At 35.6% G+C, this 53639-nt stretch carries 44 protein-coding genes and 4 pseudogenes (1 of these 48 running past the window's edge); 22 read left to right on the plus strand and 26 right to left on the minus strand.

Going from position 1 to position 53639, the window contains the following annotated elements; genetic code table 11:
* The 11 genes from fruA to glnA all read right to left on the minus strand — a co-directional run.
* Positions 1 to 1160: the 5' portion of a PTS fructose transporter subunit IIBC gene (gene fruA / locus J3U13_RS01615; protein WP_267339650.1), read on the minus strand. It extends 538 nt beyond the left edge of the window; 1160 of the gene's 1698 nt are visible here — the first part of the coding sequence; its start codon is at positions 1158 to 1160; its stop codon lies beyond the left edge, outside the window.
* An 8-nt stretch (positions 1161 to 1168) separates the two neighbouring features.
* Positions 1169 to 2104, minus strand: a complete 936-nt coding sequence (gene fruK, locus J3U13_RS01620; protein WP_267339651.1) for a 1-phosphofructokinase — start codon at positions 2102 to 2104, stop codon at positions 1169 to 1171.
* Between the two features lie 2 nt (positions 2105 to 2106).
* Entirely contained in the window at positions 2107 to 3303 is a 1197-nt protein-coding gene (gene fruB, locus J3U13_RS01625) for a fused PTS fructose transporter subunit IIA/HPr protein (RefSeq protein WP_267339653.1), read from the minus strand.
* Positions 3304 to 3476: 173 nt separating this feature from the next.
* Complete coding sequence (cra, locus tag J3U13_RS01630) at positions 3477 to 4541, minus strand: catabolite repressor/activator (protein ID WP_267339655.1); 1065 nt, start codon at positions 4539 to 4541, stop codon at positions 3477 to 3479.
* Positions 4542 to 4662: 121 nt separating this feature from the next.
* Positions 4663 to 5418, minus strand: a complete 756-nt coding sequence (locus J3U13_RS01635; RefSeq protein WP_267339656.1) for an ABC transporter ATP-binding protein — start codon at positions 5416 to 5418, stop codon at positions 4663 to 4665.
* Positions 5415 to 6386, minus strand: coding sequence for an iron chelate uptake ABC transporter family permease subunit (locus tag J3U13_RS01640; RefSeq protein ID WP_267339658.1), 972 nt, complete (start codon positions 6384 to 6386; stop codon positions 5415 to 5417). Before J3U13_RS01640 ends, J3U13_RS01635 begins: the two co-directional genes overlap by 4 nt.
* Positions 6376 to 7335: an ABC transporter permease gene (locus J3U13_RS01645; protein ID WP_267339660.1), complete on the minus strand. Its 960-nt coding sequence runs from the start codon at positions 7333 to 7335 to the stop codon at positions 6376 to 6378. The genes J3U13_RS01640 and J3U13_RS01645 overlap by 11 nt, the downstream gene beginning before the upstream one ends.
* 7 nt (positions 7336 to 7342) lie before the next feature.
* Positions 7343 to 8299, minus strand: coding sequence for a siderophore ABC transporter substrate-binding protein (locus J3U13_RS01650; protein ID WP_267339661.1), 957 nt, complete (start codon positions 8297 to 8299; stop codon positions 7343 to 7345).
* Between the two features lie 167 nt (positions 8300 to 8466).
* Positions 8467 to 9906: a nitrogen regulation protein NR(I) gene (gene glnG, locus J3U13_RS01655; RefSeq protein ID WP_267339662.1), complete on the minus strand. Its 1440-nt coding sequence runs from the start codon at positions 9904 to 9906 to the stop codon at positions 8467 to 8469.
* A gap of 14 nt (positions 9907 to 9920) precedes the next feature.
* Entirely contained in the window at positions 9921 to 10967 is a 1047-nt protein-coding gene (glnL, locus tag J3U13_RS01660) for a nitrogen regulation protein NR(II) (protein WP_267339663.1), read from the minus strand.
* A 67-nt stretch (positions 10968 to 11034) separates the two neighbouring features.
* Positions 11035 to 12444 (minus strand): glutamate--ammonia ligase, encoded by a 1410-nt coding sequence (glnA, locus tag J3U13_RS01665; RefSeq protein ID WP_267339664.1) that lies wholly within the window; start codon positions 12442 to 12444, stop codon positions 11035 to 11037.
* Positions 12445 to 12999: 555 nt separating this feature from the next.
* Here glnA and J3U13_RS01670 point away from each other — a divergent pair.
* The 3 genes from J3U13_RS01670 to gpsA are packed head-to-tail and all read left to right on the plus strand — an operon-like array spanning position 13000 to position 14992.
* Positions 13000 to 13440, plus strand: a complete 441-nt coding sequence (locus J3U13_RS01670) for a rhodanese-like domain-containing protein (protein WP_267339666.1) — start codon at positions 13000 to 13002, stop codon at positions 13438 to 13440.
* A gap of 25 nt (positions 13441 to 13465) precedes the next feature.
* Positions 13466 to 13939 (plus strand): protein-export chaperone SecB, encoded by a 474-nt coding sequence (gene secB, locus J3U13_RS01675; RefSeq protein WP_267339668.1) that lies wholly within the window; start codon positions 13466 to 13468, stop codon positions 13937 to 13939.
* Between the two features lie 39 nt (positions 13940 to 13978).
* Positions 13979 to 14992: an NAD(P)H-dependent glycerol-3-phosphate dehydrogenase gene (gene gpsA, locus J3U13_RS01680; protein WP_267339670.1), complete on the plus strand. Its 1014-nt coding sequence runs from the start codon at positions 13979 to 13981 to the stop codon at positions 14990 to 14992.
* A gap of 56 nt (positions 14993 to 15048) precedes the next feature.
* Here the strand turns inward: gpsA and J3U13_RS01685 are convergent, their stop codons facing one another.
* Positions 15049 to 16023 carry a hypothetical protein gene (locus tag J3U13_RS01685; protein WP_267339671.1) on the minus strand — a complete coding sequence of 325 codons (975 nt, stop codon included), beginning with the start codon at positions 16021 to 16023 and terminating at the stop codon, positions 15049 to 15051.
* A gap of 197 nt (positions 16024 to 16220) precedes the next feature.
* Between J3U13_RS01685 and aas the strand changes: the two genes are divergently transcribed.
* The 14 genes and pseudogenes from aas to J3U13_RS01750 all read left to right on the plus strand — a co-directional run bounded on the left by aas (position 16221) and on the right by J3U13_RS01750 (position 29116).
* Positions 16221 to 18362 carry a bifunctional acyl-ACP--phospholipid O-acyltransferase/long-chain-fatty-acid--ACP ligase gene (aas, locus tag J3U13_RS01690; RefSeq protein ID WP_267339673.1) on the plus strand — a complete coding sequence of 714 codons (2142 nt, stop codon included), beginning with the start codon at positions 16221 to 16223 and terminating at the stop codon, positions 18360 to 18362.
* 14 nt (positions 18363 to 18376) lie between these two features.
* Positions 18377 to 19564, plus strand: a complete 1188-nt coding sequence (lplT, locus tag J3U13_RS01695; protein ID WP_267339674.1) for a lysophospholipid transporter LplT — start codon at positions 18377 to 18379, stop codon at positions 19562 to 19564.
* On the plus strand, positions 19551 to 20462 hold the full coding sequence (gene murQ, locus J3U13_RS01700; RefSeq protein WP_267339675.1) for an N-acetylmuramic acid 6-phosphate etherase: 912 nt from the start codon (positions 19551 to 19553) through the stop codon (positions 20460 to 20462). The genes lplT and murQ overlap by 14 nt, the downstream gene beginning before the upstream one ends.
* 200 nt (positions 20463 to 20662) lie before the next feature.
* Positions 20663 to 22414 carry a carboxylesterase family protein gene (locus J3U13_RS01705; RefSeq protein ID WP_267339676.1) on the plus strand — a complete coding sequence of 584 codons (1752 nt, stop codon included), beginning with the start codon at positions 20663 to 20665 and terminating at the stop codon, positions 22412 to 22414.
* A 499-nt stretch (positions 22415 to 22913) separates the two neighbouring features.
* Positions 22914 to 23294, plus strand: a pseudogene (locus J3U13_RS11430) (PTS sugar transporter subunit IIA); the annotation flags it as partial.
* A gap of 51 nt (positions 23295 to 23345) precedes the next feature.
* Positions 23346 to 23888 (plus strand): annotated as a pseudogene (locus J3U13_RS11435) (PTS system mannose/fructose/N-acetylgalactosamine-transporter subunit IIB); the annotation flags it as partial.
* Positions 23889 to 23911: 23 nt separating this feature from the next.
* Entirely contained in the window at positions 23912 to 24712 is an 801-nt protein-coding gene (locus J3U13_RS01715) for a PTS mannose/fructose/sorbose transporter subunit IIC (RefSeq protein ID WP_267339680.1), read from the plus strand.
* Between the two features lie 16 nt (positions 24713 to 24728).
* Positions 24729 to 25640 (plus strand): PTS system mannose/fructose/sorbose family transporter subunit IID, encoded by a 912-nt coding sequence (locus J3U13_RS01720; RefSeq protein WP_267339682.1) that lies wholly within the window; start codon positions 24729 to 24731, stop codon positions 25638 to 25640.
* 167 nt (positions 25641 to 25807) lie between these two features.
* Positions 25808 to 26182 (plus strand): DUF956 family protein, encoded by a 375-nt coding sequence (locus J3U13_RS01725; protein WP_267339683.1) that lies wholly within the window; start codon positions 25808 to 25810, stop codon positions 26180 to 26182.
* 221 nt (positions 26183 to 26403) lie between these two features.
* Entirely contained in the window at positions 26404 to 26652 is a 249-nt protein-coding gene (rpsP, locus tag J3U13_RS01730; RefSeq protein WP_034900786.1) for a 30S ribosomal protein S16, read from the plus strand.
* 23 nt (positions 26653 to 26675) lie between these two features.
* A complete protein-coding gene (rimM, locus tag J3U13_RS01735) occupies positions 26676 to 27206 on the plus strand; it encodes a ribosome maturation factor RimM (RefSeq protein ID WP_267339692.1) in 531 nt (176 codons plus the stop codon).
* Positions 27207 to 27222: 16 nt separating this feature from the next.
* A complete protein-coding gene (trmD, locus tag J3U13_RS01740) occupies positions 27223 to 27975 on the plus strand; it encodes a tRNA (guanosine(37)-N1)-methyltransferase TrmD (protein WP_267339693.1) in 753 nt (250 codons plus the stop codon).
* A gap of 31 nt (positions 27976 to 28006) precedes the next feature.
* Positions 28007 to 28357, plus strand: coding sequence for a 50S ribosomal protein L19 (gene rplS / locus J3U13_RS01745; RefSeq protein WP_025314641.1), 351 nt, complete (start codon positions 28007 to 28009; stop codon positions 28355 to 28357).
* Between the two features lie 156 nt (positions 28358 to 28513).
* Positions 28514 to 29116, plus strand: a complete 603-nt coding sequence (locus tag J3U13_RS01750; protein WP_267339694.1) for a MarC family protein — start codon at positions 28514 to 28516, stop codon at positions 29114 to 29116.
* A 125-nt stretch (positions 29117 to 29241) separates the two neighbouring features.
* Here the strand turns inward: J3U13_RS01750 and J3U13_RS01755 are convergent, their stop codons facing one another.
* Genes J3U13_RS01755 through lysA form a run of 4 tightly spaced genes read right to left on the minus strand, consistent with a single transcriptional unit; the run spans position 29242 to position 34673 of the window.
* Positions 29242 to 30627 (minus strand): amino acid permease, encoded by a 1386-nt coding sequence (locus J3U13_RS01755; RefSeq protein WP_267339696.1) that lies wholly within the window; start codon positions 30625 to 30627, stop codon positions 29242 to 29244.
* A 56-nt stretch (positions 30628 to 30683) separates the two neighbouring features.
* Positions 30684 to 31790 carry an alanine/ornithine racemase family PLP-dependent enzyme gene (locus J3U13_RS01760; protein ID WP_267339697.1) on the minus strand — a complete coding sequence of 369 codons (1107 nt, stop codon included), beginning with the start codon at positions 31788 to 31790 and terminating at the stop codon, positions 30684 to 30686.
* Between the two features lie 19 nt (positions 31791 to 31809).
* Positions 31810 to 33222, minus strand: a complete 1413-nt coding sequence (locus tag J3U13_RS01765) for an APC family permease (protein ID WP_267339699.1) — start codon at positions 33220 to 33222, stop codon at positions 31810 to 31812.
* A 53-nt stretch (positions 33223 to 33275) separates the two neighbouring features.
* Entirely contained in the window at positions 33276 to 34673 is a 1398-nt protein-coding gene (gene lysA / locus J3U13_RS01770; protein ID WP_267339701.1) for a diaminopimelate decarboxylase, read from the minus strand.
* 262 nt (positions 34674 to 34935) lie between these two features.
* Between lysA and J3U13_RS01775 the strand changes: the two genes are divergently transcribed.
* Positions 34936 to 36375, plus strand: coding sequence for a sigma-54 interaction domain-containing protein (locus J3U13_RS01775; RefSeq protein ID WP_416380278.1), 1440 nt, complete (start codon positions 34936 to 34938; stop codon positions 36373 to 36375).
* Positions 36376 to 36381: 6 nt separating this feature from the next.
* Here J3U13_RS01775 and J3U13_RS01780 read toward each other — a convergent pair whose 3' ends face one another.
* Positions 36382 to 37563: an NAD(P)/FAD-dependent oxidoreductase gene (locus tag J3U13_RS01780; RefSeq protein ID WP_267339703.1), complete on the minus strand. Its 1182-nt coding sequence runs from the start codon at positions 37561 to 37563 to the stop codon at positions 36382 to 36384.
* Between the two features lie 670 nt (positions 37564 to 38233).
* Here J3U13_RS01780 and gltB point away from each other — a divergent pair.
* Both gltB and J3U13_RS01790 read left to right on the plus strand, forming a co-directional pair.
* Entirely contained in the window at positions 38234 to 42691 is a 4458-nt protein-coding gene (gltB, locus tag J3U13_RS01785; protein ID WP_267339705.1) for a glutamate synthase large subunit, read from the plus strand.
* A 13-nt stretch (positions 42692 to 42704) separates the two neighbouring features.
* On the plus strand, positions 42705 to 44117 hold the full coding sequence (locus J3U13_RS01790) for an FAD-dependent oxidoreductase (RefSeq protein ID WP_267339706.1): 1413 nt from the start codon (positions 42705 to 42707) through the stop codon (positions 44115 to 44117).
* 80 nt (positions 44118 to 44197) lie between these two features.
* On the opposite strand, the gene J3U13_RS01795 is transcribed toward J3U13_RS01790, so the two are convergent.
* The 3 genes from J3U13_RS01795 to mazG form a co-directional block, all read right to left on the minus strand.
* Positions 44198 to 44890 carry a glutathione S-transferase gene (locus J3U13_RS01795; protein ID WP_267339708.1) on the minus strand — a complete coding sequence of 231 codons (693 nt, stop codon included), beginning with the start codon at positions 44888 to 44890 and terminating at the stop codon, positions 44198 to 44200.
* A gap of 96 nt (positions 44891 to 44986) precedes the next feature.
* A complete protein-coding gene (locus J3U13_RS01800) occupies positions 44987 to 45427 on the minus strand; it encodes a hypothetical protein (protein WP_267339710.1) in 441 nt (146 codons plus the stop codon).
* Positions 45428 to 45433: 6 nt separating this feature from the next.
* Complete coding sequence (gene mazG, locus J3U13_RS01805) at positions 45434 to 46222, minus strand: nucleoside triphosphate pyrophosphohydrolase (protein WP_267339712.1); 789 nt, start codon at positions 46220 to 46222, stop codon at positions 45434 to 45436.
* Between the two features lie 231 nt (positions 46223 to 46453).
* On the opposite strand from mazG, the gene J3U13_RS01810 reads away from it, so the two are divergent.
* Complete coding sequence (locus J3U13_RS01810; protein WP_267339714.1) at positions 46454 to 48457, plus strand: OPT family oligopeptide transporter; 2004 nt, start codon at positions 46454 to 46456, stop codon at positions 48455 to 48457.
* Between the two features lie 48 nt (positions 48458 to 48505).
* On the opposite strand, the gene J3U13_RS01815 is transcribed toward J3U13_RS01810, so the two are convergent.
* From J3U13_RS01815 to J3U13_RS11445, 3 genes and pseudogenes are all read right to left on the minus strand, one after another.
* Positions 48506 to 49654 carry a glycerate kinase gene (locus tag J3U13_RS01815; RefSeq protein ID WP_267339716.1) on the minus strand — a complete coding sequence of 383 codons (1149 nt, stop codon included), beginning with the start codon at positions 49652 to 49654 and terminating at the stop codon, positions 48506 to 48508.
* Between the two features lie 63 nt (positions 49655 to 49717).
* A pseudogene (locus tag J3U13_RS11440) lies at positions 49718 to 50031 on the minus strand (NAD-binding protein); the annotation flags it as partial.
* Positions 50021 to 50209, minus strand: coding sequence for a sugar diacid recognition domain-containing protein (locus J3U13_RS11445; protein WP_416380277.1), 189 nt, complete (start codon positions 50207 to 50209; stop codon positions 50021 to 50023). The gene J3U13_RS11445 and the pseudogene J3U13_RS11440, both read right to left, overlap by 11 nt.
* 201 nt (positions 50210 to 50410) lie before the next feature.
* On the opposite strand from J3U13_RS11445, the gene J3U13_RS01825 reads away from it, so the two are divergent.
* Positions 50411 to 52354: an ABC transporter ATP-binding protein gene (locus J3U13_RS01825; RefSeq protein WP_267339717.1), complete on the plus strand. Its 1944-nt coding sequence runs from the start codon at positions 50411 to 50413 to the stop codon at positions 52352 to 52354.
* Positions 52355 to 52472: 118 nt separating this feature from the next.
* Here J3U13_RS01825 and nusG read toward each other — a convergent pair whose 3' ends face one another.
* The 3 genes and pseudogenes from nusG to J3U13_RS01840 all read right to left on the minus strand — a co-directional run.
* Positions 52473 to 53018 (minus strand): transcription termination/antitermination protein NusG, encoded by a 546-nt coding sequence (gene nusG, locus J3U13_RS01830; RefSeq protein ID WP_065602493.1) that lies wholly within the window; start codon positions 53016 to 53018, stop codon positions 52473 to 52475.
* Position 53019: 1 nt separating this feature from the next.
* On the minus strand, positions 53020 to 53421 hold the full coding sequence (secE, locus tag J3U13_RS01835; RefSeq protein ID WP_267339719.1) for a preprotein translocase subunit SecE: 402 nt from the start codon (positions 53419 to 53421) through the stop codon (positions 53020 to 53022).
* 134 nt (positions 53422 to 53555) lie between these two features.
* Positions 53556 to 53639: pseudogene (locus J3U13_RS01840) on the minus strand (elongation factor Tu); the annotation flags it as partial.

Below are 53639 nucleotides of genomic sequence, written 5' to 3' on the forward strand. Positions count from 1 at the left end.
GATTTCAACCACCCAGTTAAGGCTTCCATTAACCATGCGATCGGCGTACCAACTATAAACTGCATGACTAAACCTGTAGCTAATGTAGCAAGTAAAGGTACAATAAGAATTGGTTTTAATGCTTCAAGTGTTTTCGGTAATGGTAAATACTTTGAGATTAACATTGCTAAGTAACCAGCAAAATAACCTATGATAATACCACCTAAGAATCCAGCACCCGTAGAGACAGCCAGCAAACCACCTACAAGTCCAGGAGCTAAGCCAGGTCTATCAGCAATAGAATAAGCAATATAACCAGCAAGTAAAGGTACCATAAGTGAGAATGCAAGCCCACCAATTTGTGCTAAATGAGATTCACCAACCAGTTTTTGTACACCATCAACCATTTCAAATGAACCAAAAGCAAACGATAAAGCGATGATTAATCCACCCGCAACAACCATTGGTAACATATAAGAGACGCCTGTTAATAGATGCTGATAGATGCCTTTCTTCTCATTACTCGATTTTGTTGTTGAAGCAGAACGTGTTGGTTGATAGATTGTCGCTTCTTCAAATGCTCTATCTAATTCTTGTGCAGTTTTTTTCAGTGCAGGACCGGTTTTAGTTCGATACATCTTTTTACCTGCAAACTTGCTTAAATCGACTTCTATATCACATGCTACAATCACAACATCAGCTGAAGCCACCTCTTCTGGTGTTAATTCATTGCCAACACCAACTGAGCCACGTGTTTCAACTTTACACCACCAACCACGTTTTTTTGCTTCTTCTTCAATCGCTTCGGCTGCCATGAAAGTATGCGCAACACCTGTTGGACAAGCAGTTACCGCAACAATACGTTTTACACCACTTCCCGATACTGAACTTGTGTCACTATGTTTAGATTGTGCGAAAATAGCAGCTTTACTTTGTGCATCTTTGAGTATTTGTTTAGGATTGGCAAAAATATCATTGAGATCACTAACTACATAAACTTTTTTTCCGATCACGGTTTTATCACTGACATCACCTGATCCGATAGCAACAGTTACCTCTGCTGATGCCACACTATCGACGATATTAAAATTTAATGAATTAGCAGCTAAAACCAATTCAGCTTTAGCTAAACGTCCATTAACAGGGCCTGCATTATTCCCCTCTATTATGTAAATATTCATGAATACTCCTATCCAGCAATTATTTCAATTTTATCCAACATATTGGTTACAGCCTGACGATCAGCAATACCAACTCCGGCTTGTCCAACAGATAACGCAGCAACACTTGAGGCGAAAACTAAGGTGTCTTTAATTGATTGACTGGTCATAAGTCCATACATTAATCCACCAACCATTGAATCACCAGCACCAACGGTACTTACTACCTGACATTTTGGTGGTTTTGCTAACCATGCTTCATGTTTAGTTACCCACAAAGCACCTTTGCTACCAAGTGAAATGACAACGTTTTCTATGCCATCATTGATAAGTTCCATAGCAGCAGCTTTTATTTCAGCTAACGTCGACAACTTGCGTCCTACAAACATTTCAAGCTCTTTGTCATTAGGTTTTATTAACCACGGTTTAGCTTTCAATCCTGCAACTAACGCATCACGGCTACTATCAAAGACCACTTTAGGACAAATTGCTTTCACTTGTTTCATCCATTCTGTGAACTTTTCCAGAGACACTCCGGCAGGCAAACTACCACTAATTGCAATCATATCAAAATTTTTTAACCATTCGAGAGAATCGGTAACAAAACTTTGCCAATCTTGCTCTGTTATAGTAAAACCAGAAAAGTTTAAATCAGTAACTTCACTATTTTCCTCAGTCAATTTAACATTAATGCGGGTACGACCCGCTATAGATTGAAATTTATCCTCAACATTAAGTGAATTAAATAGTAAATTAAAACCATCACGATTTTCTTTACCTAAAAATCCACCCAAAGTTAATTTAATACCAAGATCAGATAATACTTTAGCAACATTGATGCCTTTGCCAGCAGCAAGTAATGCATTAGTTTGAACTAAATTAACATCGCCAAGTTCTACTTTTGGACAAAAACCTAATAGATCATAAGCAGGATTTAAAGTGATAGTTGCAACACGATAAGTCATGATTAAATACCCTCACCTAAACCACTCTCAATAGCTTTTCCAATCGCATCTAGTGCTTGAACAGCATCATCACCTACTGCTGTGAATAGTAATCGACTGCCTTTTTTAGCGCCAAGAGCAACAATTTTCATTAAGCTTGTCGCACTAACAGGTTCAGCTTTACCATCAAGGTTTGCAACAGTAACTTTACTTTTAAATTCTTTCACTAATTTAACTAATACCGATGATGGGCGAGTGTGCAAGCCATTTTCATTTGGAACAATAAATTCACGAGTTAATATTGGATTATTTGTATCTGAAGTTTGTTTTGCATTGGACGATTGAGTCTCAAGTTGATTTGATACCGCAGATTGATCATTAGATACAAGCAAATCAATAATTTTATCAATATCAGCTGACAGTAAAAGATCCAATTTTTGATTAAAGGCTAAAGAAGCTAAATTATTTACTACGTTATCAATAGCATCATTCATCATCGACATGGTAATCAACAATTTAACTGGTTTACCGTCTTCATTTAGATCGCTTATTGTACGACTAATTGCAATCGCATTTTTTAGGTTACCTTCTTTGCTATCATTGAACCAAACGCCGCTACCCAAATAGTTAGGTTTATTATCCAGTACATTAGTAATAAAATTAGCATTTACTGCACTTTGTTGTTTTAAACGTGAAGCGTTTAATGCTTGTAAAGTTCCTAAACTATCCGCAGGAATATCCAATAATAAAGAAGATTCAGTTATACTAAATTGGCTATCTTCTATGCTCGATTTTCCCGTTAAAATCGCAATTGCCTCATCTGCTGATTGAATATTTTTAATGCGTTCTTCAACACCATCAGCGCTAAGTACATGTGTTAATTGACGAAGTAATTCTAAATGCTCATCAGAACTTGCTGCAATACCAATGGCTAGATAAGCTTTTTCGCCATCATCACCCCATTCAACTCCGTTAGGAAAGCAAAAAACTTGCACACCGGTTTTTTTTACTAAATGACGAGTTTTAGTTGTACCATGTGGAATAGCAAGACCAATACCCAGATAAGTTGCTGCTTGAGCTTCGCGTTCGAGCATTCCATCTACGTATCCTTCCTCAACAAATCCTGCACTTGTTAAAGCAGCAGCTACTTTTTTTATCGCCTCAGTTTTGTTAGGGGCTTGTTCATTTAAATGGATATTTTCTTTAACTAAATGAAACATATAATAAATACCTCTGGGTTGCTATGTTAAATCATCTAACATAATTCATATTATTTACTTAAATAACTTAATTGAATCGTTTCAGCAATAATGACGAGAATTATATTAATTATCAAATAAATTATCTCTATTAATAGAAAATATGTGATCTGGATCTTCTTTTTGTATAAAATTTAACAAAAAATTTTGTTAAAATGATCCTTTTTCATTAAAGTTCGATCCCGACTTAAACTGCCTCGGTAAATTAGTCGTCTAGGAATAACTGTGGTTCCTGGCTGATAATTCTCATTTTTCAAACAGTTTAATAACATTTTTATCGTCATTTTAGCAACTTCTTTATGATCTTGACAAAGTGATATAACTTTACAAGGTAAGAAATCCAATAATTCATTATCACCAAAAGTAGCAATAGTTAATGTTTCAGGTAAATGACCGAACTTTCTTAAGATTGCGTCAATAGTCCCTTGAAGCAAGGAAAAAGAGGTCGTAAAAATGCCATCAGGCAAATCATGATCTTCTAACCATTGACTAAAAGCGATATCAGCGTCGTGACGACTATAATTAGTTGCATATAAGAAATCAATTTTATTCTCATTATCATGATTACAATGATTAAGTCTAATATCATTAAATCCATCTAAACGAAGTTGACTAACCGATAGATTAGGTAAGGCTCCTAGATAAACCATAGAACCATGAACAACATCATTAAACGCTTGTGCTAAGGTTTTGGAGTCTTGTTTATCCGCACCAACTATATTTCTAAATTTAGTACTGGATAGAATTCTATCAAGAGCAAATAATGGAATTTTTGTATTTTGCCAATCGTCATAAAAAACATAATCTTTGGCGGAAACAAATGATGAGGAAATTACTAACGCATCAACTTGTCGTTGTTGAAGATGCTTAACGCACTCTTTTTCAATTTTGGGATCATCTTCTGAACATGAAAGTAATACTTGATAACCTTCTTTTCTTATTAACTGTTCTAAGTAATTAGCAATACGAGTATAACTGATGTTTTCTAAATCGGGAATAATAATGCCAATAGTATGAGTTTTACCCGCTCTAAGTCCGGCTGCAACCGCATTTGGCTGATAATCATGCTCTTTTACAACTGACATTACTTTTTCTATTGTCTGATCACTAACGCGATATTTCTTTGCTTTTCCATTAATAACGTAACTAGCCGTTGTTTTTGAAACGCCAGCTATTAGTGCAATTTCCTCTAATTTCATTATTATTATCTCGGCAAAAATATTGTCATTTATTTAACATGAATCAGAGAGAATAGTAAACAATCGTTTCTTTATTTACTTATACATATGTAATGTCTTTATTATTAGAATTAATTATCTATCAATAATAGATTGCGATATTTTGATTATGTATTTTTTCTATTTTAACGGGAGTATCAAAAATATCCTCTAAAATAGTTGAATCCATTACCTGATTTGGATTTCCCTGATAAATTAATTCTCCATTTTTCATTGCAAGAATATAGTTAGAATAGACCGAAGCAAAATTAATATCGTGAATGACAATAACAATAGTTTTCCCCAACTCATCTGCTGCACGACGTAACTGTTTCATCATTGCAACCGCATGCTTCATATCAAGATTATTTAGAGGTTCATCAAGTAATACATATTCTGTGTCTTGACAAAGAACCATTGCAACATAAGCACGTTGTCGTTGTCCTCCTGAAAGTTCATCTAAAAATCGATCTTTATATTCTGTTAAATTTAAAAATTCAAGAGCGCGATTAATATGTGCTAAATCATCTTTAGTTAATCGCCCTTTGCTATAAGGATATCGACCAAAACCTACTAACTCAGAAACAGTAAGTCTACTAGTAAAACGATTTTCTTGTCTTAATACTGAAAGATAGGTTGCAAGTTTATCACTTGGCGTATTAACCACATCCATGTTTTGAATCTTTACTAGGCCCTCATCAGCTAGTAATAATCGACTAATAATTGATAATAATGTCGATTTACCTGCACCATTTGGACCAATAATCGCTGTAATACCACCTTGTGATATTGTTGCACTCACATTTTTTAATACCGGTAAAGTTTGATATTTTTTACTAATATTATCAATTTCTATCACATTGGAACCTTTTTCAATAATAAGAAGATAAACAATGAACCACCAATAAATTCAATTACAATAGATAATGCACCTACCATATTTAAAACATGTTCTAAAAACATCTGTCCACCAACAAGAAAAATCACACCTAATAAAAAAGCTGTTGGTAATAAAAAGCGATGTTGACCGGAACCACTGATGCTATACGCTAAATTGGCAATAAGCAGACCAAGAAAAGTAAAAGGACCAACAAGTGCTGTTGATATTGAAACTAAAACCGAAACGAGTAATAAAATAATGGTGACACTTCTTTGATAATCGACACCTAGATTAATCGCATTATCACGTCCTAGAGCCAGTACATCAAACTTGAATCGCATTCGCCATAAAAAAAGACCAATTATGCTGGAAATAACTAACGAAAAGACAATTAATACGGGTTCAGCTCGAGTAAATGTTGCAAAAATTCGGCTTTGCAATACTGCAAATTCACTCGGAGCCATTAAACGTTGTAGTAAATTGGAAAAGCTACGAAACAGTGTCCCTAAAATAATCCCAATTAATAAAACTAAATGCAGATTTTGTTTAAGTTTGGTAAATAAACCTCGATACAAAAATAGAGAAAATAAAATTAACAGTAATGATTCAAAGACAAATTTACCAACAATGCCAATATAAGGAATACCTTGCGCATCAATAAAAAAGATTATCATCGTTTGAATTAACACAAACAAAGATTCAAATCCCATTATAGAAGGGGTCAAAATTCGATTATTCGTAACAGTTTGGAAAAGCAGAGTCGAAGTTGCAGCAGAAAAAGCCACTAAAATCATTGTTAAGACAATCCAAGCCCGATGGCGTAGAATGTAACTAATATTACCTTTTAAATTAAATGCCATAAATAAAACAACACAAAAAACGGCAATAATTAGTAAAAATACTATGGTTTTTCGAGTTGAAATGAGGCGTTTTTGATTAACTAGCATGACGTTTAGTACTCAACAACACTAAAAAAATAATTGCCCCTACCACACCAAGAATTACACTAACAGGTATTTCAAACGGATAGCGGATAACTCGTCCAATAATATCACAAAGTAACACTAACCCACTTCCGAACAAACATATCCAAGGGATGGTTTTACGAACGTTATCACCAAACATTAAACTGACTATGTTAGGAACAATCAAACCTAAAAATGGCAATACACCAACAACGACAACGACAATCCCACCAATAAGAGCTACCACAATAAGTCCGGTTAACATCACTTGATTATAATTAAGCCCAACATTAACAGAAAAGTCACGTCCCAGTCCCGCAACCGTAAAACGATCTGCACTCCAGCAAGCAAACAAGGTGATGCCCCCTACTAACCACAATAATTCATAACGACCTTGTAAAATACCTGAAAAATCACCGGATTCCCAACCTACAAGAGATTGCAATAAATCAAAATACATAGCAAAAAAAGTACAAATGGCACTAATTACTGCACCAAGCATCATTCCAATAAGTGGTACCATAAGGGCTGTTTTAAAAATAATTTTGCGAGAAATAAACATAAATAACACGGTACCAGCCATAGCAAACAAACTCGCTACCAACATTTTCATCATAACACTTGCGCCTGGAGCGAGTACCATCATCACTAATAAACCCAAACTAGCTGATTGAGTAGTTCCGACTAGAGATGGTTCGACAAATCGATTTTGGGTAAGGAGTTGCATTATTAAACCGGCAATGCTCATGGCACTACCCGCTAAAAGTAAAGCCACCGTTCTGGAAACGCGACTAACAAAAAAAATTTGTTGCATATTACTGTCAGACCAAAGATCGACTAACTTTACATGCCCTGCACCAATAAATAAGCTCAATGCAGTCATTGTTAATAAAAAAACAATGCCTGCAATAAAATAAACTCTTTTAGTCATGGTTTATTCAGTTAGCTGATGTTTTGTTTAAAACATCACTTATTTGGTCCATTAAACGACTATAAGTTTGAATACCACCTGAAATATACATTGATGTTGAATCTAAATAAACAATGTGATTTTGTTGCCATGCATCCGTTTTAGAAATTAATTCATTATTTAAAACTTGCTGTGCTGATTGAGCTTCTTTATTACCAATTGCATTGTCTCTATCTAGAACAAATAACCATTGAGGATTAACGCTTAGTACAAACTCAGAAGTAATCGCATTACCATGGAGCCCTGCTTCCTGAAATATGGTTGCAGGTTTAAAACCAAGTACATCAAAAATGAAGCCAAAACGTGATTTTGGTCCATAAGCAGACATTTTGCCACCATTAATCATAATAACTAAGGCTGTTCCTGCTGTGCTTGCTTTTGGACTTAACTGTTCAATTTTTTGATTAAAATCAGCAAGTAATTTTTTAGCTTCTTGTTGTTTACCAAAAATATGACCTAACTGTTCTGTACGCTGCGTTAAGCTAGCTAAGAAATTATTTGGATCGAGATCAAGCGAGATTGTCGGTGCAATGTCACTTAATTTTTTATACGCATCATTTGCACGTCCACCAGCAATAATCACATCGGGTTGGAGTGTACTTAGTACTTCGTAATTTGGTTCAAATAAAGTACCGACATTAGTATAAGCTTTGTCTGCATATTTTGATAAAAACTCTGGAAAATGTACATCTGATTGAGGAACCGCTGTAACAGGAATATTTAATGCATCGATAATATCTAATGTTGCAGTATTAAATACCACTACTTTTTTCGGATTTTCAGGAACGTCTGTTTTACCTTGGGCGTGTTCAATAACGATTGATGTTTTATTATCGGTAGGTGTATCTTTTTTATTGTCACAACCAACCAACGCAAATAAAGCGGCCAGTAATACTAAAAATTTAATTTTGATAGATGAATACATTGTAACTCCTAATTATTAGCTTAGTTCAAAAGCGCATAAATGATAAATATAATAATTATCATTTACGCCAAATTGTAACTAAAAATAAATAAGTGTTCAATGAACTTTAAACAAACAGCAAAATAATACTAAAGAATTTGATAAAAACAGCATTAGAGCATGATAAATTATTTATCATCAGATAACTCTTTAAGCTTTCTAGTCAATGTATTACGCCCCCAACCTAATAGATGGGCGGCATCTTGTTTATGCCCACGAGTAAAATTCAAGGCACAATTTAATAAAATACGCTCAACATCAGCAACGACCTTGGTTAAAATGCCAACTTTCCCTGCAAGTAATGCTTCTTTAGCCCACTGTTCGAGCTGATATTGCCATTCAATATTTATTTGTTCTTGATTACTCTGTTTAATGCTAACATCCCGACTTAAAATGTTTTTAGGCACATTTAATTGCAATAACTCTGGTGGTAAATCTTGCACAAGTATTTCTTTACTAGAAGACATAACTGTGACCCAACGGCAAGCATTCTCAAGCTGACGAACATTACCTGACCAATTAAACTTACATAAAACATCTAAGGCTTCAAGACTCAATACTTTACTTTCTACCCCCAACTCTTTTGCCGTAGTGTGTAAAAAATGTGCTGCCAGTTTTGGAATATCTTGAGCTCGCTCACGTAGTGGAGGTAATAAAATACGAATAACATTTAAACGATGAAACAGATCATCTCTAAATTTTCCTTCTCTCACTCTCGCTTCTAAATCTTGGTGAGTTGCCGCAATAATACGTACATCGACTTTGACTGGCGAATAACCACCAATACGATAAAACTGTCCATCAGCCAACACTCTTAATAATCTTGTTTGTACATCAAGTGGCATATCCCCAATTTCATCTAAAAATAATGTACCGCCATTAGCTTGTTCAAATCGTCCATGACGAATTTGAGCTGCTCCTGTAAAGGCACCTTTTTCATGCCCAAACAGTTCAGATTCAATAAGGTCTCTAGGAATTGCAGCCATATTAAGCGCGATAAATGGTGATTGCGAGCGAGGACTATGAGTATGCAGTGCTTTAGCAACAAGTTCTTTACCCGTTCCAGACTCTCCATTAATTAAAACACTTATTGAAGATTTAGATAAACGCCCAATAATACGAAACACTTCTTGCATTGCAGGTGCTTCACCAATAATACCTGTTGACGCTTTAGAGGTTGTATTATTACTATTTTTACTACTTTGAGTTTGAATTATTGCTCGCTCTACGAGTTGAATTACTTCATCAACATCAAATGGCTTAGGAATATAATCATAAGCTCCTCTTTGATATGCATTCACTGCAGCATCAAGATCTGAATGGGCTGTCATAATAATAACAGGTAAATCAGGATATTGTTCTTTAACATAATGAAGTAATGTAAAACCATCCAGCCCAGGCATTTTTATATCTGAGATTAACACTGCGGGCTTTTGTGGATTATTAACTAGAGCATCTATTGCTTCTTGACCACTTGAAAAACTAATACAGTTAAAATGAGCATTGGTTAACGCCTTTTCTAATACCCAACGAATAGAGCTATCATCATCAACAATCCAAACATTCATTTTAATTTACCTCACTACTTAATTGGCAGATAAACAGAAAACTCTGTATGCCCAGGCCAACTATTAAATTCAATTTTACCGTGATGTTGATCGACAATATTATGTGCAATTGAAAGCCCAATACCCGTACCGCCTTCATAACCACTTACCATTGGATAAAACAGTGTATCTTGTATCTGAACAGGAACACCTGGTCCATTGTCTTCAATATCTATGCGCGCACATAGACGATAACGCTGGCCATGTAAAGTAACTTGAAACGCTGTTCTTGTTCTAATTGTTATAGTTCCACTTTTAGAACCAATAGCTTGTAAAGCGTTACGAACAATATTTAAAATCACCTGCTCAATCTGCTCTGAATCATGAATGAATTCAGGCAAACTGGGATCATAATCACGTAAAATAACAACATTGAAAGGTTTTTCTAAACAAAGCAGTGCATATATTCGCTCAATTGCTTTGTGAATATTCTGTTCCTTTTGCTGCAATCGCTGTTGGGGACCAAGTAACCTATCTACAAGATTCCTTAATCTATCTGCTTGTTCAATAATTATTTGTGTATAATCTTGCAATTCATTTTTAGGTAGTTCACGTGATAATAATTGAGCGGCACCTCTAAGACCACCAAGTGGATTTTTTATTTCATGAGCAAGCCCTCTAACTAATTCTCGTGCTGCACTTTGTTGGGCTTGTTGCAATTGTTCCTGGCTCAAGCGCTTATGATTATTTAATGGAGCCATTTCTATCAATACATGACCATTTGTTAATAATTGTGCCGTTAACGATAAGATATGCAATTCATTGTTAACAACTAAATTAACTTCATTATCCGTAAAACCTTGATTTTTTTCTAATGCATTAAGCATTAATTCAATATCTAAGGAAAAATAACTCAATAAATCTGGAAAATAACTTTCTAATAATTTTTTGGAACTTTGCGCTAGTAATTGTTGTGCGGCAGTATTAGCATAAAAAATATTGAGTTTCTTATCTAATAACAAAATACTTGTGATCATCGAATCGAGAACAAGATTAGCATCAGATTCATTATCAAATGTCATCGTTGGATTTCCGTCCTCTTAAAGAAGCCACCACTAAATAGTGGTGGTTAAGATATAAAGTTTTTACTTATAGACTATAATACAATTCAAATTCAACTGGATGTGGTGTCATACGAACACGATCCACATCTTGACGTTTTAAATCGATATAAGCATCTATAGTGTCATTAGTAAATACGTTACCACGAGTTAAAAATTCACGATCTAAATTTAATGCTTCTAGTGCCTCTTCCAATGAGCCAGCCACTTGCGGAATTAATTTAGATTCTTCTGGTGGTAAATCATATAAGTTTTTATCCATCGCATCACCTGGATGAATTTTATTGATAATGCCATCTAAACCAGCCATTAACTGTGCTGCAAACGCTAAATATGGATTCGCTGATGGATCGGGAAAACGAACTTCAATACGGCGAGCTTTAGGGCTTGTAACAACAGGAATACGAATAGATGCAGAACGGTTACGAGCTGAATAAGCAAGCATAACTGGTGCTTCATAACCTGGTACTAAACGTTTATAAGAGTTAGTGGCTGGGTTAGTAAATGCATTGATTGCTTTAGCATGTTTAATAATTCCACCAATATAAAATAATGCCATTTCAGATAGACCGGCATATTTATCACCCGCAAAAAGGTTTACTCCATCTTTAGCAAGTGATTGGTGGCAATGCATACCTGAACCGTTATCACCAAATATTGGTTTTGGCATAAACGTTGCAGTTTTACCATAGGCGTGAGCAACATTTTGAACAACATATTTATAAATTTGAACTTCATCAGCTTTTTTAGTTAATGTGTTAAAACGACAAGCAATCTCGTTTTGACCTGCTGTAGCAACTTCATGGTGATGAGCTTCAACGATTAAACCAAGTTGTTCCATAATCAAGCACATTTCAGAGCGAATATCTTGTGATGAATCAACCGGTGGAAGTGGAAAATACCCCCCTTTTACACCAGGACGATGCCCTTTGTTACCTTCTTCATATTTAGTGCCTGAATTCCAAGCCGCTTCGATATCGTCAATATGAACAAAACTGCCTGACATCGGCGAACCAAAACGTACATCATCAAATAAAAAGAACTCAGGTTCTGGTCCAAAAATAACAGTGTCAGCAATACCTGATGATTTTAAGAAGTCTTCTGCACGTTTAGCTATCGAACGAGGATCACGATCATAACCTTGCAATGTAGCTGGTTCTAAAACATCACAACGTATATTTAATGTCACACTTTCAAAAAATGGGTCAATAACCGCGCTTGATGAATCTGGCATTAATACCATATCTGATTCGTTAATACCTTTCCAACCTGCAATTGATGAGCCATCAAACATTTTACCATCTTCAAAAAAATCAGTATCAATTTGGCTAACCGGAATAGTAACATGTTGCTCTTTACCCTTAGTATCAGTAAAACGTAAATCAACAAATTTCACATCATTTTCTTTAATTAGCGTTAAAACTCTTTGTATAGACATGTATCTTCTCCATTGAGGACAAATAATTGTTCAGTTTAAAAGGCATTCTTGCCGAATTGTTTATAATTATGCAAATATGATGCCATTCTTTAATCATATTGTTTTAGTGGATTTATCTTTGATGATAGTAACATAAATGCACAAATTGCACCAAATTAAAGCAATAAGCACCAAATCAACGCACCAAAATTACTCATCATTCAAAAAATTATCGTTTTAATGCCCTAAAATAGAGAAATTTTACCATATAAGTCATTATGCAAGATCCATTTCGTTTTTTAAATTGACATTTTTCTTAAGCGAATCATCTAATCACCAAACAAAAAACATGAATAATAAAGAATAATGCATAATTGGATTTTAAATAACAGCACATAACTAAAATAGGCTTATAAAAAACATAAAATTAAGATAACTTATTAAAGTTATCTAAAATCCAACCTTAAATTAATACGGTTCCATGTAAATTAAGTTTTCTCCTTTAGCTCTGTATTTCAATGCATAATACCGTTATAATCTTGCCTTATTATTAAAAAATTAGGTAATTATATAAGTATGGACTTTATAACACTCGAAATTCTACCTTTTGTAAAAAATCATCTTTTGCTTTCATTAGGTTGGATTGCACTATTTATCACAATTATTGTACTAACTATTAAAAGTAAACTATCAAAAGTTAGAGTTGTTGATAATGCTCAAGCAATCCATATGATTAACAAAGAAAATGCAGTTATTATTGATATTCGATCGGCTGATAGCTTTAAAAAAGGTCATATCACCGACGCTCATAATGTTTTGCCTATCGATATTAAAAATTCCAGTTCAAAATTAATTGAAAAATTTAAAGAAAACACCATAATTTTGATTGACGAAAATGGTTTATCATCAGCGAGTATTGGTGAAACACTTGTCAAACAAGGCTTTTTAAATGTGTCTGTATTGAAAGATGGCATTGCAGGCTGGAATGGCGAAAATTTACCACTAGTTAAAAAATAATATTATTCAAAAATAAGGTTTTATCATGACAGAACAAAATAATACACAACAACCTGAAACACAATTTGCAATTCAGCGTATTTATACTAAAGATGTTTCATTTGAAACTAATAATGTACCTGAAATTTTTACTAAACAATGGCAACCCGATATGAATTTAGAGTTAAATTCATCCTCGCAAATCTTAAATGAAGGGGTTTATGAAGTTGCATTACGTGTGACGGTCACGGTAAAACAGCAAGATGAGATTGTGTATATTTGTGAAGTGACCCAAGCCGGTATTTTTTCACTTATTGGATTTGATGAAAACCAAGTTCAACATTGTGTTGGTTCTTATTGCCCAAATATTTTGTTCCCTTACGTACGTGAAGTGATTTCTAACTTAGTAAATAAAGGATCATTCCCACAAGTAAATTTAGAACCAGTAAATTTTGAAGCACTATATATGAACTATATTCAGCAACAAGCTGAAGCTGAGTCAACCGAAACATTGCAATAGTTGTAGTGTTTAAATCAATAGAAAGTTTTTTGGATTATTATGAAAAAAAATGCTGCCGTGACAGTTATTGGAGCGGGTTCTTATGGAACGTCTTTAGCTATCTTGCTAGCTCGAAATGGCCACCCTACATTATTGTGGGGACATAACCCTGATAAAATGACTGTTTTGCAGCATGACAGGCAAAATAGGCAGTTTTTACCGGATATTCCTTTTCCTGACCAGCTTCAAATTGAAGCCGATCTAAAAACCGCAGTTGCGGCTTCACCTGTTTTATTAATTGTTGTACCAAGCCACGCTTTTGGTAGTATTTTGAAAAAAATTAAGCCGTTTTTAAGAAAAGACAACAAAATTGTTTGGGCAACAAAAGGGCTTGAAGTTGATACAGGCAGATTGTTACAAGATGTAGCTCGAGAAATTTTGGGTGATCACATTCCATTAGCGGTTATCTCTGGACCAACATTTGCCAAAGAAGTGGCTTCAGGTTCTCCAACAGCAGTAACCGTCGCATCAACTAATGAGCAATTTTTATCTGAATTGCAAAGTCTATTTCACTGTAGTAAAAGTTTTCGTGTTTATAGTAGCAAAGACTTTATAGGAGTACAGCTCGGTGGCGCAATAAAAAATGTTATTGCTATCGGCGCAGGTCTTTCAGACGGTTTAGGGTTTGGTGCTAATGCTAGAACGGCGTTAATCACCCGAGGACTCGCCGAAATGATGCGTTTAGGTGAAGTATTGGGAGCTGATCCTGCAACTTTTATGGGAATGGCAGGACTTGGCGATCTAGTTTTAACATGCACAGACAATCAATCCCGTAACCGTCGCTTTGGAATATTACTTGGTCAGAATAAATCTATTCAAGAGGCCCAAAATATCATTGCTCAAGTTGTCGAAGGTTGTAAAAACACAAAAGAGGTTTGGTCACTCGCTCAAAAGTACCATGTTGATATGCCTATTACTGAACAAATATATCAAATTTTATATGACCATAAAGATCCCAAACAAGCTGCCATGGCATTACTTGGACGCTCTAAAAAAGAAGAGTTAAAAAGCTAATCTTTTACTTAAATGTATAGTTAACCTGAAACTTTTTTACAAATTTCAGGTTTTTTTTAGATGTTTAAGCCAATACCATTTTCTTTTGCTTTAAGGTAAATGTCATAACCAACATAGACATCAAGTACTGCTGTTCCAACCGATTTAAATAAAGTAATTTGCTGCTCATTTTGACGACAAAGTTGCGGATTTAAAATTAAATCACCTAATTCTAAAAAATCATCTTTTGATACTATTTTTTGGTGAAGCGGATCAATAATATCCCCCGCTTCAGCAAACACACCTCCTTTCGTATCAAGTACTCGAATTTCGGCTTTTTCTACAATATTACTTGGGATCTCATGCATGTCTGGCATGTATGCCCCTACACCATTGATATGAGTGCCTGGCTTAACTAAATCTCCATTAAAAGTTACCTCTTTTGACGTGGTGACAGAGGTAATGATATCCGCTTGATGAATATCTTCATCAATATTGTAAGAAAAATAAAGATTAACAGAAAAATGTTCAAATCGTTTCTTCATTGCTTCGGTAAATTGTTGCCCTTTATTAGCATCAAGTCCAAAGATTGCCACATCTGTTAATGGACGAACGGTTAACATTGCTTCCAATTGTGAAGCAGCTTGTCCACCTGTACCTATCAACACTGCCCGCTTAGAATCTTTACGGGCTAAAAGATCGGTTGCAGCACCTTGCACAGCGCCCGTTCTAAGTTGGGTCACAAAAGTACCATCTAACATGGCACATACTTCACCAGTTTGTGGATCGATCATCATGACTTGAGCCGGTACAGAGGGTTTACCTAATTTGGGATTATCTGGAAATACCGAAACTATTTTAATACCGACAATATCTTGACCTTTTATATAGGCCGGCATAAACAAGCATTGTCCTTTTTGCATATCGAAATTGATACGTAATGGTACATCACTTTTTCCTTGAGTATAAATTTTTAAAGCTTGTTTATCAGCGGCTATTGCTTCTGACATAGTGTAGAATTTTTCAATATCTTTAGCTGTTAAAATGAGCATTTTGATCCCTTATTGTTCTTTACTATTTATTTACGAATTTTTGTATTTATCATCTATTTTTAGATTGAACATCACCATCTTAATACATAACAATATGTTTTATATTGTTTATTTAATAATATTTACATTTCTTGTATATTTTAATTATTTTCACTATTATTACATGGTGCAATTTTACACGATAATTGAGAATTCAGATGTTATTTAAAACATTAAAAATCTTATTAAAGATGCTATTCCATGTCAAAGTTCATGGTAATTTTAAAAATTTAGAACAAGACAGATTGCTTATCACACCCAATCACGTTTCTTTCCTTGATGGTATTCTAATCGGCGTTTTTTTACCAGTAAGACCAGTATTTGCTATCTACGCAGGTTATATCAATCATTGGTTAGTACGCTTAGCTAAACATTATGTAGACTTTGTGCCAATGGATCCCGTTAACCCAATGGCTATTAAACGCTTAGTTCGTGAAATTGAAAAAGGCCGACCTATTGTAATTTTTCCTGAAGGAAGAATTACAGTTACAGGCTCACTAATGAAAGTTTATGATGGTGCTGCTTTTGTTGCTGCCCGATCTCAAGCAACCATTGTACCTGTCTGGATTGAAGGTGCTGAATTTACCATCACCAGCCGCTTAAAAGGATTATTTAAACGCCACTTATTCCCCAAAATAGTGATTCATGTGCTTGAACCAACATCCATTCCTATGCCTAATGCACCTAAAGCTAGCGAAAGACGCTATATTGCCGGTGAAAGACTTCATCAAATAATGATGAATGCTCGAATGGGAAGTCGTCCAAAATTAACCCTTTTTGAAGCATTGCTTGAAGCTCAAGTGCGCTATGGCGTGAAATCACGAATGGTACAAGATCCTACAACTAATGAAGCATCTTATCGCAATCTCATCAAACAAATTATTGGCATTAGTTGCATCGTTTCTAAATTCACTAATAAAAAAGAACGTGTTGGAGTTCTATTACCCAATTCAACTATTACCGTTGCTACCATTTTTGGTTTATCGGTAAAAAACCGCATTCCAGCAATGCTCAATTATACTGCAGGAACAAAAGGTTTAACCTGCGCTATCACTGCAACTGAAATCAAAACTATTATCACTTCACGTAAATTCATCCAAAAAGGAAAACTCGACTATTTACTTGAAGAAATCAAAAATGTTAAATGGTATTTTTTAGAAGATTTACGTAACAGTTTAACATTTACCGATAAGCTTTATGTTACCGTTCACCAATTTATTCCGCGTTTGGTTAAACAAGATCAATCCTGTGATGACGAAGCTTTAGTACTATTTACATCAGGCTCTGAAGGTAATCCCAAAGGTGTTGTGCATAGTCATGGTAGTTTACTTGCCAATGTTGAGCAAATTCGAACCGTTATTGACCCAACGCCTGCCGACCGATTTATGTCTGCATTACCTTTATTCCATGCTTTTGGTATCACCGCTGGACTATTTTTACCAATATTTTCTGGTAGCCGTACTTTCTTATATCCCAATCCTTTACATTATCGTATGGTGCCTGAAATAATTTATGACCAAGATTGTACTGTTCTATTTGGTACACCTACTTTCTTGGCTAACTATGCCCGTTATGCGCACCCGTATGATTTTATGCGACTACGTTATGTGATCGCTGGTGCGGAAAAACTATCTGACGCAGTTCGTGAACAATGGAAAGATAAATATGGCATTCGTATTCTAGAAGGTTATGGTGTTACTGAATGCGGCCCGGTTGTATCACTGAATGTTCCAATGGCATTTAAAACTGGTACTGTAGGCCGTTTATTACCGGGTATGACAGCTAAATTAATCTCAATTCCAGGTATTTCTGATGGCGGAGAATTGCTCGTTAAGGGGCCTAATGTTATGAAAGGGTACTTACGAGTAGAAAACCCAGGTAAACTGGAAAAACCAATTGTGACCAATGAACAAGGACAATCGGAAAAAGATTGGTATGATACCGGTGACATTGTTTATATTGATAATCAAGGTTTTATAACAATCAAAGGACGAGTGAAACGATTTGCTAAAATTGCAGGTGAAATGATCTCATTAGAAAGTGTTGAAGCTCTTGCTAAAAAAGTCGATCCTCAAGCGATGCACGGTGCAACAGTAAAAAGTGATGCTGCTAAAGGAGAAGCGATTGTATTATTTACCACATCATCTGAGTTAAATCGAGAACAACTCAATCTAAAAGCTCAAGAACTGGGTATTCCTGCATTAGCTATACCGCGTGATATTCGTATTATTAAAGAGTTACCGCTTCTTGGTACAGGTAAAGTTGATTTTATGACCTTACGAAAAATGGCTGACCAATAATTTAAGGATATCTTATGAACCAACGCCCATTATTAAATAAAGGCATGGTTGCAACCATGCTAGCGCAATTTTTTTCAGCCTTTTCAGATAATGCGATCTTTTTTGCCATATTGGCGTTCATTAAAAATTTACATTATCCCGAATGGAGTCAGTCAGCATTACAGATAGGTTTTGTTGTGCCTTTCATTTTACTTTCCCCTTTTGTTGGTCAATTTGCTGATAGTATGCCCAAAGGAAAAGTGATGATGATTTCAAACGGTATAAAATTATTGGGTGCCGCTTGCGTCTGTTTAAACTTAAGTCCATTTGTAGGCTATTTCTTAGTTGGTATGGGTGCAGCCGCATACTCTCCTGCAAAATATGGAATTTTAGGAGAACTTACCAGCGGCGATAATTTAGTAAAAGCCAACGGGTTAATTGAAGCATCAACAATTGCTGCTATTTTGCTTGGGTCATTAGCTGGTGGACATATTGCCGATCTCAATGTAAGCGTGGCATTGTTTGCTTGTGTATTGATGTATGGACTTGCTGTTATCGCTAACTTTTTTATTCCTAAATTACCCGCTGCAAGAGAAAAAATTCAATGGCATTTTTTAAGTATGGTCAAAGATTTTGCTAACACGATTAACATAATATTTACTAATAAGCAAGTACTGTTTACATTATTAGGCACAAGTCTATTTTGGGGCGCGGGTATTACTTTACGCTTTTTATTGATTAGTTGGGTTCCTGTCGTTTTAGATATTTATGATAATGCAACACCGACTAATCTTAATGCTGTTGTTGCCATTGGCATTGTAATTGGTGCAGGACTGGCCAGTACATTTATTTCTATAAATAACATATTGCGATGTATTCCAGCAGGAATTATGATGGGGATTATGGTTATTACTTTTACTTTGCAAGGCAATATCATTTCATCTTATATTTTATTAGTTATCATTGGGGCTTTAGGTGGCTTCTTTTTAGTACCCCTAAATGCTTTTATCCAAAAAATAGGTAAAGAACTTGTTGGCGCAGGAAGTGTGATTTCGGTACAAAACTTAAGTGAGTATACTGCCATGATGGTAATGTTAGGGCTTTACACTTTGGCTGTTGCTCTGGATTTACCCATTATAGCAATTGGTGTTGGTTTTGGTGGTTTATTTGCCATAATAATTTTATTATTATGGTTAGGATTAAAAAAACATGCAAAAAATTAATCTTTCAGAGATGATAACCGAAAGTCGCAATCCTAATAGCGAACACATAGATAACTGTTCAACAGTAGAGATACTCAAAATTATCAATAATGAAGATAAACAAGTCGCGATAGCTGTTGAAAAAGAACTTTATAATATAGCCCAAGCTGTTGACGTTATCAGCCAAACTTTTTTAAAACAAGGTCGATTAATTTATCTTGGTGCTGGCACTTCAGGGCGATTGGGTATTTTAGATGCCAGTGAGTGTCCTCCTACTTATGGTTCGCCACCACAGCAGGTCATAGGCTTAATTGCTGGCGGCTCATCAGCTATTTTTAAAGCAGTTGAAAACGCGGAAGATGATCCTACTCAAGCTATCAGCGATTTAGCCAATATTAATTTTAGCGTTAACGATGTTTTAGTAGGTATTGCTGCAAGTGGGCGTACGCCTTATGTAATAGGAGGTATGCAATATGCAAAATCAATGGGGGCAACCGTTATTAGTTTATGTTGTAATCCTCAAGCACCAATAATTAAACTGGCGGATATCTCTATTACCCCAATTGTTGGAGCCGAAGTGATCACCGGTTCATCAAGAATGAAAGCCGGTACTGCACAAAAGTTAGTACTCAATATGCTCACTACCGCAAGCATGATCAAAATCGGCAAAGTTTACGGTAATTTAATGGTTGATGTTGAAGCAACTAATGCCAAACTCATGGAACGACAAATATCGATCGTTATGCAATCCACCGATTGTACTCGTGAAATAGCAATGGCTGCATTAAATAAATGCGATAAACATTGTAAAACAGCAATATTAATGATTCTTGCTAATATTGATGAGTTACAAGCAAAAAAAATATTGTTACAAAATAATGATTCTATTCGCAAAGCAATAAACAATCACACCGCATAAATGACTACAAAACACAAATTGGTTCACCCAATTTGTGACTCAAGTCTAATTTTTCATTCTTAATGTTTGAAATAAATATTCATAAAAATAATAATTTTGCTCTAATTTCAAAGGTTACTATGTTCATTAATTAATGGATTTTTTTGAAAAAAACTAATTAAACTTTGATTGTAAGTTTAATCTTATAAAAAGGAAAATCTATGAAAAAATCATTATTACAACTTAATATAGCCACAATTTTGCTTGGTATATTAGCGCTATCCCTCCCAACTTTTGCGAGTAATGAAAAAAATTTACCTATTGTTGATAATCATCAATCCAATATCAACCAAATTGCTGATGCCTCTTTAGTTCAAACTCAATATGGTATGATAAAAGGTCAATTCGATAAAATAAATAACGTTATTGTTTGGACTGGTATACCTTATGCAAAATCACCAGTAGGTCAACTTAGATGGAAAAAACCTGTTGATCCTGAATCTTGGAAAGGAGTATTAGATGCAACCCAAGCAAGCAAAATTGCATTCCAACTGAAAGATAATAAAGTTATCGGATCAGATGATAGTTTAAATCTCAATATATACCGACCAAATAATAAATCGAATAATTTACCAGTACTGGTTTATATTCACGGGGGAAATAATCAAAATGGCAAAGCGGAGGAAATGACAGGGAATACTCTGGTAAATGACATTGAAGGAATTTTTGTCTCAATTAATTACCGTTTAGGACCGTTGGGATTTAATCCGCTTCCAGCCTTACAAACTGGCGATAAACTCGAAGATTCTGGAAATTATGCACTACTTGACATTGCAAAATCCTTAGATTGGATAAAAGAAAATATAACCCATTTTGGTGGAGACGCTAATAATATAACTGTATCTGGATTTTCTGCTGGCGGGCGAGATGTAATGGCAATGTTAATCTCACCTATTTTTAAAGGTAAATTTCAAAAGGCTATATCTTTTAGTGGTGGCATGACTATCGCAGATAAACAAGATAGCGTAAAAGTATTTGCTAAAGCTATCGCTCCCCTTGTTGTTGAAGATAAAATTAAACCAACCCAAGATGAAGCTTATCATTGGTTATTAACCAATAATTCTAATGTAAGAACTTATCTTTATAGTGTATCTTCACAACGACTGGTATCACTTATGGGAAATGCTGGAATAAGAATGAGTGTATTTCCACATTTATACAATGATGGATATGTCATTCCTAAAGATGGTTTCAACACTCATGAATATAATTCTGTACCACTGATTATGCTCACAGGTACCGGCGAATTTTCATTGTTTGCCCAAACATCACCCTATTTTAGTGATACTTTCAATAATGATTTGCCAACAGGAAAAAAGCTTAAAGAATTTAATTTTGCCAATAAATATGGGGGACGTTTATATGACCTATTTAATGTAGCAGATTCTGCGCAAAAAATGGCACCCTTTTATAAGGCCAAAATTTATGGACTAGAAATAGAATTTGGTCAAGACAGCAATAGTGTTGGTTCACACATGGCATTATTTGGAGCTTTTCATGGAGTGTTCCTACCACTATTGGATGCTGATTCTCAAAATTATGATCGGTTAATTGGTAATGCATATAAAACTCAAGGCGCCAAACAATTAAGCATGACATTAAAAAAATACCTTAATAATTTTATTCATTCAGGTGATCCTAATGGAACTGATTTAGTTTATTGGAATAACTGGACTACTGAACATAATAAAGCTAATAATGCTTATTTATATATGAATGCAGATAAAGTAAAAGCCATTGCTTATATGGGAGGCAAAAAATTGACTTACAGCGATGTACTTAATGAAATGGATGATGATCAATCAATTAATCAAAAAACGAAAAAAGTCATCATATCTGAAGTTTTAAACGGTCGATGGTTTAGTAGTGAGCTTGATCAACGGTATAACAATAAATCATTATGGATTAAATAAGTTAAGTAATGCTATGCACAATATGTTCTGTATTATCATTTGATGATCATATATTGTGCTTAATAATGATCATCAAAAGTTTACAAATGGATAAAATAAAGTTGAGTGACCAACCAATCTGAATGTCCTATGAAAAGCTTTAAGAAATTATCCTAACGTCTAGAAATGCATAATTCTAGGGAATAAAAAATAAAATTTTTTATTTTTGACTATTCTATTTTTTTATTTTAACAATATGTTTTTTAGAAATATTATCCATTATCCCTGTCACAGATTTTAACAAATGCTATCATTTAATAATAAAATTTATAATATAATAACTATATTCGTTGATGAGATAAATAGGTAATCAGATTGACACTAAAAACTTTTTGCTTTGTTTGCGTAATAAAAAGTAACATTTTTTAGTGTAGAAAATAACTGAGTTAGTCATAATTTTTAAAAATATTTTATAACACATTTATATTATTCAATAATATAAAAATCCGGAGGAAATTATATGGTAGGAATTATCCTAGCTACTCATGGGGAGTTTGCTGAAGGTATTCTACAATCAGGATCGATGATCTTTGGAGAGCAGGAAAATGTGAAAGCCATTACCTTGCATCCTAGTGATAGTCCAGAAAGTTTAAAAGAACGAATGCAGGAAGCAATCGCAACATTTGACAATCAAGATGAAGTATTATTCCTGGTAGATTTATGGGGAGGTACACCTTTTAATCAGGCTAATAATTTATGTGGTGAACACAGTAATTGGGCGATCGTCGCAGGTTTAAATCTTCCAATGCTTATCGAAGCTTATTCTTCACGTTTTTCAATGGAGAGCGCCAAAGAAATTGCTGCAGCAATTATTGATCCTGCAAGAGAAGGTGTCAAAGCAACTGTTGAGGCACCAAATCAAAGCAAATCAGCAACGCAAGTATCTAACACAATACCTGAAGGAACGGTACTTGGTGATGGTAAAATGAAAATTGTCTTAGCGAGAGTTGATTCACGATTATTACATGGACAAGTTGCCACTGCTTGGACTAAATCAACCAATCCTAATCGTATAATTGTGGTTTCAGATTCCGTAGCGAAAGATGAACTAAGAAAAAAACTTATTCAAGAAGCTGCACCTCCTGGCGTTAAAGCCAATGTTGTGCCAATTAAAAAAATTATTGAAGTATCGCACGATCCTCGATTTGGCAATACTAAAGCCTTACTCTTATTTGAAAATCCTCAAGATGTTTTACGTGCGATAGAAGGTGGCGTCGATATTAATGTTGTTAATATTGGTTCAATGGCACATTCTGTAGGTAAAGTCATGGTTAATAAAGTACTTTCTATGAATGCTGATGATGTTGATGCTTTTGAAAAATTGAAAGCTAAAAACGTTAAATTTGATGTTCGCAAAGTACCAAATGATTCCAATAGTAATATGGATGATTTATTGAAAAAAGCAAAAGAAGAGTTGGCTGAACAAAAAGATTAGTTTTATTTACGAGGTTATACATTATGACATTATCAATCATTGCTATCATATTAGTGATAGCTGTTGCCTTTCTAGCCGGTATAGAAGGTATTTTAGATCAATTCCAATTCCACCAGCCGCTTGTTGCATGTTCTTTAATTGGACTTGTGACCGGAAATTTAGAAGCGGGCGTAGTATTAGGTGGATCACTACAAATGATTGCGTTAGGTTGGGCAAATATTGGGGCAGCAGTAGCGCCTGATGCCGCACTAGCCGCCGTTGCATCATCGATTATTTTAGTTTTAGGTGGACAAGGTATTGCTGGTGTATCAACAGCAATTGCGGTAGCGATTCCACTTGCGGTTGCTGGATTATTTTTAACCATGATTGTACGAACTATCGCTGTTCCATTAGTTCATATGATGGATGCCGCAGCAGAAGAAGGCAATATTCGTAAAATCGAATGGTTGCAAGTTTTAGGCATCTGCTTACAAGGTCTACGAATTGCCATTCCAGCAGCAGCGTTACTATTCATTCCAGCAGAAACGGTAAAAGAAGCGTTAAATGCAATGCCTGAATGGTTAACAACTGGTATGGCTATTGGTGGTGGTATGGTTGTTGCAGTAGGTTATGCAATGGTAATAAACATGATGGCAAACCGTGAAGTATGGCCGTTTTTCATTATTGGCTTTGTGGTTGCCGCTCTATCCCAATTAACATTAATTGCCCTTGGTGCGTTAGGAATCGCATTAGCACTGATATATCTCAGTCTTTCAGAACGTGGCAATTCATCGAATGGCGGTAGTAAAGGTGATCCGCTTGATGATATTTTGAATGATTACTAGAAACTTGGAGAAGAAAATGACAGATAGAATTCAATTAAGTAAAAAAGATCGTTTAGCAGTCGCTTGGCGTTCAACTTTCCTTCAAGGTTCTTGGAACTATGAACGTATGCAAAATGGTGGTTGGGTTTATTCTATGATTCCTGCCATCAAAAAATTATATACCACAAAAGAAGACCGTTCAGCAGCGTTAAAACGTCATTTAGAGTTTTTCAATACACATCCATATTTAGCATCACCCGTTTTAGGTGTAACACTTGCTTTAGAAGAAGAGCGCGCTAACGGTGCCGCAGTTGATGATGTTGCAATTCAAGGGGTAAAAGTTGGGATGATGGGTCCTTTAGCGGGGGTGGGTGATCCAGTGTTTTGGTTTACCGTACGACCAATGCTAGGTGCTCTTGGTGCTTCATTAGCGCTTAGTGGTAATATTATGGGCCCTATTTTATTCTTTTTACTATGGAATATTATACGTTGGGGTTTTATGTGGTATACGCAAGAATTTGGTTATCGTACTGGATCGAAAATCACAGATAACCTATCAGGTGGTTTACTACAAAAAATTACTAAAGGTGCATCTATACTAGGAATGTTTGTGCTTGCTGCTTTGGTACAAAGGTGGGTATCAATAAAATTTCAACCCGTTGTATCAACAGTTAAACTAGACAATGGGGCATTCATTGACTGGGATTCGCTTCCAGCTGGCGCTCAAGGTATCCAACAAGCATTACAACAAATGCAAAGTGGATTATCACTAACCCAAGAAAAAGTCACCACATTACAAAATAACTTAGATCAATTAATACCAGGGCTTGTTCCGCTACTTTTAACGTTTTTCTGTATGTGGTTATTACGTAAAAAAGTATCGCCAATCATTATCATTGTTGGATTATTTTTAGTAGGTATTGCTGGTCATTTAGTTGGTCTTTTATAAACCAGTATTTTTGTAAAGAGGTTTTAGGAAAGCATAATGTTACAGTATGAAATTTTGCTTTCTGTCAAACAATAATTATCCTTTTCATTACACAATGTGACAAACAACACGATGTGTATGAAAAGGATAGCATTATCAATTCAACCTTAACTATGGATAGGTAATAGATGGTTCAATCTTTGAATACAAAAATTGATTTGACTGTAAAAGCAACCGCTTTTACTGGTTTATCTGAATATGGCAATATTATGATTGGTGATAAAGCATTTGAATTTTATCATCGGCATGACCCTCGCAAATATATCCAAATTCCTTGGGATGAAGTGGACTATGTCATTGCATCAGTATTATTTGGTGGCAGATGGATTCCACGTTATTCAATTCAAACAAAAAAAAATGGTACTTTCACTTTTGCCTCTGAAAATCCTAAAAAAACATTAAAAGCGATTCGCGTTTATATAGATGGTCAAAAAATGGTGAGATCTTTAGGCTTTTTTGATGTTTTAAAACGAGCTTTTATTTGTAAAAAAAATAAAAAATAGCAGCGATATCTAAATATAAGAACGTAATAGATTCTAAAAAATAAAATATCGTCAGTATTATTTTTATTCATTCATGACTAAATAAGTTTAAAGCAAGCAATATCACGCCAAGCATCAACAAACAGCCATTGCACTTTTTTCCAGAAAGAGTATAATTTCGGGGCTTTGATTTTGTCCATGTTGGGCAAAAGAAAGATTATTTTTTAATTTAAGAGGATGTTATGGTAACTATTCGTTTAGCTCGTGGTGGCTCTAAAAAGCGCCCTTTTTATCAAGTAGTTGTCACTGATAGCCGTAACCCACGTGATGGTCGTTTTATTGAACGCGTTGGCTTTTTTAATCCAATTGCACAAGGTAAAGCAGAAGAATTACGTTTAGATCTTGATCGCGTAAATCATTGGGTTGGTTTAGGTGCAACAGTTTCTGATCGTGTGAATGCATTGATCAAACAAGCACAAAAAGCTGCTTAATTAAGTAATAAATAGTAACTGTAATGATGAATACTGAGAATCTGATCGTTGTAGGTAAACTTGGTTCTAGCTACGGCATTCGTGGTTGGCTCAGAATTTTTTCGTTTACAGAATTTCCAGATAGTATTTTCGATTACACACCTTGGTATATCCAGCGTGCTGGTAAATGGCAAGAGGTAATCGTAGAAAGCTTCAAACCCCATAATCAGGATATGATTGTAAAACTCAAAGGCGTTGACGATCGTGATCAAGCCAATGCATTAACTAATTTTGAAGTATTTGTTGATGCTGAAAAATTTCCAGAGCTTAACAATGGTGATTTTTATTGGAAGGATTTGATTGGCTGTCGAGTAAAAACAGTTAACGGTTATGATTTGGGTCAGGTGACTGACTTAATGGAAACTGGTTCGAATGATGTGTTGGTTGTTAAAGCAAATCTAAAAGATGCATTTGGAGCAACAGAACGTTTAATTCCATTTGTGGATGATCAATTTATAAAACAAGTTGATTTAACAGCAAAAGTGATTGTGGTCGATTGGGATCCTGCTTTTTAATTGGTAAGGTAAGAATATGTGGATTGGCGTTATTAGCCTTTTTCCTGAAATGTTCCAAGCAATTACCTGTTATGGTGTGACTGGTCGAGCCGTAAAAAACGGACTGTTAACAGTAGAATATTGGAACCCGCGCGATTTTGCGTATGATAAGCATAAGACTGTCGATGATAGACCTTATGGCGGTGGTCCCGGCATGTTAATGATGGTACAACCACTTCGCGATGCAATTCATGCTGCAAAAACAGTAGCTGGTAACGATACAAAAGTAATCTATCTCTCCCCACAAGGGCGCAAATTAAACCAACAAGGTGTTGGCGAGTTATCGCAATATCAAAAAATGATTTTGATTTGTGGTCGATATGAAGGTATAGATGAACGTGTTATCCAAACCGAAATTGATGAAGAATGGTCAATTGGAGATTACGTGTTAAGTGGCGGTGAATTACCAGCGATGACGATGATTGATGCATTAGCAAGATTTATTCCTGGTGTATTAAATCACGAATCATCAGCAGAAGAAGACTCTTTTGCTAACGGGTTACTCGATTGTCCACACTATACCAGGCCTGAGGTGTTAGATGGAATGGCGGTGCCCGACGTGTTAATGTCTGGTCACCATGAAGCGATTCGTCGCTGGCGATTAAAACAATCACTGGGACGAACTTGGTTGAGAAGAGAAGATCTTCTTAAAAATCTAGCTCTGACTGATGAAGAGCAACGTTTACTCACTGAATTCCAACGTGAATATCGTGATGAACCGAGCCGTTGATATTTCAGTATAACTAGTAAGAGACAAAATTATGAAAAATGCAATTATTCAGCAATTAGAACAAGAACAAATGAAAAAAGACATCCCGTCTTTTCGTCCGGGTGATACGGTTGAAGTAAAAGTATGGGTTGTTGAAGGTAACAAAAAACGTCTTCAAGCTTATGAAGGTGTTGTTGTAGCAATTCGTAATCGTGGTTTACATTCTGCATTTACAGTACGTAAAATTTCGAATGGCGAAGGTGTTGAACGAGTATTCCAAACTCACTCACCAATTGTTGATTCAATTACTGTGAAACGTCGTGGTCAAGTACGTCAAGCTAAACTTTACTACTTACGCGAACTTCGTGGTAAAGCAGCGCGTATCAAAGAACGCCTTAACTAATTCAAATTGGTTAATATTTGATAAACTAATTAAATATATCCAATTAAATATGGTCACCTTTATGGTGACCGTTTTTATGTATATAGTAAAAGTTCATTCCCGCCAACAATCGTTGACAAAATTCAAGCAATATCTAGATTAAATAAAGGTAACATTATGGATAACTATCTTGTTGCGATTCTTGCTACCACAACCAAGTTATTCGCATTAATGACACCACCAGCAGTGCTAAGTGCATTCTTAAGTGGTACTAAACAATATGATGAACCACAACGCCGAAAAACTGCACTTAAAACATCTTGTGCTGTATTTATAATTGGTATTGTATTGTTCTTTTTTGGAAATACTATGTTTAGTGTTTTCGGTTTTACTCTCGATGCATTTCGTATCGGTTCTGGCGCGTTACTGTTTATTACTGCTGTGACACTAATGAATGACTCTCCAGATAAAAATAAAATTAACAGTAATGAAGATATTAGTGTTGTACCGCTTGCAATTCCTCTTTGCATGGGCCCTGCTTCTATCGGTACAATTATTGTTATGGGAACAAGCTCAGTGGGTTTTGCCGCCAATATGATAGGTGCGGTTTCATTGTTTATTGCTTCCTCGGGCATTTATGCCATGCTTTTATGTGCAAAAAGTATTGCAAAAGTATTAAAAAATACAGGTATTGCCATTTTATCAAAATTAACCGGACTACTAATATCAGCAATTGCTGCACAAGTAGTTTTTTCTGGCATAACGGCTTTTATAAAATAGCTAACCTATATTGATAAATTTGTTACGTTATTACGTAAAATAACGTAACAATTAAATTCACTATTTCATCTAAGATTAAATTATGAGCATTTCTATACTAATTGAGTATAAATAATCTTAATGATTCATGATGAGATTGCGTTTTTATTATAGTAATACGAAGCTAAAATAATGATAATTAAAACAACTTCTGATAATAAAATAAAATGCCCCGACTCACCAAACCACACACCAACAATGATCACAATATTAACAATGATTGAAATTGCTGCTAACCATGGAAATAATGGTGATTTAAATTTAATCATCTCTTTAGGGTATTTACCACTATTCACCCCTTTACGAAATTGATACTGACACCAAGCGATAATAATCCACGCAAAACAACCTACTTGTCCAGTACCTGCAACCAAATAGAGATAAAGCTTTTCCGCGGCAATATATTTAGAAAATAATGAAACTAGAGCAATAATTGCAATAAATAAGATGCCTTTAGTAGGAACGCCCCGTTTATTGACTTCTGAAAAATATTTAGGCGCTAAATTATCCTGTGCCATAGACCATAACATACGCGAACTGGCATAAATAGCTGAGTTAGCCGCAGATATCGCAGCACAAAAAATAACGAACAACATCATATAAGAAGCAAAAGTGATACCGACTTTGTTAAATACCCACACAAAGGGACTAATTTCATCATGCACAGTTCCATAAGGGTAAACTAATGCTAAAATTGCAATAGCTAATACATAAAACAGAATAATTCTAAATGCTACACCTGTAATAATCTTGGGTAATACTGACTGAGGTGACTCAGCTTCACCAGCGGCACTACCAATTAGCTCAACACCTTGAAATGAATAAGTCACAATGGTCATGCATACAAAAATCGATAAAAAACCATTTGGAAACCAGCCTTGTTCTGTTTCAAAAGTAGGTAATATGTGAGTTTGAGTATATTGCTGATAAAGAAGATAAATACCAACACCGATAAAAGCAATAATTGCCAACACTTTAATGGTTGAAAACCAATATTCACTTTCACCAAAAGCACGGACAGAAGTTAAATGAACTGAGGTAATAACAATTAAAATCAATAAGCTAAAAAGATAAATAGGAACAGCAGGAAAAAATTGGTGAGCAATCATAGAAGCGGCAGTTAAATCTGCTGCCATAGACAGAACCCAACTAAGCCAGTATAACCAACCAATAGTATAACTCCAAATCGGATTTGGAATAAACATTAGTGCATAATGCTGAAAAGAACCCGCATGCGGGAATGCACAAGAAAGCTCACCTAAACATAACATTGTTGCTAACATTATGCTACCAGCCATTAAATAAGCAATAATAGTTCCTAATGGCCCTACCGTAGTTAATGGCGCAGCGATACCAATAAATAAACCGGTACCAATCGATCCCCCTAATGAAATCATTAGCAGATGACGATTTTTAAGATTCTTTTTTAAATTACTGAAATTTTGGCTTTGTTGTGATAATGATGTTGCCATGTATAAACCGCCTAATCATTGATAAAAACTGCTGGTTAACCAGCAGTTAACACAAATTAATAGATAAACCGTTTTTCTACACCACTAGTTTGACAAGCCATTAGCAAGGCAGTGTAATCAAGCTCAAATCCAATCATATCACCGACTTTAAGATTTTGTGACACATCTTCGATATCGACTAACGTATGATCACTGGTTTGACCAAGTACAGTAATATTATCATCGATTGGTACACAGCTTTCAGCCGGAACATCTTGACGTCCAAACGCAAGCAGCGCTCGTTTACGTATACCATGATCGACAAAAGTTTTACTGTTTAAAAAAGCATCAACACCTAGCTCGCCGACTGGAACGGTTGGTTTACTGTTAAGCTCGATGATTTGTGCATATAATTTATACATATCACTACAAGCTTTTTCGACAGGTTTATTGGAATGATGAAATTCATCAAGATATTTCATATCCACATACTCAATACCAAACTCATGTAAACCACCAATCCGGATATGATTAAGACCTTCTGGCCAGATACCCTTGTCTAATAAGTGATAACTAGTACAATTACCGGCCGATAAATATTGTATTTTAATATTGCAAGATTTTTCAACTTTACGCGCAATTTCTAAAAAGTCTACTCCATTTTTAACTGTTGGTAACACAGTACCATAACAGTTAAAATTAGTACCTAGCCCATAAAGCTCAACACCCGGTAAAGATAAAATAAGTTTGACCGTATCAATAATTTCATCCAAATGTTCAAACCAAATACCTTCACGTAAATCACCCATATCAATCATTAATAAAACTTGGTGAATTTTTTGTTGCTTAACGGCTTCGTCTGAAAGTGCTTGAATCACCACTTTTTCACTATTTAAGCTAATATCTGCATATTTAACTACTTCACTAATTTCACTTAAACAAGGACTACGCAATAAGCAGGTTTTACACCCTAAAGCATCTTTAAGTTTCTTCAAATTGTAGGTTCTTGACTCAGCAATAACATCAATACCTCCATCTAGAACTGCTTTTGCTGTTTCAACACAACCATCAAACACTTTATTAACTGCCATTACTTCAATGCCGTGTTTAGCAAGCAGCTCTTTTTCAACACGTGCATTGTCTTTTAATTTTCCTAAATCAATTTCCAATACAGGTTTGTACATAAATTTACTCCTCTATCTCTTATTGTTGTTGCATGCGATTACGCTTTTGTGCTCTATGGTATATCCACTCCGCTAACACGATAGCAAGCACTGCACCACCAACAATTTTCGCGATATACTCAACATATCCCCCCATATCAATCTGTGCTGGTGGAATAAACACTAAGATCACCGCAAATAGTGTAGATAAGAATCCTAAACCTGGTAAAACAATCGGTAATACTTTACCTGGGATCTTAAAGCTACGTGGTACATCTGGTTGAGTAATACGTAAACGATAGTATGCAATAAACATCACTAAATAAGGAATAAAGTAACAAATGGTTGTTAATGCAGTTAACATCCAATATGCAGCAGCAATACTTGGCGATACAAACGTTGAGAAACAAAGTACTGTGACAATGATTGCTTGAATAACTAAAGCAAATGCTGGAGTTTGATAGACAGGATGTAAATGTCCAACACGTTCACCAAGTAAATTATCTTCTTTTGACGCCTCTTGTAACATATAGATAGGGCCAACTAACCATGAGTTAATTTGACCTAATGCACCAAAGAATAAACAAATTGCCATTACAGGTAATAACCAAGGCATATGTAACTCTTTAGCCGCTGCTTCCATTGCTTGCATTACACCGGCAACAATATCAGTATCAACAGCAGGTAATAAGGTATTAATGGCCCAAGTACCAATCATATAGATACCAACGATAACAATTGCAGATACCGCCATCGCTTTAGGGAAGTCACGTTGTGGATCACGAGTACGACCAGCAATCATAGGGGCAACTTCAAGTCCAGCAAAAGCAAACATCATACTTGATAGAAAAACAATGGTATCCCAGCTACTTAAATCCGGAATCCAATCACTAATATGACTATAATCAGTGGCCATTGGGTGACCAGTCATTAGCCACACAATGGCTAATAACACGATAATACCAGCAGGAATAAAGACCCCTAACCATGCACTAACACTGTTAATGATTTTAGTCCATTTCAAACCTTTGATATTCATTAATGTTAAGATCCAAAATACTACCATGGAACCAACACCAATAAACACCTGATTTTGAGCTAGTTCAGGACTAAACATGTAGCCAATTGCAGTAAAACCAAATTGCAACATCAGTGGGAAGAAAAGCACGCATGAGAATAAGAAACAAACAACTACTATCCAACCAACTCGTTTACCAAACGCTTCTTTTACCCAAACAAAAATCCCACCATCTTTTGGCCAACCAGTAGAAAGTTCACCACAAACCATTGCTAAAGGAAAAAACAAACAAAATGCAGCAAGGAGCCAAAGCACCATTGCTGACGCTCCATAAGGAGCAACATTAGGAATTTGACGTAAACTTAGTATTGCAATGACATTCATAAATACAATGTCTTTAATACCAAGTAAACTTGAATTTTTAGAATCACTCATAATAACCTCACATTTTAATATCTGGGACGATAAGCGCCCCAGATAACTCATGATTAATACACGTCGTATCCAACCATATCCTCGTAAGTGTCCTCACGGCGAATCAATCGATCTTTACCTTTTTTATCAATCATAACAACAGCAGTACGTGGACGGTTGTTATAAACTGTTTGGCTCTCAATGGTATAAGCTCCAGCATCAAGGAATGCAATAATATCTCCAACCTGAGTATCTTTTGGTAGCAAGAACTCTTCCCCTTTTACACCAACATGGTAATAGTCACCACCATCGCATAAAGGTCCAGCAAGTTTAATGTATTGATCATGCTCTTCGGTAATTTTTGATGCATCATAAACATAGAAGAACCAATCAAAATGCTGACTGTCAGATAACACGCTATAGCCTGCGTCAACAAATTTCCACTCAACATGTTCTTCAATGTTTCCGTCTAAATCGTAATTAGTTTTACGTTTTTCACAAGCTACTTCTGTTAATAATACGGCAGCTGATCCTGTTACTTTACGACCTGGTTCAATACAAATCTCAACATCGGTACGCCATTTATGTACTTCTTTAATTACTGCATCAGCAAAATGTTGTGCGGTAATACCTGCGTACATATTATCCTGTAATGGATTGCCATTTTCTTCGTCATATTTATATGGAACAGGAATACCACCACCAACATTAATTAAATCCAATTTAATACCAAGAACTTCTTCTAAACGGCGTGATTCATCAACTAATACTTTCGTTGCTTTAGCAAAAGGTTCTGCTTCTGGTACTTGATCTCCTACGTGCATATGTAAACCACGTAAATGTACATAAGGCATTTCAAGAATACGGCGACAAGTTTCTTCCGCTTGTTCTAAATCGATACCCGATTTAGCATGATAAGCTGTCACGAGTTCCGCATGCGTCGCTGAAGGTACATTGGGTTCAACACGTACACAAACATTTGCCACTTTCTTCAAACGTCTTGAAATTTCATCAATTATATCAAGTTCAAATAAGCTATCTACGTTAATAATATAAAGCTCATTTTGGATAGCAAATTCTAAATCAACTGGTTTTTTAACCACACCATTGAAAACAATTTGACTGCCTGGAAAACCAATCTCTAAACATTTGCGCACTTCAAACATTGAGTTCGCTTCAGCATAAATACCCGCATCTTTAATTGCTTTTAGCACACCCATTACAGAACATGTTTTTGACGCATAAAAAATCTTAGTGTTTGGATGAGCTTTAAACGAATCTTTGATTTCCTGAATATTACGATCAATTTCTTTTTCAGAAAATACGTAAAAAGGTGTTGGGTATTTCTTTGCTAATTCTTCTAAATTTATGCCGTCAAAACATAATTTACCGTTTTGAGCACTGAAACGACGATCTTTAGTTATTAGATCAGTACGTAATTTGTTATAATTTGACATAATTTTGTCGGACATAAGACCTCCAGTTAATTAGTACATAAAAAGTACATAAGAAAACAAGTAAAATGGCTTCTCACTTGCAATGCAATCAGCATGCCAACTTATAAATCATAAAAAATCAATTTATTATGAAAATTATTGCAAAAACAATTTTGGTCATTTTGTTTAAAACCTGTTTTTATGACAAAAATTTGTCACAAAATCATTAATGGTTGAAAGGTATTAAAATTAACGTAAGCTAAACTTAGCTAATAAGCTAAATTAAAAAGGTACTAATATCATGACAATCGATCCTGAATTATTACAATCATTAGAAATATTCAAACATTTTTTTGATTTAATCCATCAGCCAATGGCTATTATCGATAAAGAAGGTAAATATATTTATTATAATCGGGAAAGTGCAGAACTTGATGGTTACCCTATGGAGCAAGCTATTGGTAAACCCATGCTTAAAGTTTATCCTAATTTAAGAAAAGAAGATAGTACCATGTTACAAGCTTTACAACAAGGTAAGGAATATCAGGATAATTACCAAAGCTACTATAATCATGTAGGTAAACTGGTTGATTATATGCATACAACCGTACCACTTTATAACAAGCATAAAGATATTATTGGTGCGATCGAAATAGGACGAAATTTATCAACTGTTAGGCAGCTACACGATCAAGTATTCAAACTCAATAGTAAATTATACCAAAATAAAGATCAGCCATTGCCTGAAATAGTTTTTGTATCACAAAAAATGCAAAAGGTTATTGATCAAACAAATATTTTAGGAGCAAATGATGTCCCAGTATTAATTGTCGGTGAAACTGGAACTGGTAAAGAGCTTTTTGCTCATTTGATTCATCAAACAAGTCATCGCCGTAATAAAGCGTTTATTTCGTTAAACTGTAGTGCTTTACCTACCACATTGATAGAAAGTACCTTATTTGGAACGATGAAAGGAGCCTTTACTGGAGCCGAAAACCATCCAGGTTATTTAGAACTGGCTAATGGCGGCACACTATTTCTTGATGAACTTAATGCTATGCCACTGGATATGCAAAGCAAATTACTGAGATTTTTACAAGAAAAGACTTACTGGCCATTAGGGGGCAATAAAGAGCTACACGCCGATGTTAGAATTGTTGCCGCCATGAATGAATCACCAGCAGAGTTGTTAAAAACAGGGAAAATGCGAAGTGACCTATTTTATCGATTAAATGTCGGATTAATTAAACTTCCAGCCCTTCGTGAAAGAAAAGAAGATATTCCTGTATTGGCGCGATACTTTATTGATAAACATAAAGCGGATGTAAATGTTGTGATAACAGGCATTAGTGAGCACGCATTACAACAACTCATGTCGGCACCTTGGCCGGGAAATGTGAGGATGCTGGAAAATGCAATCGTACGAAGTATAGTCTTACAAAATGAACCGGGAGAATTGCAACAAATTATCCTTGATGATGAACTGTTTGACATTCATAGCCCTTACCCACAAGATCAATTCGAAACGAAATTTGAAAAACAAAGTACGAGCATGACCGCTGGCAACATTAACTTAACTGTACAAGTTGAAAATTATGAAAAACAACTTATTATTGATGCTTTAAATCAAACCAACGGCAAAATTATTGCTGCCGCAAAATTATTAAATATTTCACGGACGACATTACAATATAAAGTAAAAAAATATCATATTCAAATGGGGGTAATAGGTAACTAATCCCTCTTAACAAAAGGCTTGTGCGCAGGCAAATGCACTGCTCCAGGCCCATTGAAAATTATAACCACCGAGCCAACCAGCTACATCCACAACTTCACCAATAAAATAGAGATTTGGATGCGATTTAACTGCCATCGTTTTTGAAGATAAAGCATCGGTACTTACTCCGCCTAACGTCACCTCAGCCGTTCGGTATCCTTCAGTACCATTTGGTGTTATATGCCAGTGTGTCAATGTATTATATAGATCTTGTTGCTGCTTAGGATTAAGTTGTTTAACAGTTGTGTCGATTATCAAATTCAATTGTATCAGTACTTCAATCAACCTTTTCGGTAAAATCTGTGCTAAGCAATTTTTTATAGTTTGATTACGATTTTGTTCAAGTAACGGTTTAAAAGTTGATTCGAATAACCTATCTGGTAATAAGTTAATCATGATTGACTCTCCTGCTTGCCAATAACTAGAAATTTGTAAAATCGCTGGTCCTGACAATCCACGATGGGTGAATAATAAATTCTCTTTAAAACAGATTCGTTCATTAGATACTTCAACTGGAACAGCCATTCCTGATAAAGTAGATAAAACTTCTAACAAAGGTCTATGTAACGTAAATGGCACTAGCCCCGCTTTTACTGGTACAACAGGAATCGAAAATTTTTCAGCTATTTTATATCCGATCGAGGTCATGCCTAGTGCTGGCATCGACTGTCCACCGGTTGCCACAATTAACTTCTCTGTTTCAATACAACCTTGTGAAGTATATAACTTAAATCCTTTATCTACAGACTCAACCTCTTCCAGTTGTGTTTGAAGCATGAATTTAACTTGTCCTTTTTGGCACTCTTGTGCAAGCATATCGACAATATCTTGAGCTGAATTATCACAAAATAACTGACCATGTTCTTTTTCATGATAGGCAATATTATAGTGATTAACTAATTGAATAAAATCCCATTGGGAAAATCGTTTTAAAGCAGATTTACAAAAATGTGGATTTTGAGAAAGATAATTACTTGCTTCAACAGTGAGATTAGTAAAATTGCATTTACCGCCACCGGACATTAAAATTTTACGGCCAATTTTTTTGCCATTATCAATTATAGTAACATCATAGCCTCTTTGTCCTAGTAATCCCGCACAGAACAGCCCTGCTGCTCCAGCACCTACAATTGTAATTTTAGTTTGCATAATCGTAATATCAAAAATAAAAGATAATAAATTATAACAGTATACAATTGTTACTTATAGTCGTGATTTGTTTATTATGCTTTATAACCTTGTGTTATTTAGGAACGCTATATTCACTTGTCAACTTTCTATCGAGCATATTTTAAGAATAAAATCGCCTGCCCATTGATAACCGATTAGCAATTATTGCTTTGGTGATTGCATCCAATATGTTAACTACTCCATAGGGAAGTTTTATAGCTACAATAATTCATTACAGTAAATAAAATACCAACATGAGGTTTATAAACTCCTATCACTTAATAATTCTATCTCAAACATAATTAGTTTTTTTAACTTGCAAAGTCTATATATTAAAAATATTGATTGATATTGATATTTTTTTACTGAAATATTTACATCCACCTAAAACTTTTCAACAAAAAAGAAGCAAAATTTATAATTATTAAGTTACAGATAGAAATAAAAAATTTCATTTTTCTTATAAAAATAATAATGATACATATCATTATTAGCTTCTTTAATAACTCTGATATACCTTATTAAAAGATTGACTTATAAGTAATATTTATTTGACCAAAATACTATTTTTCTTTAATTTCTTAGCCATTATGGGATTGAAGCCTATTTTTTTCTTAAATTATAAAAGCGATGAATTAGAGGCAATGATATGTTATATAACCAGCATCATGAAAAAGATAACTGCGGATTTGGTTTAATTGCTCATATTGAAGGGCAACCAAGTCATAAAGTGGTGCGTACTGCAATACACGGGCTTGCCAGAATGCAACACCGAGGAGCCATACTATCAGATGGTAAAACAGGTGATGGCTGTGGTCTTTTATTACAAAAACCTGATCGTTTTTTCAGACTCGTTGCACAAGAAGCTGGCTGGCGTTTAGCCACCAATTATGCTGTTGGTATGCTATTTCTAAGTCAGGATAAAAAAGAAGCACAAGCTAGCCGTGATATTGTTGAAGAAGAACTTGCTAATGAAACCTTATCTATTTTAGGTTGGCGTGAAGTTCCTATTGATAAAAGTGTTTTAGGTGAAATCGCTTTATCATCATTACCACAAATTGAACAAGTTTTTGTTAATGCTCCTGCTGGATGGAGTAAAATTGACTTAGAACGACGTTTATATATGGTGCGCCGACGTATTGAAAAACGGGTACAAGATGATACTTTTTATGTCTGTAGTTTTTCAAATCAGGTTAATATCTATAAAGGTCTGTGCATGCCTAAAGATTTACCTAGATTTTATTTAGATCTAGCGGATTTACGTATGGAAACAGCAATCTGCCTATTCCATCAGCGATTTTCAACCAATACTGTTCCTCGTTGGCCACTTGCCCAACCATTTAGACATTTAGCCCATAATGGTGAAATTAATACTATTGAAGGTAATAGACAATGGGCGAAAGCACGTTCTTATAAATTTAAAACGCCATTGATTCCAGATCTACAAGATGCTGCGCCTTTTGTAAATGTTACCGGTTCAGATTCAAGTTCATTAGATAATATGCTTGAACTATTTTTAGTGGGTGGTATGGATATAGTACGAGCTATGCGCTTGCTTGTACCACCTGCATGGCAAAATAATCCTGATATGAATGAAGATTTACGTGCCTTTTTTGATTTTAATTCAATGCATATGGAACCATGGGATGGGCCAGCAGGCATTGTTATGTCTGACGGTCGTTATGCAGCCTGTAATTTAGACCGTAATGGTTTGCGCCCAGCACGCTATGTCATTACCACGGATAAACTTATTACCTGTGCATCAGAAATTGGTATTTGGGATTATCAACCTGACGAAGTCGTCGCTAAAGGACGTGTTGGTCCTGGAGAACTGATGGTTATTGATACGGAAGAGGGACGTATTTTACAATCATCCGAAACTGATAACGATCTACAAAAACGTCATCCTTATAAAGAATGGATGAGTAAAAACGTAAAGCGACTCATTCCTCTTGAAGATTTACCCGATGACAATATTGGTTCAGGTATCTACGACGATGTCTTACTGGCAACGTATCAAAAACAATTTGGTTATAGTAGTGAAGAAATTGATCAATGTATTCGTGTTTTAGGTGAAAATGGTCAGGAAGCCACGGGATCTATGGGAGATGATACTCCTTTTGCGGTATTATCAGGCAGACCACGCCTTATCTATGATTACTTTAGACAGAAATTCGCTCAAGTCACCAACCCACCAATTGATCCATTGCGGGAAGCGCACGTAATGTCACTTTCTACCAGTATTGGTCGTGAAATGAATGTTTTTGCCGAAGCAGAAGGACAAGCACATCGTGTAGCATTTAAATATCCGGTTTTAGTTTATTCTGATCTTGAGCAGTTAGTCTCTTTAGAGTCTCGCTATTATAAATCTGAAAAACTTGATATGACTTATGATATTGATGGTAGTTTACGCGATGCTATTGAGCAGTTATGTGGTGATGCTGAAGCAAAAATACGTAATGGTACAGTATTACTGATCCTATCAGATAAAAATATCGCAGCAGATCGCTTACCTATTCCAGCACCTATGGCATTAGGTGCTGTGCAGCAACGATTAGTTGAAAAGAATTTACGCTGCGATGCAAACATTATTGTCGAAACAGGTAGTTGCCGCGACCCTCATCAATTTGCCGTACTTATCGGTTTTGGTGCCACAGCCGTTTACCCTTATTTAGCATACGAAACTTTGGCAAAAATGGTCGATAATGGGACCATCAAAAAATCCTACCGCGAAGCTATTTTAAATTATCGTAATGGGATCAATAAAGGTCTATATAAAATCATGTCTAAAATGGGGATCTCAACTGTTGCCTCTTATCGATGTTCAAAACTTTTTGAAGCTGTAGGGTTACATAAAGATGTGGTTGACCTCTGTTTCCAAGGGGTTACTAGTCGTATCAGTGGTGCGAATTTTGATGATTTTGCTCAAGATCAATTTAACTTATCAAAAAGTGCTTGGTTACGTCGTAAACCTTTAGATCAAGGCGGATTACTTAAATTTGTTTATGGCGGCGAATATCATGCTTATAATCCTGATGTTGTGCAATCTTTACAACTCGCTGTCAATAATGGCAACTATGAAGATTATAAACGTTATGCCGATATCGTTAATAATCGCCCTGTCGCTACATTGCGCGATTTATTAAAACTTAATCCACCCGAAAATGAGGCTATTGCACTTGATGAAGTCGAACCGGAAGAATCTTTATTTAAACGTTTTGACTCAGCAGCAATGTCAATTGGTGCACTTAGCCCAGAAGCGCACGAATCACTTGCCATAGCAATGAATACTTTAGGGGGGTATTCAAATTCTGGTGAAGGTGGAGAAGATCCTGCGCGCTATAACTCCATCAAAGTTTCTCGCATTAAGCAAGTGGCATCTGGTCGCTTTGGGGTAACTCCTGGTTACTTAATGAGTGCAGATGTAATTCAAATTAAAGTGGCACAAGGTGCTAAACCAGGTGAAGGTGGTCAACTACCAGGCGATAAAGTCACACCTTATATTGCTAAATTACGGTTTTCTGTTCCTGGCGTAACCCTAATTTCACCACCACCTCATCACGACATTTACTCTATTGAGGATTTAGCACAGCTAATCTTCGATTTAAAACAAATTAACCCTAATGCAATGATTTCAGTTAAATTGGTTTCCGAACCGGGTGTGGGTACCATTGCAACTGGCGTGGCTAAAGCTTATGCCGATTTAATCACTATTTCGGGTTACGATGGTGGAACAGGCGCCAGTCCATTAACATCAGTTAAATATGCTGGCTCACCTTGGGAGCTAGGACTTGTTGAAACTCAACAATCCTTAGTTGCTAACGGATTACGTCACAAAATACGTTTACAAGTTGATGGTGGTTTAAAAACTGGTACAGATATTGTAAAAGCTGCTATTTTAGGGGCAGAAAGCTTTGGATTTGGTACAGGACCAATGGTTGCATTAGGCTGTAAATATCTGCGTATTTGTCATCTTAATAATTGTGCAACCGGTGTTGCAACTCAAGATGAAAAATTACGGAATGAGCATTATCATGGTTTACCAGAAAAAGCCATGAACTATTTCCGATTTATTGCTCGTAATACAAGAGAGGTCATGGCTGAACTTGGAGTAAGTCGTATTGTTGATTTAATCGGACGAACCGATCTCCTTCTAGAACTAGACGGCATTACCGCCAAACAACAAAAATTGGATTTATCCAGTTTGCTCGAAACAGCGACGCCTCATGAAGGTAAACCGGTTTACTGCATTGAAGAGAATAAACCATTTGATAAAGGTGTACTTAATAAAGAGATCCTTACGCAAACCCAACAGTTTGTTGATGCACGTAAAAGTAAAAGTTTCTATTTTGATATTCAAAACACAGACCGTTCTGTGGGAAGTAGTCTATCAGGTTATATTGCCCAAAAATATGGTGATCAAGGTTTAATATCAGAACCAATTTCATTAAATTTCAACGGCACGGCCGGTCAAAGCTTTGGAGTATGGAATGCCGGTGGTGTGGATTTAACTCTGACAGGTGATGCTAATGACTATGTTGGTAAAGGCATGGCAGGAGGTCGCATTGTAATTCGACCTCCTCAAGGTTCGGCGTTTTTAAGCCATGAAGCAACCATCGCCGGTAATACCTGTTTATATGGTGCAACTGGCGGTAAATTATTTGCCGCAGGTCGTGCCGGTGAACGTTTTGCCGTACGTAATTCAGGTGCCATCAGTGTGGTTGAAGGCATTGGTGATAATGGCTGTGAATATATGACAGGCGGGATTGTTTGTGTATTGGGTAAAACTGGGGTTAACTTTGGTGCCGGTATGACTGGTGGATTTGCCTATATTTTAGATGCTGATGGTGATTTTCATAAACGTATCAATAAAGAGTTAGTCGAAATGCTAAATGTTGCTGATTATTCAATACATGAAGAGCACTTACGAGGCTTAATCATGGAGCATGCTCAACTTACTCACTCATCACGCGCTGAAGAAATCCTAGCGAATTGGCAAGATTTTGCTAAACAATTTGTTTTAGTTAAACCTAAATCGAGCGATGTAAAAGCGCTGCTTGGTCATCGTAGTCGTTCATCAGCAGAACTACGCGTTCAAGCACAGTAAGGAGAGCACGAAAATGAGTCAAAATGTTTATCAGTTTATCGATTTACAACGTGTCGATCCGCCAAAAAAACCGTTGAATATTCGTAAAATAGAATTTGTTGAAATTTACGAAGGATTTTCCCCTGCGCAATCTCAAGCCCAAGCCGATCGCTGTTTGGCTTGTGGTAACCCATATTGTGAATGGCGTTGTCCTGTGCATAACTATATTCCGAATTGGCTAAAATTAGTTAACGAAGGTAAAATTTTAGAGGCAGTTGAACTCTCTCACCAAACTAATAGTTTACCGGAAGTTTGTGGCCGTGTTTGCCCTCAGGATCGACTTTGTGAAGGATCATGCACTTTAAACGCAGAGTTTGGCGCTGTTACTATCGGTAATATAGAACGCTATATTACCGATGAAGCCTTTAAAATGGGCTGGAAACCTAACTTAACTAATGTTGAAAAAACGGGATTAAAAGTCGCCATTATTGGTGCGGGTCCTGCAGGACTTGCTTGCGCTGATGTTTTAGTACGTAATGGTGTAACACCGGTAGTTTTTGATCGTCATCCTGAAATTGGTGGGCTATTAACCTTTGGTATTCCTGCATTTAAATTGGATAAGGAAGTATTAATTAACCGTCGTAAAATTTTTACCGAGATGGGAGTTGAGTTTCGTCTAAATACCGAAGTAGGAAAAACAGTTCAATTATCTGAGTTACTTAATGAGTTTGATGCTGTTTTTATTGGAACAGGTACCTATCAATCAATGCGCGCAGGACTTGAAAATGAAGATGCTAACGGCGTTTATGATGCGTTACCATTTTTGATCGCCAATACTAAGCACATAATGCATCATGAACAAACCAAAGATACCCCATACATCGACATGAAAAATAAGCGTGTAGTTGTATTAGGTGGGGGGGATACCGCGATGGATTGTGTACGAACTTCAATTCGTCAAGGCGCAAGCGAAGTAACATGTGCTTATCGTCGTGATGAATCCAATATGCCAGGCTCTAAACGCGAAGTCAAAAATGCCAAAGAGGAAGGGGTACAATTTCAATTTAATGTACAGCCATTAAGTATAGAAATTAGCAATACCGGACACGTTACCGGCGTGGAAATGGTCAGGACTGAATTAGGTGAGCCAGATGCTAAAGGCCGCCGCTCACCGGTAATTATTGAAGGTTCAGAATTTGTCCTTCCTGCTGATGCTATAATTATGGCATTTGGCTTTAAACCCCATGCTATGCCATGGCTAGCCGAACATGGTGTTGATTTTGATGATAAAGGACGGATTATCGCTCCAGAAATGAAAGGTTATCAAACAACCAATGCCAAAATCTTTGCCGGCGGCGATGCAGTGCGAGGCTCGGACTTAGTCGTCACAGCCATTAGCGAAGGACGCAAAGCAGCAGAAGGAATTTTAGATTATTTAGAAGTGTGATTGCGTTTTTAGATTAAATCCAAAGATTAACCCCTACTTACGCAAGGTTAAGTGGGGTTATTTTTTAGCAAAATCTTTAATTATCGGTGTAATCGATAAGGTTCATCCATCGTGACAAAACTGTGTTCTTTTAACGCCTCATTTATCCAATCTTGAATACCTTTAGTATGACAAATCGTTTCAATGTAATTAGCTAAAGTTGAACTTGTTTGAATATGATAATTTTTTAATCTTAAGCATAAAGGTGCATAAAATCCATCTGCTATACTAAAGTCACCAAATAAGAAGCGATCATTTGATTTGTTAGAAGATAAAAAAGACGTTAATAAATCATCTAAAAACAAAAGCTCTTTTTTTACTTCGGGGTGATCACGTAAAATTATTTGCCCGACTTCTGGCAATTCAGCCTCGATATTCATGGGTAAATAATTTCGAATCGCTTGAAATCCCGAATGCATTTTTGCAACTAAGCTACGAGCCATTGCTCTACGTTTTATATCCGTTGGCCATAGTGCTAAATTTCGATGCTGTTCAGCTAAGTATTCACAAATCGCTAAAGAATCGTTAATGATAAGATCGTTATCAATAAGTATCGGAACAGTTCCAAATTTTGAAATGGATGATATCGTAGTTTTAAATAGTGAATCTTCATCAAAACTATCAAATTTAACCAATTTTTCAGCAAAGGGAATATCAAAGTATTTCATCACGACCCAAGGCCGCATAGACCACGTAGAGTAGTTTTTATTGCCGATATAAAGTGTGTAATTCATTTTCAACCATCCTTGCAATAAAGATTAAGTTTAGCTTTAGGCGCTAATCTTACTTAACCTTTTCATTAAGAATTTTAAATATTACACTTTATGAAGTTATAAATAAACCACATGTGTGCCTTTTTCTGGTTGAAAGGTCGCTTTACCAAATTCATCAAGGAAATAAGCAATATGATCAGTTTTATCACCCAATAAACGTCCTTTAACTTTATTCCACGTTAATAACGCTATAGTCGAGTCAGGCTCACAGCAGATTAACATAGGTTGTTCAAATTCTTGATTCCAATAAAACTGACCACCATATAATTTATATGCAGTTAATAACAAATAACAGCCATATTCTTGCGATATCATATTAAGTTGTTCTTCTGGAAGACCAAAGCTTTTATCAGCCATTTCGCCAATGATCATCTCAACAACTGTAATACTTTTTTCGGAATAGTCGAGTTGATTAATACTCCAAGTGGGACTATGTAAAATGGCATTTTGTGCCCATGCTTCGATTTCTTGATACAATTCATTTTTTTGTTCAGTCATTTTTATTCACTTTAAACGTTTATTATCTTGTTCTAGTTGTTTAACACTTTGCCATGCCTCTTCCATTTCTTCAAGTGTTGCATCCAGTAAAGCACGATCTTTTTGTTTGAGTATCGATTCTACCAGCTTAAAACGCCGTTCGAATTTTTTATTAGCTTGTTGTAAACAAAGTTCTGACCTTATTTTTAAATGTCTAGCTAAATTTACAGTAGCAAAAAACAGATCACCAAGCTCCTCTTCGATTTTTTGATGATCACGTTCATTTTGATTGAGCTCATGCTCTACTTCACCAATTTCTTCTTTTACTTTATCTAACACTGGTTGTAATTGATTCCAATCAAATCCGACCGAAGCACATCGTTTTTGGATTTTTTCGGCTTTCATTAAAGCTGGAATAGAATTGGGTATATCATCTAATATTGAATATTGCGCACGTTTATCACGTTCTTGTTGTTTTAGTTGTTCCCAATTGGGCTTTTCTTTTGTTTTATTGGTAAAAATATGGGGATGACGACTGACTAACTTATCGGCAACAGCATTACAAACATCATCAAAATTGAATTCTCCTTGATCACTAGCTAAATCAGCATAAAAAATGATTTGGAATAATAAATCGCCCAATTCATTTTTCAGTTCTTGCATATCTTGATGATCAATTGCATCTAAAACTTCGTAGGTTTCTTCTAAAGTATAAAGTTTCAATGATGTGAAAGTTTGTACTTTATCCCATTCACAACCATCAATAGGATTACGAAGCCGCTTAGTAATAGCTTGTAAGCGTTTTAATCCGGTCACGTTAACAATACCTCTATGAATCTACCAATGATCACTTATTGTAAAGCTTTTAAGTTAAAATCGGTTATTATTTTACATTATAATTAACATGAATTTTTAGTATAACGGGTAAAAATTCTACTGAAAAGAATGTTAAAAAGCTTAAATATTCTGTTATTTACAGAACCTCTAGTCGATAAAAGCGAATTAAGTATATAATACCCCCTTATCAAATTAACTTAATGACATAATATGAATAATTTACGAGAACTTACATTAAGAGGCACAATTTTAGGTGCTTTTATCACTGTCATTTTTACTGCATCAAATGTCTATCTTGGCTTAAAAGTCGGATTAACATTTTCATCGGCTATACCTGCAGCAGTAATTTCAATGGCAATATTAAGAATGTTTTCAGGATCGACTATCTTAGAAAACAATATGGTGCAAACCCAAGCTTCCGCTGCGGGCACATTATCTTCAATTATCTTTGTTTTACCGGGCTTATTGATGATTGGATATTGGCAAAGTTTTCCTGTTTGGTTAACACTTGCAATTTGTGCTGCGGGTGGAATGTTAGGGGTGCTATTTTCAATCCCATTGCGTCATGTTATGGTGGTCAAAAGTAATTTACCCTATCCAGAGGGGGTTGCTGCCGCTGAAATATTAAAAGCCGGCTCCAAAACAGAAGGTAACGAAGCGAATAACGGACTAAAAGATATTTTATTTGGTGGTGTGTTAGCTTCCATTGTGAGTTTATTAACGAATGGTTTTAGAGTGCTATCGGACAGCACGGCTTATTGGTTTACCGCTGGTAAATCCATTTTTCAACTGCCAATGGGGTTTTCGTTAGCTCTTTTGAGTGCTGGTTACTTGATAGGCATTATGTCAGGTATCGCAGTATTAGTTGGGACAATTATTGCTTGGCTATTTGGCATTCCAATTTTAAGTCTAATGAGTGATTATGATACAAGTCAACCTTTATCACAAATTGCTATGGGGTTTTGGGCTAAAGATATTCGCTTTATTGGTGCCGGTACTATTGCTATCGCGGCTATTTGGACATTACTTACTTTAATTAAACCCGTAATTGAAGGCTTAAAAATTTCATTTAAAACCATGCGTGCTGACGTGTCAGCAAGTGATATTGCGCCAACAGATCAAGATTTATCACCTAAAACGATATTCTTAGTTATGGCAGGGATATTGATGGTTTTACTCGTTACCTTTTATGCATTTATTGCTGATAGTGGATTACCATTAGGCATAGCATGGTCTTTAGTCATATGTGCAGTGTTATTTGCATTTATTATGGGCTTTTTAGTAGCGGCTGCTTGTGGTTATATGGCAGGATTGGTTGGATCATCCGCTAGTCCAATATCAGGCATTGCGATTGTTGCTGCTATTGTTATTTCACTTATCTTACTTGGTTTAGGCGAAGTAAATGGTATGTTGAACTCTATAGAAGGTACTAATTTTGCAACCGCTCTCGCGCTATTTACCACCAGTGCTGTTTTAGCTGTGGCCTGTATTTCTAATGATAACCTGCAAGATTTAAAAACCGGTTATTTAGTCCAAGCCACACCATGGAAACAGCAAGTTGCATTATTAATCGGTTGTATTGTTGGCGCTATTGTCATTGCACCCATCTTAGAAATCTTATACAACGCTTATGGCTTCACAGGTGCGGTTCCTCGTCCTGATATGGATCAATCACAAGTATTAGCAGCACCACAAGCAACCCTTATGACAACCATTGCTAAAGGTATTTTTTCACATAATCTTGACTGGACTATGATCATAATAGGCTTAGCTGTTGGTGCTGTTATTATCGCTATTGATTTAGTTTTAGCTGCCAATAACTCCAAATTTAGATTGCCTGCCCTTGCTGTTGGTTTAGGTATTTACCTGCCACCTAGCATTACTATGCCTATTTTCGTCGGAACAGTATTATCGTGGATTATAAAACGTAATACTTATGTAAAAGCAAAAATGCATAAGTTGGATCCAGAAGAAGAATATAAAAAGGTCGATCGAAAAGCAGCATTAATTGCTTCAGGCCTGATTGTTGGTGAGAGCTTAGTCGGGGTAATTTTAGCGGTTGTGATTGTAATTAGCATTGCTAGTGGCGGCAGTAATACTCCACTTGCCATATCAGCTGATTTAGGGATATTACCTCAATATCTAGGATTATTTGTTTTTGCAGCTGTTTGTGTGTTATTTATTCGCCGAGCGTTATCCGTTCTTAAACGATAACTCCATTATAATACCCTTTATCTTATTTTGATAAAGGGTACTTATAACTTATTTGAGAGTATTTCCTAATTTAAGTGTCAAAGCTACATTCGTTGATGTCTGAAGAAGATTAGCACTTGCTGCTGTTGGATCTAGAGCTTCGGATAAAGTAGTAACTTTACTTAAAATGCTAAACATAGCATTAATCCCGTAAGGATAAATAGCTTCTGCCTGATCACCTAAACTTCCAACAATTGCGATAACAGGTTTTTGATATTTTTGAGCAATACGAGCAACACCTACAGGAACCTTACCATTGATACTTTGATAATCTAATTGCCCTTCACCAGTAATCACTAAATCAGCATTCGAAATAAATTTATCTAAATTTAAAGTTTCAGTAATAAGTTCGATTCCAGGCCTTAATTTAGCATTCATAAATGCTAATAATGCCGCTCCCATTCCACCAGCTGCACCAGTTCCTGGGATGAATTCAATATCGAGATTAAAACTTTTTTTTATTACTTGGGCATAATGTTTAAGATTTTTATCAAGCAAATGAACATCGGCTTGTGACGCTCCTTTTTGTGGTCCAAATATGAATGAAGCACCATTTTCATCAGTTAAAGGATTAGTCACATCACAAGCAACTTCAAAATCACAATCTTTAATTCGGTGATCAATTTCATTAATGTCAATTGTATCAAGATCACTTAATGAAATACCACCATAACCGATTTGATGACCATATTCATCTAAAAGCTTAACACCTAATGCTTGCAACATTCCAGCACCGCCGTCATTTGTGGCACTACCGCCTATACCAATAATAAATTTTTTACAACCTTTATCCAAAGCATCTTTAATTAATTCTCCAGTACCATATGAGGTCGTGATTTTAGCATCTCGTTTATTAATGGGTACACGCTCAAGACCACTTGCTGAAGCCATCTCTATCACAGCTGTTTGTCCATCTCCTGAAATGCCATAAAAAGCCAAACCTTTTTCACCTAATGGATCAGTAATCGTCACTGTGATTTTATTACCATTTAATGCATCAACCATTGCATCAACAGTTCCTTCTCCTCCATCAGCAACTGGAATTAAATAATATTCAGCCTGTGGATAAACGTTTAAAAATCCCTTTTTAATTATATTAGCAACTTCAATAGCACTTAGACTTTCTTTAAAAGAATCAGGAGCAATGACAATTTTCATATCTATCCTTATCAAATGACTCAAAGTTATTGAGTATGTCACCATACTCAATTTTAACCTTAATTATTTCATTTCTATTTTTGCTAAACGCTTATAGTAACGCGTTAATGCACTATGATTACATTCTCCCTTATCATCAGTTTTTAGGCTTACATCATTTCCATTAAAGCTACCGTTAATGGCAATGACGTACCAATACCATGAGAAGTATCTAACGCATTTTGTAAATCCTTAAAATGTAAATCAATTCTAAAACCTGTTTGAAATTACGATTCAAAACCATTGGAGCTTTAGCATCTAATACAGTACATCCAGCTAATCCCCCCGCGAATTGCTTGATAAACTAATTCAGGGTTTACACCAGCTTTAGTTGCTAAAACTTCTTGTAATAATTGGGTTTGCCCCATCATCATTTTTTGCCGTCCTACAGACCAACTTATTAAATTGCCTAATATCTGATGGTTCACCGGTTAAACCAATGACACCCACTATGCGATCGTTGAGCGTTAATGATAAATTGATGCCAGACTTAATCCCTTTCAGACATTTAACCATTGTACCATCAATAGAAACAATTCTTTTTTGAGATATAGATAGTATTGCCCCTTAATGTAATTCCCCAATACGTTCTAAATCACCACTCTACCAATGATACAACCATCGGCAGTTTACCATAATAATTCCTATTCTAATTTTGCATATGCATTATTTTTGTTAGAATAACCCATTTTACATTGAATCATAGGTGACTTAATCATGATAGTATTTGATTCCATCCAAGTTCGCCGCGGAGTTAATGTACTCTTAGATAAAGCTTCTGCCACAATAAACCCTAAACAAAAGGTCGGATTAGTTGGTAAAAATGGTTGTGGCAAATCTACTTTATTTTCACTCATTAAAGGTGAAATTGAAGCGGATGCAGGTACGTTAACCTTTCCTAGCCTATGGCAACTGGCATGGGTAAATCAAGAAACCCCTGCATTAGATATACCAGCAATTGAGTATGTTATTGATGGTGATCGGGAATATCGCCAATTAGAAAAAAAGTTAGACCTAGCCAATCAACATAATGATGGTCATCAAATTGCTCTTATTCATGAAAAATTGGATAATATTGATGCATGGACAATTCATCCAAGAGCAGCCACACTATTGCATGGTTTGGGATTTTCTAATGAGCAATTATTACTACCAGTAAAATCCTACTCTGGTGGTTGGCGCATGCGTTTAAACTTAGCGCAAGCCTTAATGTGCCGTTCGGATTTATTATTACTTGATGAACCTACCAACCATCTTGATTTAGATGCCGTTATATGGCTTGAAAAGTGGTTAAGTAATTATCAAGGAACCTTAATATTAATATCTCATGACCGTGATTTTTTAGATCCTCTGGTCAATAAAATCATTCATATTGAGCAACAAAGTTTATTTGAATATACTGGTAATTATTCTTCATTTGAAACTCAACGCTCAGCTAAACTGGCGCAACAACAAGCCCTCTATGAAAATCAACAAGCTAAAGTGGCACATTTGCAAAGTTACATTGATAGGTTTAGAGCTAAAGCAACCAAAGCTAAACAGGCTCAAAGCCGTATTAAAATGCTAGAAAGAATGGAACTCATTGCCCCTGCTCATGTTGATAATCCATTCCATTTCAATTTTAAAAAACCGGAATTTTTACCAAATCCATTATTAATGATGGAAAAAGTTGTTGCTGGTTATGATGACAAAATTGTGCTGGAACAAATTAAATTAAACTTAGTCCCGGGTTCTCGAATAGGTCTATTGGGCCGTAATGGTGCTGGAAAATCAACCTTAATTAAATTACTGGCTGGCGAGCTTGCACCTAAAGAGGGACATATAAACCTTGCTCAAGGTATTCAACTCGGATATTTTGCTCAACATCAATTAGAATATCTAAGGCCTGATGAATCTGCACTTTGGCATCTCTCTCGAATTGCTGATTCAAATAAAACTGAACAATTATTACGTAATTATTTAGGGGGATTTGATTTTCATGGGGATAAAGTTAAAGATCCAGTAAAAACCTTCTCGGGTGGTGAAAAGGCTCGCCTTGTTTTGGCATTAATTGTATGGGAAAAACCTAATCTGCTTTTATTAGACGAACCAACAAACCATTTAGATTTGGATATGCGTCAAGCACTCACTGAAGCGCTTATTGGGTTTGAAGGAGCATTAGTGGTCGTGTCGCATGATCGTCATTTATTACGATCAACAACGGATGAATTTTACTTAGTTCATGATCATAAAGTGGAACCTTTTGATGGTGATCTAGAAGATTATCAAAAATGGTTATCTAACGAACAAAAAGCTGAAAATCAAACGATAGATCAAGAGAATAAAATTGAAAAGGAGATTATCAAAAAAACAGCTATTCAAAATGTTTCGGCTTTAGATCGTAAGGAACAAAAACGTAAAGATGCACAACGACGTGCGCAAATGCAGCCGCTGAAGAAACAGCTTGAAAAAGAAGAACACATGCTTACACGATTAACGAGCCAATTACACACACTCGAACAACAATTAGCCGATCCAACTGTGTATGAAGCCGATAAAAAAACAGAATTAACTGCGTTACTTTTGAAACAGAGCCAATTGAAAAATGAATTAGAAGATACTGAATTAAAATGGTTAGATATTCAGCAACAACTTGAAGAGTTTGAAGTAAGAAATAATTAGTATTAATGTCTAAAATAAGATGTTTAAATTATTTCTCAGTTAATAAGCAAAAAAAATCACAGAATTAATTCTGTGATTTTTTTAACTTGTAACAGAATGAATAAATTCTAATAAAATTTTAGCTTTTTTCTACCTGGCTAAAATCAAGTTCAACAGGTGTAGAACGACCAAAAATTGAAACCGATACTTTTAAGCGACTTTTTTCATAATCAACTTCTTCAACAACACCATTAAAGTCTGCAAACGGTCCTTCATTAACACGAACAAGTTCACCTGGTTCAAATAACGTTTTAGGACGTGGTTTATCACCAACTTGTTGTAAACGATTCATAATAGCATCAACTTCACGCTGACTGATAGGTGCTGGTCTATCTGAGGTACCACCGATGAAACCCATAGTTCTTGGTACGCTTTTGACTAAATGCCAAGTTGCATCATTCATCATCATTTCAACTAAAACATAACCAGGGAAGAATTTACGTTCACTTTTACGACGTTGACCACTTTTCATTTCAACGACTTCTTCGGTTGGTACAAGTACTTCACCGAATGAATCTTCCATATTATGTAACTTGATATATTCACGTAATGATTGTGCAACACGCGCTTCGTAACCAGAATAAGCTTGAATAACATACCATCGTTTTTGTTGTGTTTCACTCATATCAACGCCCTATTGATGTTAAATAAAAGACTACTGAACGGAATAAAGAATCCATTCCCCAAAGCGCTAAACCAACAACCACTGTGATGGCGGCAACTAATAAGGTGGTTTGTACCGTTTCTTTACGACTTGGCCATACAACCTTTCTTAATTCTTTTCTTGATTCTTGTAAAAATAATATAAATGATTTGCCTTTACCTGTTGTAAATGCAATAAATAAAGTTAATGCTGAAATCACCACAACGGCAATAATCCGAACGATCGTATTAGGTTGATATATATCATTAGGTTCAGAAAAATAAAAATTGCCCCAAACAATAAACGCAATCAATACTAAAACTAAACCCCATTTAAATTTGTCTAGAATAGCATTTGTATCTTGACTCTCGTTACTTACTAGCATATAAAACCTACGATTATGTTATTTATAATATTATCTATTCTCCAAAATGCTCTTTTCTTAAAAACATTTTGCTAAACAGACCAGATAAGAAAGGGCATCAAAAGACACCCTTTCTATGGTAGCGAATAACTTAATTATTTAATAACCTTAGCAACAACACCAGCACCAACAGTACGACCACCTTCACGGATAGCAAAGCGTAAGCCTTCTGCCATTGC

Source organism: Gilliamella sp. B2887 (assembly GCF_026537015.1).
Lineage (GTDB): Bacteria > Pseudomonadota > Gammaproteobacteria > Enterobacterales > Orbaceae > Gilliamella.

Coding starts and splice junctions, on each gene's coding strand:
- fruK (WP_267339651.1), bottom strand. CDS start 2,104: ATGACTTATCGTGTTGCAACTATCACTTTAAATCCTGCTTATGATCTA.
- fruB (WP_267339653.1), bottom strand. CDS start 3,303: ATGTTTCATTTAGTTAAAGAAAATATCCATTTAAATGAACAAGCCCCT.
- cra (WP_267339655.1), bottom strand. CDS start 4,541: ATGAAATTAGAGGAAATTGCACTAATAGCTGGCGTTTCAAAAACAACG.
- J3U13_RS01640 (WP_267339658.1), bottom strand. CDS start 6,386: ATGCTAGTTAATCAAAAACGCCTCATTTCAACTCGAAAAACCATAGTA.
- J3U13_RS01645 (WP_267339660.1), bottom strand. CDS start 7,335: ATGACTAAAAGAGTTTATTTTATTGCAGGCATTGTTTTTTTATTAACA.
- J3U13_RS01650 (WP_267339661.1), bottom strand. CDS start 8,299: ATGTATTCATCTATCAAAATTAAATTTTTAGTATTACTGGCCGCTTTA.
- glnG (WP_267339662.1), bottom strand. CDS start 9,906: ATGAATGTTTGGATTGTTGATGATGATAGCTCTATTCGTTGGGTATTA.
- glnL (WP_267339663.1), bottom strand. CDS start 10,967: ATGACATTTGATAATGAATCTGATGCTAATCTTGTTCTCGATTCGATG.
- glnA (WP_267339664.1), bottom strand. CDS start 12,444: ATGTCTATACAAAGAGTTTTAACGCTAATTAAAGAAAATGATGTGAAA.
- J3U13_RS01670 (WP_267339666.1), top strand. CDS start 13,000: ATGGACTTTATAACACTCGAAATTCTACCTTTTGTAAAAAATCATCTT.
- secB (WP_267339668.1), top strand. CDS start 13,466: ATGACAGAACAAAATAATACACAACAACCTGAAACACAATTTGCAATT.
- gpsA (WP_267339670.1), top strand. CDS start 13,979: ATGAAAAAAAATGCTGCCGTGACAGTTATTGGAGCGGGTTCTTATGGA.
- J3U13_RS01685 (WP_267339671.1), bottom strand. CDS start 16,023: ATGCTCATTTTAACAGCTAAAGATATTGAAAAATTCTACACTATGTCA.
- aas (WP_267339673.1), top strand. CDS start 16,221: ATGTTATTTAAAACATTAAAAATCTTATTAAAGATGCTATTCCATGTC.
- lplT (WP_267339674.1), top strand. CDS start 18,377: ATGAACCAACGCCCATTATTAAATAAAGGCATGGTTGCAACCATGCTA.
- murQ (WP_267339675.1), top strand. CDS start 19,551: ATGCAAAAAATTAATCTTTCAGAGATGATAACCGAAAGTCGCAATCCT.
- J3U13_RS01705 (WP_267339676.1), top strand. CDS start 20,663: ATGAAAAAATCATTATTACAACTTAATATAGCCACAATTTTGCTTGGT.
- J3U13_RS01715 (WP_267339680.1), top strand. CDS start 23,912: ATGACATTATCAATCATTGCTATCATATTAGTGATAGCTGTTGCCTTT.
- J3U13_RS01720 (WP_267339682.1), top strand. CDS start 24,729: ATGACAGATAGAATTCAATTAAGTAAAAAAGATCGTTTAGCAGTCGCT.
- J3U13_RS01725 (WP_267339683.1), top strand. CDS start 25,808: ATGGTTCAATCTTTGAATACAAAAATTGATTTGACTGTAAAAGCAACC.
- rpsP (WP_034900786.1), top strand. CDS start 26,404: ATGGTAACTATTCGTTTAGCTCGTGGTGGCTCTAAAAAGCGCCCTTTT.
- rimM (WP_267339692.1), top strand. CDS start 26,676: ATGATGAATACTGAGAATCTGATCGTTGTAGGTAAACTTGGTTCTAGC.
- trmD (WP_267339693.1), top strand. CDS start 27,223: ATGTGGATTGGCGTTATTAGCCTTTTTCCTGAAATGTTCCAAGCAATT.
- rplS (WP_025314641.1), top strand. CDS start 28,007: ATGAAAAATGCAATTATTCAGCAATTAGAACAAGAACAAATGAAAAAA.
- J3U13_RS01750 (WP_267339694.1), top strand. CDS start 28,514: ATGGATAACTATCTTGTTGCGATTCTTGCTACCACAACCAAGTTATTC.
- J3U13_RS01755 (WP_267339696.1), bottom strand. CDS start 30,627: ATGGCAACATCATTATCACAACAAAGCCAAAATTTCAGTAATTTAAAA.
- J3U13_RS01760 (WP_267339697.1), bottom strand. CDS start 31,790: ATGTACAAACCTGTATTGGAAATTGATTTAGGAAAATTAAAAGACAAT.
- J3U13_RS01765 (WP_267339699.1), bottom strand. CDS start 33,222: ATGAGTGATTCTAAAAATTCAAGTTTACTTGGTATTAAAGACATTGTA.
- lysA (WP_267339701.1), bottom strand. CDS start 34,673: ATGTCCGACAAAATTATGTCAAATTATAACAAATTACGTACTGATCTA.
- J3U13_RS01780 (WP_267339703.1), bottom strand. CDS start 37,563: ATGCAAACTAAAATTACAATTGTAGGTGCTGGAGCAGCAGGGCTGTTC.
- gltB (WP_267339705.1), top strand. CDS start 38,234: ATGTTATATAACCAGCATCATGAAAAAGATAACTGCGGATTTGGTTTA.
- J3U13_RS01790 (WP_267339706.1), top strand. CDS start 42,705: ATGAGTCAAAATGTTTATCAGTTTATCGATTTACAACGTGTCGATCCG.
- J3U13_RS01795 (WP_267339708.1), bottom strand. CDS start 44,890: ATGAATTACACACTTTATATCGGCAATAAAAACTACTCTACGTGGTCT.
- J3U13_RS01800 (WP_267339710.1), bottom strand. CDS start 45,427: ATGACTGAACAAAAAAATGAATTGTATCAAGAAATCGAAGCATGGGCA.
- J3U13_RS01810 (WP_267339714.1), top strand. CDS start 46,454: ATGAATAATTTACGAGAACTTACATTAAGAGGCACAATTTTAGGTGCT.
- J3U13_RS01815 (WP_267339716.1), bottom strand. CDS start 49,654: ATGAAAATTGTCATTGCTCCTGATTCTTTTAAAGAAAGTCTAAGTGCT.
- J3U13_RS11445 (WP_416380277.1), bottom strand. CDS start 50,209: ATGGTTAAATGTCTGAAAGGGATTAAGTCTGGCATCAATTTATCATTA.
- J3U13_RS01825 (WP_267339717.1), top strand. CDS start 50,411: ATGATAGTATTTGATTCCATCCAAGTTCGCCGCGGAGTTAATGTACTC.
- nusG (WP_065602493.1), bottom strand. CDS start 53,018: ATGAGTGAAACACAACAAAAACGATGGTATGTTATTCAAGCTTATTCT.
- secE (WP_267339719.1), bottom strand. CDS start 53,421: ATGCTAGTAAGTAACGAGAGTCAAGATACAAATGCTATTCTAGACAAA.